The organism is Cryobacterium sp. TMT1-19, assembly GCF_004403055.1.
Classification (GTDB): domain Bacteria; phylum Actinomycetota; class Actinomycetes; order Actinomycetales; family Microbacteriaceae; genus Cryobacterium; species Cryobacterium sandaracinum.
On record NZ_SOHB01000027.1, the window covers coordinates 1 to 49261 of the forward strand.

At 67.3% G+C, this 49261-nt stretch carries 55 protein-coding genes, 2 tRNA genes and 2 pseudogenes; 23 read left to right on the forward strand and 36 right to left on the reverse strand.

Annotated elements, in window-relative coordinates; genetic code table 11:
- The 3 genes from E3T40_RS06730 to E3T40_RS06740 all read right to left on the reverse strand — a co-directional run.
- The coding region (locus E3T40_RS06730) for a hypothetical protein (RefSeq protein WP_198411950.1) at positions 1-433 on the reverse strand (433 nt) is incomplete at its 3' end.
- A 276-nt stretch (positions 434-709) separates the two neighbouring features.
- Positions 710-1543, reverse strand: a complete 834-nt coding sequence (locus tag E3T40_RS06735; protein WP_134542965.1) for an inositol monophosphatase family protein — start codon at positions 1541-1543, stop codon at positions 710-712.
- Positions 1544-1574: 31 nt separating this feature from the next.
- Positions 1575-1656 (reverse strand) — tRNA-Tyr (locus E3T40_RS06740).
- 152 nt (positions 1657-1808) lie between these two features.
- Between E3T40_RS06740 and E3T40_RS06745 the strand changes: the two genes are divergently transcribed.
- Positions 1809-2825: a LacI family DNA-binding transcriptional regulator gene (locus E3T40_RS06745; protein WP_104170454.1), complete on the forward strand. Its 1017-nt coding sequence runs from the start codon at positions 1809-1811 to the stop codon at positions 2823-2825.
- 25 nt (positions 2826-2850) lie between these two features.
- Complete coding sequence (locus E3T40_RS06750) at positions 2851-3339, forward strand: YajQ family cyclic di-GMP-binding protein (RefSeq protein ID WP_104170455.1); 489 nt, start codon at positions 2851-2853, stop codon at positions 3337-3339.
- A 126-nt stretch (positions 3340-3465) separates the two neighbouring features.
- Here the strand turns inward: E3T40_RS06750 and E3T40_RS06755 are convergent, their stop codons facing one another.
- The 12 genes from E3T40_RS06755 to ubiE all read right to left on the reverse strand — a co-directional run bounded on the left by E3T40_RS06755 (position 3466) and on the right by ubiE (position 14528).
- Complete coding sequence (locus E3T40_RS06755; RefSeq protein WP_104170456.1) at positions 3466-4335, reverse strand: type II secretion system F family protein; 870 nt, start codon at positions 4333-4335, stop codon at positions 3466-3468.
- A 9-nt stretch (positions 4336-4344) separates the two neighbouring features.
- On the reverse strand, positions 4345-5301 hold the full coding sequence (locus E3T40_RS06760; protein WP_104100712.1) for a type II secretion system F family protein: 957 nt from the start codon (positions 5299-5301) through the stop codon (positions 4345-4347).
- Positions 5298-6782 carry a CpaF family protein gene (locus E3T40_RS06765; protein WP_104170457.1) on the reverse strand — a complete coding sequence of 495 codons (1485 nt, stop codon included), beginning with the start codon at positions 6780-6782 and terminating at the stop codon, positions 5298-5300. Before E3T40_RS06765 ends, E3T40_RS06760 begins: the two co-directional genes overlap by 4 nt.
- Positions 6779-7786 (reverse strand): AAA family ATPase, encoded by a 1008-nt coding sequence (locus E3T40_RS06770; protein WP_104170458.1) that lies wholly within the window; start codon positions 7784-7786, stop codon positions 6779-6781. The genes E3T40_RS06765 and E3T40_RS06770 overlap by 4 nt, the downstream gene beginning before the upstream one ends.
- Complete coding sequence (gene cpaB, locus E3T40_RS06775; RefSeq protein WP_158252035.1) at positions 7783-8520, reverse strand: Flp pilus assembly protein CpaB; 738 nt, start codon at positions 8518-8520, stop codon at positions 7783-7785. The genes E3T40_RS06770 and cpaB overlap by 4 nt, the downstream gene beginning before the upstream one ends.
- An 8-nt stretch (positions 8521-8528) precedes the next feature.
- The gene (locus E3T40_RS06780) at positions 8529-9578 is read right to left on the reverse strand and encodes a TadE/TadG family type IV pilus assembly protein (RefSeq protein ID WP_104170460.1); all 1050 of its coding nucleotides are present in this window, start codon (positions 9576-9578) and stop codon (positions 8529-8531) included.
- Positions 9566-9955, reverse strand: a complete 390-nt coding sequence (locus E3T40_RS06785; RefSeq protein ID WP_233194071.1) for a TadE/TadG family type IV pilus assembly protein — start codon at positions 9953-9955, stop codon at positions 9566-9568. The genes E3T40_RS06780 and E3T40_RS06785 overlap by 13 nt, the downstream gene beginning before the upstream one ends.
- A 135-nt stretch (positions 9956-10090) precedes the next feature.
- On the reverse strand, positions 10091-10270 hold the full coding sequence (locus E3T40_RS06790; protein ID WP_104170461.1) for a Flp family type IVb pilin: 180 nt from the start codon (positions 10268-10270) through the stop codon (positions 10091-10093).
- Positions 10271-10651: 381 nt separating this feature from the next.
- Positions 10652-11284 carry an A24 family peptidase gene (locus E3T40_RS06795; RefSeq protein ID WP_134542966.1) on the reverse strand — a complete coding sequence of 211 codons (633 nt, stop codon included), beginning with the start codon at positions 11282-11284 and terminating at the stop codon, positions 10652-10654.
- 6 nt (positions 11285-11290) lie between these two features.
- Positions 11291-12676 (reverse strand): FAD-dependent oxidoreductase, encoded by a 1386-nt coding sequence (locus E3T40_RS06800; protein WP_104170463.1) that lies wholly within the window; start codon positions 12674-12676, stop codon positions 11291-11293.
- A gap of 23 nt (positions 12677-12699) precedes the next feature.
- Complete coding sequence (locus E3T40_RS06805) at positions 12700-13770, reverse strand: polyprenyl synthetase family protein (protein ID WP_369828363.1); 1071 nt, start codon at positions 13768-13770, stop codon at positions 12700-12702.
- 32 nt (positions 13771-13802) lie between these two features.
- On the reverse strand, positions 13803-14528 hold the full coding sequence (gene ubiE, locus E3T40_RS06810; RefSeq protein ID WP_134342565.1) for a bifunctional demethylmenaquinone methyltransferase/2-methoxy-6-polyprenyl-1,4-benzoquinol methylase UbiE: 726 nt from the start codon (positions 14526-14528) through the stop codon (positions 13803-13805).
- 59 nt (positions 14529-14587) lie between these two features.
- Here ubiE and E3T40_RS06815 point away from each other — a divergent pair, with 59 nt between their 5' ends.
- Positions 14588-15826: an isochorismate synthase MenF gene (locus E3T40_RS06815; RefSeq protein ID WP_134542967.1), complete on the forward strand. Its 1239-nt coding sequence runs from the start codon at positions 14588-14590 to the stop codon at positions 15824-15826.
- A gap of 89 nt (positions 15827-15915) precedes the next feature.
- On the opposite strand, the gene E3T40_RS06820 is transcribed toward E3T40_RS06815, so the two are convergent.
- Genes E3T40_RS06820 through E3T40_RS06830 form a run of 3 tightly spaced genes read right to left on the reverse strand, consistent with a single transcriptional unit; the run spans position 15916 to position 19037 of the window.
- The gene (locus E3T40_RS06820; RefSeq protein ID WP_134542968.1) at positions 15916-16782 is read right to left on the reverse strand and encodes a PPK2 family polyphosphate kinase; all 867 of its coding nucleotides are present in this window, start codon (positions 16780-16782) and stop codon (positions 15916-15918) included.
- A 49-nt stretch (positions 16783-16831) separates the two neighbouring features.
- Positions 16832-18568, reverse strand: a complete 1737-nt coding sequence (menD, locus tag E3T40_RS06825) for a 2-succinyl-5-enolpyruvyl-6-hydroxy-3-cyclohexene-1-carboxylic-acid synthase (RefSeq protein ID WP_134542969.1) — start codon at positions 18566-18568, stop codon at positions 16832-16834.
- Positions 18561-19037 (reverse strand): PLD nuclease N-terminal domain-containing protein, encoded by a 477-nt coding sequence (locus E3T40_RS06830; protein WP_104194597.1) that lies wholly within the window; start codon positions 19035-19037, stop codon positions 18561-18563. The genes menD and E3T40_RS06830 overlap by 8 nt, the downstream gene beginning before the upstream one ends.
- 71 nt (positions 19038-19108) lie before the next feature.
- Between E3T40_RS06830 and E3T40_RS06835 the strand changes: the two genes are divergently transcribed.
- Positions 19109-19420, forward strand: a complete 312-nt coding sequence (locus E3T40_RS06835) for a DUF4229 domain-containing protein (protein ID WP_104194598.1) — start codon at positions 19109-19111, stop codon at positions 19418-19420.
- Here the strand turns inward: E3T40_RS06835 and E3T40_RS06840 are convergent.
- The 3 genes from E3T40_RS06840 to E3T40_RS06850 all read right to left on the reverse strand — a co-directional run bounded on the left by E3T40_RS06840 (position 19394) and on the right by E3T40_RS06850 (position 22561).
- A complete protein-coding gene (locus E3T40_RS06840; RefSeq protein ID WP_134415034.1) occupies positions 19394-20374 on the reverse strand; it encodes a 1,4-dihydroxy-2-naphthoate polyprenyltransferase in 981 nt (326 codons plus the stop codon). The two genes, E3T40_RS06835 and E3T40_RS06840, sit on opposite strands and share 27 nt — an antisense overlap.
- Before the next feature lie 90 nt (positions 20375-20464).
- A complete protein-coding gene (locus E3T40_RS06845; protein WP_166786596.1) occupies positions 20465-21643 on the reverse strand; it encodes an AMP-binding protein in 1179 nt (392 codons plus the stop codon).
- Between the two features lie 6 nt (positions 21644-21649).
- Positions 21650-22561 (reverse strand): 1,4-dihydroxy-2-naphthoyl-CoA synthase, encoded by a 912-nt coding sequence (locus E3T40_RS06850; RefSeq protein WP_104194600.1) that lies wholly within the window; start codon positions 22559-22561, stop codon positions 21650-21652.
- A gap of 605 nt (positions 22562-23166) precedes the next feature.
- Between E3T40_RS06850 and E3T40_RS17550 the strand changes: the two are divergent.
- From E3T40_RS17550 to E3T40_RS06870, 5 genes and pseudogenes are all read left to right on the forward strand, one after another.
- Positions 23167-23244: pseudogene (locus tag E3T40_RS17550) on the forward strand (sigma-70 factor domain-containing protein); the annotation flags it as partial.
- A complete protein-coding gene (locus E3T40_RS17555) occupies positions 23218-23787 on the forward strand; it encodes a sigma-70 family RNA polymerase sigma factor (RefSeq protein ID WP_134542970.1) in 570 nt (189 codons plus the stop codon). The pseudogene E3T40_RS17550 and the gene E3T40_RS17555, both read left to right, overlap by 27 nt.
- A gap of 85 nt (positions 23788-23872) precedes the next feature.
- Positions 23873-24169 carry an ATP-dependent DNA ligase gene (locus E3T40_RS06860; protein WP_104100695.1) on the forward strand — a complete coding sequence of 99 codons (297 nt, stop codon included), beginning with the start codon at positions 23873-23875 and terminating at the stop codon, positions 24167-24169.
- Between the two features lie 29 nt (positions 24170-24198).
- Positions 24199-24462 (forward strand): hypothetical protein, encoded by a 264-nt coding sequence (locus E3T40_RS06865; RefSeq protein ID WP_104170472.1) that lies wholly within the window; start codon positions 24199-24201, stop codon positions 24460-24462.
- Positions 24463-24527: 65 nt separating this feature from the next.
- Complete coding sequence (locus tag E3T40_RS06870) at positions 24528-25508, forward strand: o-succinylbenzoate synthase (RefSeq protein WP_134542971.1); 981 nt, start codon at positions 24528-24530, stop codon at positions 25506-25508.
- A 103-nt stretch (positions 25509-25611) separates the two neighbouring features.
- On the opposite strand, the gene ccsB is transcribed toward E3T40_RS06870, so the two are convergent.
- From ccsB to E3T40_RS06895, 5 genes are read right to left on the reverse strand one after another with little or no spacing between them, the layout of a single operon-like run.
- Positions 25612-26574, reverse strand: a complete 963-nt coding sequence (gene ccsB, locus E3T40_RS06875) for a c-type cytochrome biogenesis protein CcsB (protein WP_134542981.1) — start codon at positions 26572-26574, stop codon at positions 25612-25614.
- Between the two features lie 51 nt (positions 26575-26625).
- Entirely contained in the window at positions 26626-28290 is a 1665-nt protein-coding gene (locus E3T40_RS06880) for a cytochrome c biogenesis protein ResB (RefSeq protein WP_134542972.1), read from the reverse strand.
- Positions 28274-29035, reverse strand: a complete 762-nt coding sequence (locus tag E3T40_RS06885; protein WP_104194605.1) for a cytochrome c biogenesis CcdA family protein — start codon at positions 29033-29035, stop codon at positions 28274-28276. Before E3T40_RS06885 ends, E3T40_RS06880 begins: the two co-directional genes overlap by 17 nt.
- Positions 29036-29037: 2 nt before the next feature.
- The gene (locus tag E3T40_RS06890) at positions 29038-29634 is read right to left on the reverse strand and encodes a TlpA disulfide reductase family protein (protein WP_104170476.1); all 597 of its coding nucleotides are present in this window, start codon (positions 29632-29634) and stop codon (positions 29038-29040) included.
- Complete coding sequence (locus E3T40_RS06895) at positions 29631-30275, reverse strand: histidine phosphatase family protein (protein ID WP_104194606.1); 645 nt, start codon at positions 30273-30275, stop codon at positions 29631-29633. Before E3T40_RS06895 ends, E3T40_RS06890 begins: the two co-directional genes overlap by 4 nt.
- Positions 30276-30338: 63 nt before the next feature.
- Here E3T40_RS06895 and aspS point away from each other — a divergent pair, with 63 nt between their 5' ends.
- Positions 30339-31667, forward strand: a complete 1329-nt coding sequence (gene aspS, locus E3T40_RS06900; protein WP_166786597.1) for an aspartate--tRNA(Asn) ligase — start codon at positions 30339-30341, stop codon at positions 31665-31667.
- A 23-nt stretch (positions 31668-31690) separates the two neighbouring features.
- Here aspS and E3T40_RS06905 read toward each other — a convergent pair whose 3' ends face one another.
- Together E3T40_RS06905 and E3T40_RS06910 are read right to left on the reverse strand one after the other, a co-directional pair.
- A complete protein-coding gene (locus E3T40_RS06905; RefSeq protein ID WP_104170478.1) occupies positions 31691-31987 on the reverse strand; it encodes a Dabb family protein in 297 nt (98 codons plus the stop codon).
- Entirely contained in the window at positions 31984-32253 is a 270-nt protein-coding gene (locus E3T40_RS06910; RefSeq protein ID WP_104170479.1) for a glutaredoxin family protein, read from the reverse strand. Before E3T40_RS06910 ends, E3T40_RS06905 begins: the two co-directional genes overlap by 4 nt.
- Before the next feature lie 56 nt (positions 32254-32309).
- On the opposite strand from E3T40_RS06910, the gene E3T40_RS06915 reads away from it, so the two are divergent.
- On the forward strand, positions 32310-33032 hold the full coding sequence (locus E3T40_RS06915; protein ID WP_104194608.1) for an HAD family phosphatase: 723 nt from the start codon (positions 32310-32312) through the stop codon (positions 33030-33032).
- Between the two features lie 54 nt (positions 33033-33086).
- On the opposite strand, the gene E3T40_RS06920 is transcribed toward E3T40_RS06915, so the two are convergent.
- Entirely contained in the window at positions 33087-33185 is a 99-nt protein-coding gene (locus E3T40_RS06920; RefSeq protein WP_003792170.1) for a 30S ribosomal protein bS22, read from the reverse strand.
- A gap of 123 nt (positions 33186-33308) precedes the next feature.
- Entirely contained in the window at positions 33309-33755 is a 447-nt protein-coding gene (locus E3T40_RS06925; RefSeq protein WP_104170481.1) for a helix-turn-helix transcriptional regulator, read from the reverse strand.
- A gap of 146 nt (positions 33756-33901) precedes the next feature.
- Between E3T40_RS06925 and E3T40_RS06930 the strand changes: the two genes are divergently transcribed.
- Both E3T40_RS06930 and E3T40_RS06935 read left to right on the forward strand, forming a co-directional pair.
- Entirely contained in the window at positions 33902-35272 is a 1371-nt protein-coding gene (locus tag E3T40_RS06930; RefSeq protein ID WP_241981699.1) for a TrkH family potassium uptake protein, read from the forward strand.
- The gene (locus E3T40_RS06935; protein ID WP_104194609.1) at positions 35265-35936 is read left to right on the forward strand and encodes a TrkA family potassium uptake protein; all 672 of its coding nucleotides are present in this window, start codon (positions 35265-35267) and stop codon (positions 35934-35936) included. The genes E3T40_RS06930 and E3T40_RS06935 overlap by 8 nt, the downstream gene beginning before the upstream one ends.
- Before the next feature lie 28 nt (positions 35937-35964).
- Here E3T40_RS06935 and proC read toward each other — a convergent pair whose 3' ends face one another.
- Entirely contained in the window at positions 35965-36813 is an 849-nt protein-coding gene (proC, locus tag E3T40_RS06940; protein ID WP_104100681.1) for a pyrroline-5-carboxylate reductase, read from the reverse strand.
- Positions 36814-36875: 62 nt separating this feature from the next.
- Between proC and E3T40_RS06945 the strand changes: the two genes are divergently transcribed.
- Complete coding sequence (locus tag E3T40_RS06945) at positions 36876-37838, forward strand: cation diffusion facilitator family transporter (protein WP_134542973.1); 963 nt, start codon at positions 36876-36878, stop codon at positions 37836-37838.
- Positions 37835-38548, forward strand: a complete 714-nt coding sequence (locus E3T40_RS06950) for a glutamine amidotransferase (RefSeq protein WP_134542974.1) — start codon at positions 37835-37837, stop codon at positions 38546-38548. The genes E3T40_RS06945 and E3T40_RS06950 overlap by 4 nt, the downstream gene beginning before the upstream one ends.
- Here the strand turns inward: E3T40_RS06950 and tadA are convergent.
- The gene (tadA, locus tag E3T40_RS06955; RefSeq protein ID WP_134542975.1) at positions 38505-38984 is read right to left on the reverse strand and encodes a tRNA adenosine(34) deaminase TadA; all 480 of its coding nucleotides are present in this window, start codon (positions 38982-38984) and stop codon (positions 38505-38507) included. The genes E3T40_RS06950 and tadA overlap by 44 nt on opposite strands.
- A gap of 34 nt (positions 38985-39018) precedes the next feature.
- Between tadA and upp the strand changes: the two genes are divergently transcribed.
- The 4 genes from upp to E3T40_RS06975 all read left to right on the forward strand — a co-directional run bounded on the left by upp (position 39019) and on the right by E3T40_RS06975 (position 42133).
- Positions 39019-39651 (forward strand): uracil phosphoribosyltransferase, encoded by a 633-nt coding sequence (gene upp, locus E3T40_RS06960; protein WP_104100677.1) that lies wholly within the window; start codon positions 39019-39021, stop codon positions 39649-39651.
- Between the two features lie 520 nt (positions 39652-40171).
- Positions 40172-40876: a winged helix-turn-helix domain-containing protein gene (locus tag E3T40_RS06965; protein WP_134542976.1), complete on the forward strand. Its 705-nt coding sequence runs from the start codon at positions 40172-40174 to the stop codon at positions 40874-40876.
- A 505-nt stretch (positions 40877-41381) separates the two neighbouring features.
- Positions 41382-41831 (forward strand): MarR family winged helix-turn-helix transcriptional regulator, encoded by a 450-nt coding sequence (locus tag E3T40_RS06970; protein ID WP_104170487.1) that lies wholly within the window; start codon positions 41382-41384, stop codon positions 41829-41831.
- A 110-nt stretch (positions 41832-41941) separates the two neighbouring features.
- Complete coding sequence (locus E3T40_RS06975; protein WP_104170504.1) at positions 41942-42133, forward strand: DUF1918 domain-containing protein; 192 nt, start codon at positions 41942-41944, stop codon at positions 42131-42133.
- Between the two features lie 321 nt (positions 42134-42454).
- On the opposite strand, the gene E3T40_RS06980 is transcribed toward E3T40_RS06975, so the two are convergent.
- The 4 genes from E3T40_RS06980 to E3T40_RS06995 all read right to left on the reverse strand — a co-directional run bounded on the left by E3T40_RS06980 (position 42455) and on the right by E3T40_RS06995 (position 46354).
- The gene (locus tag E3T40_RS06980) at positions 42455-43915 is read right to left on the reverse strand and encodes an NAD(P)/FAD-dependent oxidoreductase (protein WP_134542977.1); all 1461 of its coding nucleotides are present in this window, start codon (positions 43913-43915) and stop codon (positions 42455-42457) included.
- The gene (locus E3T40_RS06985) at positions 43912-44754 is read right to left on the reverse strand and encodes a UbiA family prenyltransferase (protein ID WP_134542978.1); all 843 of its coding nucleotides are present in this window, start codon (positions 44752-44754) and stop codon (positions 43912-43914) included. The genes E3T40_RS06980 and E3T40_RS06985 overlap by 4 nt, the downstream gene beginning before the upstream one ends.
- A gap of 108 nt (positions 44755-44862) precedes the next feature.
- Positions 44863-44935, reverse strand: a tRNA-Arg gene (locus tag E3T40_RS06990).
- A 48-nt stretch (positions 44936-44983) separates the two neighbouring features.
- Entirely contained in the window at positions 44984-46354 is a 1371-nt protein-coding gene (locus E3T40_RS06995; RefSeq protein WP_198411951.1) for an MFS transporter, read from the reverse strand.
- 105 nt (positions 46355-46459) lie between these two features.
- Between E3T40_RS06995 and E3T40_RS07000 the strand changes: the two genes are divergently transcribed.
- The 4 genes and pseudogenes from E3T40_RS07000 to E3T40_RS07010 all read left to right on the forward strand — a co-directional run.
- Positions 46460-47194: a flavodoxin family protein gene (locus E3T40_RS07000; RefSeq protein WP_104170490.1), complete on the forward strand. Its 735-nt coding sequence runs from the start codon at positions 46460-46462 to the stop codon at positions 47192-47194.
- A 124-nt stretch (positions 47195-47318) separates the two neighbouring features.
- Positions 47319-48086 (forward strand): annotated as a pseudogene (locus E3T40_RS16980) (carboxylesterase family protein); the annotation flags it as partial.
- A 121-nt stretch (positions 48087-48207) separates the two neighbouring features.
- Positions 48208-48681, forward strand: a complete 474-nt coding sequence (locus E3T40_RS16985; protein WP_241981700.1) for a hypothetical protein — start codon at positions 48208-48210, stop codon at positions 48679-48681.
- 284 nt (positions 48682-48965) lie between these two features.
- Positions 48966-49261 (forward strand): hypothetical protein (locus tag E3T40_RS07010; RefSeq protein ID WP_134542979.1); only part of this gene is annotated, 296 nt, incomplete at its 3' end.

Genomic DNA, 49261 nt, shown 5'->3' on the forward strand with positions numbered 1-49261 from the left:
GTGCCGGCGTGGTGGCGGCGGCCGGGTGAACGGCGGGCGCCAGTCGCTCCCGGGCCGATGCGCGGCGGGGGCGGGAGGCGGGCTGTTCCGCGCGGCGCTGCGCCCGGGTGGGGAAGGGGATCTCCGTGGACGTCGTGACGGCGGAGCTGGCCGTCTGCAGCCGGTCCACGTCGGAGACCGGAGCGTCGGCGGCGGCCGGCGCGGCGATCAGGCGGTCCGAGTCAGCGATCGTCACGGACTCGAATTCGGGTTCAGCGAGGCTCGCGGCGCCCAGAAGGTCGAGGTCCGGCGTCAACGGCCCGGCACCAGCGGGATCGGCGGCGGTCGGCGCGTCGGTGACCGCGGAGCCTGGAATGTCCAGCACTGGGACGGACATCCGCTCGCGCTCGCGCAGTTCGCGACGCGTGAGGGGCTTCGTTGCAGGGTCACTCACACCCGGCACCGAGGCAGCCGAGCTAGAGGAGTGAGGGAGCAAAGGATCGGTTCTTTCGGCGCATTGGACGGTTGAAGATAGTCGTCTTGGCCTCAACCAAAGTAACGAATCAGTACAGGCTACCGCCCGGAGGCTGGTTATCCCTACTCTTCGAAGCAGAATGACACCCGAAAAAGGGGCACTGCCTCCGTTTCCGGCGATCTCTCCGGGCCGCCACGAGCACGTCGGTCACCGGTGTTTCCGCGGCATCCGTCTCGTTCGAAGCGGTTCAGTCGCCTACGCTTCCGCGTCGGCCATGAAGTCATCGAAAAGTTTGGCCAGAAGGGGTTGGCAGACCCGATAAAGGTCGGGAGCCCCGGCAATGAGCAGGCCCATACCCTCGCGGTCGGCTCCGAAGCCACCGACTCGAGCGCCGGCCTCGCGCGCCACCAGCGCGCCGGCCGCGTGGTCCCAGGGGCTCAGCCCGCGCTCGTAATAGAGGTTCAACCGCCCGGCGGCAACCGAACACAGGTCGAGTGCGGCCGACCCGATGCGACGGATGTCCCGTACCTCGCCGATCAGGCCCCGCACGACGTCCGCCTGCCGCTCTCTTTCGGCCGCGCGATAGGAGAAACCGGTGCCCAGCAACGCCAGCGACAGCGGCACGTCCGTCGGCACCTGCAGCCGGTGGGCGCCCAGCCACGCCCCGTCACCTGCTGCCGCGGTGAACAGCTCGTCACCGGTCGGGTTGTAGACGGCGCCGGCCAGAGTGGTCCAGGTGGCCGGATCGGGGTCACCCTCGACGACGGCGATACTGACCGCCCAGGCCGGAAAACCGTAGAGGTAGTTGACGGTGCCGTCGATCGGGTCCACGACCCAGGTCAGGCCGGATGTGCCGCGGGTGGCCGCCGACTCCTCGCCGAAGAAACCGTCATCGGGCCGGGCGTCGGCCAGGAGAGCCCGAATCAGCGACTCGGTTTCCCGGTCGGCCAGGGTCACGACGTCTTCCGGGGCGGACTTCGACGCGGCGACCTGCACCCCAACAGTTCTCCGCCGGGCAGCCAGTTGCCCCGCGGCGAGCGCGGTGTCCTGGGCGAGGCGAAGCAATCCGGCTGAGGCACGTGTGGTCATGGTGCAACGCTAAATGATGCGGAAGAGAGAGTGGCAAGTGAGGGATTCGAACCCCCGAAGTCTAAGACGGCTGATTTACAGTCAGATCCCTTTGGCCACTTGGGTAACTTGCCAGTACGCACCCGACCATATGCAAAACACGTGACCGGAGACGCTCAGTCAGAATACAAGGTTTTGGTCCCCAGTGAGAAATCGGCACGTCCGGTACCTATCGGACGGTGGATATGATCGGAGATGACTCAACTTCATTCCCGATAGGAACCTCATGGTAGGCATCGATGACGTCGCCCGCCACGCGGGCGTCTCTACCGCCACTGTTTCGCGCGCACTCAGCGGCAACGGCCATGTGTCCCCTGCCACCCGTTTAAAGGTCGAAGCATCCGCCGGGGAACTCGGCTACGTCGTCTCCTCCACGGCATCGAGTCTCGCCTCCGGCCGGATGAAGAACATCGGTGTCGTCGTTCCGTTCCTTGACCGCTGGTTCTTCTCCAGCGTTGTCGAGGGTGCTCAGAAATCCCTTCTGAAGAACGGCTATGACCTCACCCTGTTCAGCCTGACCGGCGGCGGAGGCGAGCGCCGCATCGTGTTCAACCATTTCCTGCTGCGTCAGAGAGTGGATGCTGTCATCGCGATTTCCCTCGAACTGACCACGACCGAAGTCGCCACCCTGCACGCACTCGACAAGCCTCTGGTCGGCGTCGGCGGCCCGATCGAGGGTGTTCGCACGCTCACGATCGACGATGTTGCCGTGGCCAGGCTCGCCACGGAACATCTGCTCTCCCTGGGCCACACACGGATCGCACACATCGGGGGAAATGAGGACGTCGACCGGGATTTCCATCTTCCAACCAACCGCCGGGTCGGCTATGAGTTAGCCCTGACGGCAGCCGGAATCACTCCAACTGCCGAATTGTTCAAGCCTGCGGACTTCACGATGAAAAGCGGCTACCAAGCGGCCACACAACTTCTTGGCAACCCGCACGGTCGGCCGAGCGCCGTTTTCGCCGGCTCAGACGAGATGGCGATCGGAGTCATCCTTGCCGCACGGGACCTCGGCCTCGTCGTGCCGCGGGACGTGTCCGTGATCGGAATCGATGACCACGAACTCGCGGACTTCTTCGGCCTCACCACGATCGCCCAGTTTCCGCAGGGGCAGGGCGAGAAGGCCGTCGAGATCCTGCTGGACCGGCTGCGTCCGGGCCAGAACCAGCTCTCGTCCCTGAACACCCCCATGCCATTCGAGCTCCTCGTGCGCTCCAGCACCGCCCGGCCGGGCGAATAGGCACCCACTGGGTACTATTGCAGGCATGGCAGACTCAACGTTCGACATCGTCAGCAAGGTAGACCCGATGGAGGTCGACAACGCCCTCAACCAGGCGCACAAAGAGGTCGCACAGCGCTACGATTTCAAGAATGTCGGCGCCTCGATCGAGATGAGCGGCGAGAAGGTGCTCATGAAGGCCAACTCCGAGGAGCGCGTCAAGGCCATCCTCGAGGTTTTCGAATCCAAGCTGATCAAGCGCGGCATCTCCCTGCGCAGCCTGGACGCTGGCGATCCCTTCGCCTCGGGCAAGGAATTCCGGATCGAGGCCTCGATGAAGGCAGGGATCGACCAGGAAAATGCGAAGAAGATCAACAAGATCATCCGCGACGAGGGCCCCAAGGGCGTCAAGAGCCAGATCCAGGGCGACGAGCTGCGGGTCAGCTCGAAGAGCCGCGACGACCTGCAGGCCACCATGGCCCTGCTCAAGGGCAAAGACCTCGACGTGGCCCTGCAGTTCGTCAACTTCCGCTAGTCCCACGCCTGCATTCACCAATTCGACGGAGATTTTGCCGATTTCGCCGCGGAAATGCCTTTAAGCGTGTTTTTACAGCAGAATCTCCGTCGAATTCGTTAGGAGCGCGTTCGGCTCCGGCGATGTTCAGGAGAACGCTTCGATCATGCTCAGCACGGCTGGGGTGAGCAGCACGATGAACAGCACCGGCAGAATGCAGAAGATGAGCGGGAAGAGCACCTTGACCGGGATCTTCATCGCCTTCTCTTCGGCGCGCTGACGGCGGCGCAGGCGCATTTCCCCGGCCTGCACCCGGAGCACGTCCGCGATCGCGATGCCGTAGGTGTCGGCCTGGATGACCGACCGGGTGAACCGGCGCAGGTCCGATGACGAGGTGCGGTCGCCGAGCGCCTGATAGGCGTGCGTTCGGGTGCGGCCGATGCTCATGTCCTGCAGGGTGCGGATGAATTCCTCCGCGAGCGGCCCCTTGCCGTTCGTTGCCGCCTTGGCCATCGCCGCTTCGAAGCCCAGACCGGCCTCCACGGCGATCGTCATCTGGTCAAGGGTGTCGGCCAGGGCGTTCTGGATCTTCTCTTGTCGCTCCTGCCCGCGGCTGATCAGGAGAAGGTCGGGCACGAAGAAGCACAGAACCACAAGGAGCGCACCGAGCACGAATCGCGTCGGGACCGGGTCCCCGCTGATCCACAGGAGCGCCAGGAGCGCACCGGCGGTGCCCGCGAGCGGCTTGGCGATGAGGATCTTGTCGATGGTCCAGGCCGGGGGCCGACCGGCGAGCGCCAGCCTGCGTTCGAGCATCCCGAGGTACCCTCGGGGGGCCAGTTCGCGCATCGTTCGACCCCGTCTGACGCGCGCTGCGGTCGTCCCGACGAGGTTTAGACCTGCATCCCCGATGTCGGTGATCGGCTTGGCGGCGCGACCGCCGACGAGGATGCCGACCAGGACCGCGAACCCGCCGGCAACGGCCAGCGAGGCAAGGATTGCGATGAGTGAAGGCACTGGATTCTCCTAGAACTTGACCTTGACGACGGCCATCATCCACAATGAGCCGGCGACGAGCAGGATGGCGGCGACGACCAGGGCGGCGATGCCCCAGATGCTGCCGAAGAAGCCGGCGAAGTAGTTCGGCTGCGTCAGCAGCAGAAACGTGAACACCCCGATCGGCAAGAGGATCAGCACCCAGGCTGACATCTTTCCCTCGGCGGCGAGCGACTTCACTTGGCGACGGATCTCGTTGCGTTCCCGGATGGTGTGGCCCACCCGGTCGAGCACCTCGGACAGGTTGCCGCCGACCTCACGGTTGATGGCGATCGCCTGCGCCACCCACTGGAAGTCCTCGCTCCGCATCCGGGTGGCGGTGTTGTCGAGAGCATCACCGAGGTCCCGGCCGATGCGAGTCTCGTTCACGACCCGAGCCAACTCGTCCGCCGACGGCGACGGCGTCTCCTGGGAGGCCGCGTCCACCGCCCGCAGCAGGCTGTGACCGGCCCGCAGGCCGCCGGCCAGAAGCGCAAGGGTTTCGTCGAGCTGTTCCGCGAACTTTGCGCGACGCTGCCCCGCCCGCACGTGAAGAAACACCTTCGCTCCGATCGGGCCGAGCGCCGCGAAGGTCGCCAGGAGCGGTATCGCCCAGAAGGTGCCGTTCCCCAAGAGCAGGCCGGTCAGGGCCAGCACGGTCGACGTCGAGAGCACCATGAGCACGAAGCCGGACGGCTGCATCCGGATGCTGGCCTGTTCCAGTTCCTCCGCGGTGAACGGCGCGCGGCCGCGACGAAGGATCGCCCCCTCGATGGCCTCGACCGTGCGGTCGGTCACCCGGGTGAGGGTCGACGTGTCCACCGCACCCGGCGCTCGACGGCGTTCCAGCGGCACCCGGGGCCGTGGTGGTGCGATCACCAGGAAGACGATCACGAACAGGGCGATCAGCGCGGCGGCGATTCCTCCGTAGAGGGCCAGCTCATTCATCTCTGGCTCCGGGTGACGAGGTTGGCCTGGAACACGCTCGGGGACAACGGAATTCCGAGGTCCCGGAATTTGTCGGCGAACCGGGGCCGCACCCCGGTCGCCACCGCGTGGCCGAGCAGGCGTCCGGCCTCGTCGACGCCGGCACTGTAGTCGAAGACGAAGGCGTCCTGCAGGGTGACGATGTCACCCTCCATGCCTTGGACCTCCGTCACGTGCGTGACCCGACGGGTGCCGTCCTTGAGTCTGGTGATCTGGATGATCACATCGATCGCCGACGAGATCTGCTCTCGGATGGCGCGCAGCGGCAGGTCCATTCCGGCCATCAGCACGAGGGTTTCGAGCCGGGCGATCGCGTCGCGCGGCGAGTTCGAGTGAACGGTCGAGATCGATCCCTCGTGCCCGGTGTTCATCGCCTGCAGCATGTCCAGGCTCTCGCCACCGCGGCACTCGCCGATCACGATTCGGTCCGGCCGCATCCGGAGGGAGTTGCGCACGAGGTCACGGATGGTGACCTCGCCTTTACCCTCGATGTTGGCCGGCCGGGACTCCAGCCGGATCACATGGTCCTGCTGTAGCTGCAGCTCCACCGCGTCCTCGATGGTGATGATGCGCTCATTGGAGGGGATGTAGGCGGAGAGCACGTTGAGCAGCGTCGTCTTCCCGGTTCCGGTGCCACCGGAGACGATGATGTTGAGTTTGGCCTTCACGCAGGCATCCAGCACCTGGGCCATCTCGGCGCTCAGCGTGCCGAAGCCGACCAGGTCGTTCACGGTGAAAGGTTCGCGCGCGAACTTGCGGATCGTGAGCGAGGAGCCGTCGACCGCGAGCGGCGGGATGATCGCGTTCACCCGCGAGCCGTCGGCGAGGCGCGCGTCCACCAGCGGCGACGACTCGTCGATGCGGCGCCCGACCTTCGACACTATGCGCTCGATCACCCGGCGCAGCTGGGCCTCGCTGGTGAAGCGGGCAGCGCTGCGACTGAGCTGGCCGTCACGCTCGACGAAGATCTGCTCGTGGCCGTTGACCATGATCTCGGTCACGCCGACGTCGGCGAGCAGTGCCTCCAGCGGGCCGAGCCCGAGCACGTCGGCACCGATCTCGGCGATCAGCCGGGTGCGCTCCTCCGGACTGAGCGGAACCTGTTCGGCGGCGACGATGCTGCCGAGTTCGGCCCTGGCATACGAGTGCAGCTGTTCCTCACTCAGGCTCGGGTCGTTCAGGCGCGTGCCGATACGGCCGAAAAGTTCCTGTGCCGCCCGTTCCTTGAGTTCTGCCAGTGGGTCAAGCGGCGGCGCCGGGATGGGCGCGGGTTCCGGAGCGGGAGCCTGAGCCTCCGGTGCAGCTGTGGCCTCGGTGGAGGGTTGAAGGGCAACGTCCGTCACCGCCCTCGATGCAGAGAGGTTGCCGTTGCCGGTCTTCTTGTCGAGCTTGTGCAGTGGACCATCGCGGCGTGCCGCCTCCACTCGGTCGGTCAGTTTCATGCGACAACCACCCTTCGATGCAAGCGACCGCGTTTGAACGACCCGCTGGGGTCGAATCGGCGCACCAGCTCCGTGAGGGCAGCCGATGCTGGATTTTTCTTTCCGTTCTGGAGCAGCGGAATGCCACGATTCGTGGACAGCGTCACCAGGCTCGATCGGGGAACGGCGACGTCCACCGGCACACCGATCGTTGCCTCGACGTCCTTCACGCTCAGCCCGCTCACCCGGTCGGCGAAGTTCAACACGACATGACGGGCCGGCGGCAGGATGCCGATGGTGGCGAGAACGGCGAGCTCCTTGCGCAGGCCGCGTGCACCCGGCACGGACATGTCGCAGAGGAATACGGCGTCTGTGGCAGCCTCGAGGGCGGCCAACGCGTGTTCACCCAGGCCGGGCGCCGTGTCGATGATCACGAACCGAAAGATCCCGGCGAGTTGGCGAATCAGGTGACCGAGCTGCTCGCCAGTGACCCGGTCCCCGTCGGCCGGCGACTCCGCGCCGCACACGACGTAGTAGCCGTCCGGATGCGGGGTGAGGTAGGCCTTGAGCACCATGGCGTCGTTGGCCGCGACGGCGGTGACGGCATCCGGCAGGAAGCGTCCGGGTGTCAGCGACAGGGCCATGGCCACGTCTCCGAACTGCACATCGGCGTCGACGAGCACCACCGACAGCGGGGCCTGCTTGGCGAGGCCGACGGCCAGGTTGGTCGCGATCGTCGTCTTGCCGACACCGCCCTTGGCGGCCACCACCGCGATGGTCTGGCGCGGGATGACCTCCGGCTCCGGAGTCTCCTCGGTCGTGGGCGGGTCGAGGGTAGGGGGTTCGAGGGTGGACGGTTCCTGCTCATCGGCTGCCGACCGGTCGTCGAGTGCGGTGACATCCGCTAGCCCGATCTCGCCCGGGCTGCCATCCCGGGCTTCTTCGCCGGGTCCGACGGCCGAGGCCGTCTGCGCTACCGACCCCAGCACCCCGTCACGCCAGGGGCTCAGTCGTGGGCGGCTCATTGGAACACGACGCTTCCGTCGACGACCGCTGAACCGGTCTCATCAGCCGTCTTCGGCTCGATGGTGAGCCACACGCTGCCGAATTCCTTGCCCCAAACCAACTTCTGGATATCTGCGGTCGGCCGAGCGAGAGTGACCATGACGGTCTCGGCTGCCTCGGCTGCCGCGTCCGCTCCGTCGGCAGGGGGCGTACTGGTTCCCTCGCGTACCGCGGTGACGAGCACCTTGTGGAAGACCTGCCGGCTGATTGGCGTGTCTTCGGCGCCGTCAGCGCCTTTGATGGTGGCGGAAATCACGACGCCGACGGTGTCGCCCGGCTTGATCGTGCCGCCGACCACCCGCTCGACGGGAAGGGCGATGCTGACCGCCTGCATTCCCTCCGGCAGTGCGACGTCTCCGCTGGCCGCCCGCGTGGCGGGCGTCACCCAGCGAGACTCGAGCAGCTGCTCGCCGGGCATCAGTGCGGTGTCCGCCACCAGGCCCTTCAGGTCGCTCAGCTTCGTCACCCGGCCCGGCACCGCGGCGAGGGCCGGGATCTGCTTCGCGGTGATGAGGTCGGTGATCGCGCTCGCCTCGGTGCCGGCTGGGATCTCATCGGCGACCAGGTAGACCGATACGAACTCGGCGCCGTCGGCTGCTCGCGCGTCGGCGCTGTTCACGTAACCGGTGAGCACGACGGTGCCAACGATGGCCAGAACGATCGCGAGGATCGCGCCGATGAGTCGGGTTTTCATTGCAGCTCCTACTTGATTAGGTTGACGCTGGTTGCGTTGAGTTGAGGCCCGCCCAGTCCGAACGCCCCGTCGATGGAGACCCATTTATTGAAGTAGCCCTGGATGCCGTTCCAGTTATTGCTCTTGTCGCTTTCATCGCAGGGTTTAGGGGCCTTGGGGTCCTTGGGAGCCTTGGGAGCTGTTGGGGCTGCGGCGGGGCAGAGCGGGGCCAGTGGATCGAGGACCTTGGTGGACGGGAAGTTCCAGCCGGTGATGGTGAACCCGGCAAAGGCGAAGATGCGATACTCGGCGTTGGTTCCCGTGCCACGAACGCGGTCATAGATCGGCACCAGCACCGTCGTGCCCTTGAGGCTTTCCAGCTTCGACTTGCAGTCGGTGTTCACACTCCCGCCGGCGTCGCTGCCCACCCAGAGCTGCCCGGCCGCGTCAAGGTTGAGACTCAAGTTGACGATCGCCACGCAGGCGTTGGCGTTGTCAAGCCAACCAAATCCCCCGGGGATGACTTCCTCTGAGGGAGCGTGCTTGCAGATCTTGTTGGTGTCGGTGCGGATGGTCACATGTTTGCCCGACGCCGCCAACGACTCCTGAAACTCGCACCAGGACAGCGCGAGCGCGAGCACGGGGCCGGACCCCGGGCCGCCCCACTGCGCCGTGGCGGTCGCGCCCACGGTCGTAGGGTCGACGCCGATGAACCGCGCGAAGGGGTGACTGATGGCCCCTGCATTGGTGCCGGCGACGCGGGTGCTGTCGGAGACCGTCACGGTCTTGTTAGCCATGCTGATGCTCGGTGCCAGCACGTTGGCGGCGCCGTCATTCGCGTTGTCGTTGGTGAAGCGCGCGGCGGCGCCGGCCGGATCGGTGCAGACACCGTCCTGGCAGTCGCGGGCGATGGCGAGGGCAGCGGCATCCGCGCCGTTCTGAAGCTGTGCGCGCTCCGCGTAGAGGGCCCCGACATCGACTGCAATCGCCACGAACCCCAGCAGAGGCACGAGCAGGATACCGACCATCACAGCGCTCGCACCGCGCTCGGAACGAAGCCCACGATTCAACCACCGCATAGCATGACTCCTTTGCCGGTCAGGGGAAGCGTGGTGCCGAAATAACCGGTCAGAAGTGACACGCTGTAGGTGATGGTGACCGTGACGGCCTGGTTGGCGGCACACGCCGCGGGCGTGATCGAGATCTGGCCGCCCGACACGCTCGGGCTGATTGACGGGGCGGCGGCGATGGCCGCGGCCTTGGCCGTCGACTGACTGTTGTGAATCGCCATGTTCCTGGCGCCTTCGCGGGCCGCATTGGACAGCGAAATCTGAATGTTGTAGAGCCGGCTGAACTCGATGAGGCCGAGCACCAGCAGCAGGAGAATGGGCAGCACGAGCGCGAACTCCACGGCGGCAGCGCCGCGTTCGCCTCGTCGATGGAGGAAACGCATCATTTGGTGGCCCCTTCGGGTAGGCCTGGCGTTGCGGGTGAAAGTCGGGGGTGAGTGCGGGCGGCGGCGGCTCGCCTTGGCAAGCCGCCGCCGGCGCACGGGGTTCCGGCGGATCATGTTCCGCCGGGCACGCGTCGGTTAGAGTTCTAGCGCAACCCCGTTAAACAACGCCGTGAGGGCTGTGCCGACCGCGGTGACCGCGACGATGATGGCGACGGCGATGAGCGAGACCATGAGGCCGTACTCCACTGCGGTGGCGCCCTCTTCGTCGGTGCGCAGGCTGTTCATGAGGGCCTGAATTTTGGTGTAGAACTTCATCTCGGGTTTTCCGTTCTGTGTGGGCCGGCCAGGGCGGCCGAGCGAATGACCACAAGTTACGTTCGCCGAGAAAACCTCACTACTCCCCAGAAGAGGGGGTCCCCGTCTGGGGGCAGCTGAATGAAAGCTGAAGAAATACTGAAAGCAGCATGACAATGACTCGCGAGGTGGGATTGTCGCGAGCGAGGCCGTCATTCGGGTTCGAGCCGATCAGTTCGAGTGGCTCAGGGAATCGCGCGGGAGGTGTCTCCAGGCGCGCTGCGGGCAGGAAAAATCGGGTACACAGGTGCTCCTCGGGTGAAGCGATCTCGCCGTAGGGTCGACGACAGAGTCACCGTAACCCCGTCTCCACGATCGCCCTACCCCCGTGCCGGGGGTTCTTCAGCCCAGGATCACGCCGAGAAAGGCCCCGGCGAGCATGGACGGCCCGAACGGGATGGAACTCCGCAGGGTCACCCGGCGCAGCGCCAGGGCGACCAGCGAGACCAGACTGCCGATCAGGAAGGCACCGAAAGCACCGACGAGAAACGGGGTCCAGCCCAGGTAGCCGAGCGCAAGGCCGATCACGGTGGCCAGCTTCACGTCGCCCATGCCAATGCCGCCGGGCGAGATCAGGGCGAGTACGAGATAGAACGCGAACAGCGCGGCACCGCCAAGGAAGGCCCCGAGCAGGGCCTGCCAGGCCCCGGATGCCGCCGCCGCGAGCGTCAACAGTATCGGCAGCACGATCAGCGAGGGGTAGACCAACGCGTTCGGCAGACGCTTCTCGGTGATGTCGACGACGCTGAGCACCACCGTGATCAGCGCCAGGTACAGATACGCCGGCAGCTCCCACCCGACCCCGAACTCCCACACGACCAGGGCGACCAGCAGGCCGGTCGACACGGTCACCGCGGCACGCACCGGCCAGATGAAGCGGCGGCGGATGCGCAGCATCCGTTCGGCAATCCCGGTCAGGAAAACCCCGAGTGCGGCGCCGATCAGACCGGCGACAATCGACAGCCAGGGCGCCACGCGCGTCTACCTCACGCCGCGGGAAATCGTGACCATCTCGTCGCGGGGAACGACCTTGACTCGCGTGCGACCCTCGTCGGAGCCGAGCGCGAGCTCGTGCTGGTCGAGCCGGTGCCAGCCGTCGAGGTTCGTGTACTGCACCCCTCGCTCGTCGAGCAGGTCCACGATGCTCTGCTCCGAGGGCGAATCCGGTCGCCACCAGTTGCCGAGGTCGTTGATCAGGTGCCGCACGGTCTCCATGGCGTCGGACTTCGTGTGCCCGATCAGCCCGACCGGTCCGCGTTTGATCCACCCGGTCGCGTAGACGCCGTACAGCTGCGTGTTGGCGCTCTTCGATCCGAACGATGGGTCGCCCTTCCAGAGAACCTGCCCCTCCCGGTTGGGGATCACGCCGTGCTTCCTGTCGAAGGGAACGCCCGGCAGCGGCGACCCGAAGTAACCCACGGCGCGGTAGACGGCCTGGATCGGGAGCTGGCGGATCTCGCCGGTGCCGACGACGCCGCCCTGCCCGTCGGGGGTGGTGCGTTCGTAACGGATGGCGCCGACCCGGCCCTCGCCGTCGTTGACGATCTCTACGGGCTTGGCGAAGAAGTGCAGGTGCAGGCGGCGGCTGGCCGTGCCGGCCGGGCGCTCCCGCCACTTGTTCAAAACCTTGTCGATCACGAAGACCTGCTTGTTGCTGGCCACGGCGTCCCGCGCGGCATCGTCGTAGTCGAAGTCCTCGTCGTAGAGGACGATGTCCACATCGGGCAGGTCGCCGAGTTCCCGCAGCTCCAGCGGGGTGAACTTCACGGAGGTCGGTCCACGGCGGCCGAACACGTGCACATCCGTCACCGGCGATGCCTTGAGTCCCTCGTAGACGTTCGTCGGAATCTCGGTGCTCAGCAGGTCGTCGGCGTGCTTGGCGAGCATACGTGCGACGTCGAGCGCCACGTTGCCGTTGCCGATGACGGCAACCTCCTGGCCCTCCAGCGGCCAGGAGCGCGGCACGTCGGGGTGACCGTCGAACCAGCTCACGAACCGGGCGGCCCCGTAGGACCCGTCCAGGTCGATGCCCGGGATGTCCAGGTCGGCGTCGCGCACGGCCCCGGTCGCGAAGATGACGGCGTTGTAGTGCTTCTTCAGATCGTCGAGGGTGATGTCGATACCGAACCGCACGTTGCCGAAGACGCGGATGTCGCCGCGGTCGAGCACATCGCGCAGGGCCGTGATGATGCCCTTGATCCGGGGGTGGTCCGGGGCGACGCCGTAGCGCACAAGTCCATAGGGTGCCGGCAGGTGGTCGAACAGGTCGATCGAAACCTCGAAGTTCCGTTCCGCCTTGAGCAAGATGTCGGCGGCGTAGATACCCGCAGGTCCCGCGCCGACAATGGCCAATCGCAACTTGGTCATGGAAGCCTTTCTAGCTTGATCGTCTAACTGGATCGTTCAACGATCGTGTCGGCGAAACGGGTGAGGGCCTTCTTGACCGAGCCGTCCGGCAACGGGGCGAGGGCTTCGACCGCGTCATGCGCCCAGCCGTGGGCCTCGGCGAGGGTCTGCCCGGTCACGTCGTGCTCGCGCAGCGCGGTGATCGCGGAGTCCGCCGCAGCGGTCGCGACGCCGTTGCTGGCCATCACGTCGCGTTCGAGGCGTTCGAGCAGGGCGGCGGCGTCGGCGTCGTGCGGGGCACGCTCGCGCAGGCGCAGCAGCGGGAGGGTGGCCACCCCGGCGCGCAGGTCGGTGCCGGGCACCTTGCCGGTCTCCTCCGGCTGCGGGGAGAGGTCGAGCACATCGTCGATGAGTTGGAAGGCGACGCCGATCTTCTCGCCGAACGCGATCACCGGCTTTTCGAACTCGGAGGGGGCGTCGGAGAAGATGATGCCCGCCTGGGCGGCCGCCGCGATCAGCGACCCGGTCTTGTCGGCGAGCACCTGGATGTAGTGCTCCACGGGGTCCTGGCCGGGCTGCGCACCGACGGTCTCGTGCAGTTGGCCGAGCACGAGGCGCTCGAAGGTGTCGGCCTGCAAACGGATGGCCCGTTCGCCCAGCCGTGCCATCAGCTGGTTGGCGCGGGCGAAGAGCAGATCCCCGGTCAGGATCGCCACCGAGTTGCCCCACACGGTCTGCGCGCTCGGCACCCCGCGGCGTTTGTCCGAGTCGTCCATCACATCGTCGTGGTAGAGCGAGGCCAGGTGGGTGATCTCGATCGCGGTGGCCGCGGTGATGACGTCCGCGTGGTTGCCGCTGCCGAGGTGGGCGGTGAGTAGCGCCAGCATGGGGCGCACGCGCTTGCCGCCCGCGTTGAGCAGGTAGCGGCTGGTGACGTTCGCGATCTCGTCGGCAAAGGTCACCTCGGCGAGCAGACTGGCCTCGACCTGGTCGATTCCCCCTTCGATGCCCGCGGCGAGGCCACGGTCCTGGGCGGTCGAGAAAATGCGATCGCTGAGGCCGAGCTGGCTCGTCACGGATGAGCCGCGACGGAACAGGGGCATGCTCGGTTTCACTCTGTCAGCCTAACGATCGGATCTGGGAGGATTCAAGACGGTGCGTTTGACGCATCCGTCGGCTTGACGCCGCGATGCAGTGCCACGATACCCAAGGTCAGGTTGCGGTAGGCGACGGCGTCGAAGCCCGCCTCCCGCAGCCAGGCACTGAGGGTCTGCTGATTCGGCCAGGCCGCGATCGACTCGCCCAGATAGTCGTACGCCTCCGCGTTGGAGGACGCGAGCTTTACGATCATCGGCATCACGCGAGTGAGGTAGGCGAAGTAGCCCAGCCGGATCGGTGCGAACGGCGGCGTGGAGAACTCGCAGATCACGACGCGCCCCCCAGGCTTGGTCACCCGGTAGAACTCGGCCAGGGCCTTCTTGGGCTCGACCACGTTGCGCAGGCCGAACGAGATGGTCACGGCGTCGAACTCGTTGTCGGCGAACGGCAGCGCGGTGGCGTCGGCCTGAACGAACTCGACCTGCGGGTTGTCCGCGTGGCGTGAACGGCCGACCGCGATCATGCCCTCAGAGAAGTCGGCGGCCACAACGTGCGCGCCCGTCTTCGTCAGCGCGACGCTGGAGGTGCCCGTTCCGGCGGCGATGTCGAGGATGCGTTCGCCGCGCCGGGGGTTCACGGCGCGGGTCGCGGCCATCCGCCACAGGGCCGCGTTTCCTACCGAGAGAACGGCATTCGTGCGGTCATAGTGGGTGGAGACCTGATCGAACATGGCAGCGACCTGCTCGGGCTGCTTATTGAGGTCTGCTCTACTCACTCCCACAGTCTAGATTGCCCGCGGACACGCCGGGCTCTCCACAGCCTCTGGCATAGGCTATGCAGGTGAATGCTCAGGCTCTAACGGTTGAAACCACCCCCATCGCCGACATCCGCCAACTGATTCTTCTGCTCGACACCCGAGCACCGCTGCTCTGGATGCGGCGCAACCAGGGTCTGGCCGGCATCGGCACGGTCCTGCGGCTCGAGTTCTCCGGAGCGACCCGGCTGACGGATGCCGCCACCGCCTGGCGCGACGTCGCGGCCGCCGCCACCGTGTCCGACCCGATCGGAAGCACCGGCACGGGGCTGCTCGCTTTCGGAGCCTTCGCCTTCGACGCCTCCTCGGCCCAGACCAGCGTGCTGATCGTGCCGCAGGTCGTCATCGGGCGCGACAACGGCCGATGCTGGGTGACGCGCATCTGGCCGACCGGCACCACGCCGCCGGAGATTCCCCTGGCTCGCCGTCCTCTCGGCACCGAATACCGCATCTCCCTGCTGCCGGGCGCGCTGCCGCCCGCCGGGTACCGCGACGCGGTCGGCGAAGCCGTGTCCCGCATCGCCTCCGGAGACCTCAACAAGGTCGTGCTGGCCCGCGACCTGGTCGGGCGGCTGCCGGGGGAATCCGACCTGCGCCGCGCCGTCAGCGAGCTGGCGCTGGGCTACCCCGACTGCTGGACCTACGCGGTCGACGGCCTCGTCGGCTCCAGCCCGGAGACCCTCATCCGCGCCGACCACGGGGAGGTCAACGCCCGCGTGCTCGCCGGCACGATGTCGCGGGGCGCGGATGCCGCCTCCGACCTGGAGGCAGCCCTCCAGCTGGCCACCTCCGCCAAGGACGGCGACGAACACGCCTTCGCGGTGCAGAGCGTGCTGGCCTCGCTCCGCCCGCACACCTCTCACCTCACCACCAGCGAGATCCCGTTCACCGTGAAGCTGCCGAACCTCTGGCACCTGGCAACGGATGTCGAGGGCACCCTGAGCGACGGATCGAACTCCCTCGACCTGATCGCCGCCATGCACCCGACGGCCGCGGTCGCCGGCACGCCCACCGAGACGGCGCTCGCCCTGATCCGCGAACTCGAGCCGTTTGACCGGGGCCGTTATGCGGGCCCGGTCGGCTGGGTCGGCGCCGACGGCGACGGCGAGTGGGCAATCGCCCTGCGCTGCGCCCAGGTCAGCCCCGCCGGCAGCGTCACGGCCTACGCCGGCTGCGGCATCGTGCTGGACTCCGAGCCCGAGCGCGAGCTCGCCGAAACCCGCATGAAGTTCCGCCCCGTCGTGGAGGCCTTCGGCTGAGAAGCCTCCGCAGACTCCGCTCAGCGAGGATCCCCGCTCCGGGCGAGAGTGCCCGCTCCGCGGGTCACTCTCGACCGGAACGGACACACTCAGGTCGCGGCAAGGCGGGCCTTCTCAACCTCGACGTCGAAGGTCGCGGACGGCCAGGTCAGGTCGAGGCGCTGCAGGGCGTCGATCAACAGGTGCTGCACGGCCAGGCGGGCGTACCACTTCTTCTCGGCCGGCACCACGAACCAGGGCGCGGCAACGGTCGACGTGCGTTCGAGGGCGAGCTGGTACGCCTCCTGGTAGGCGGCCCACTGCATGCGTTCCTCGATGTCGCCCGGGTTGTACTTCCAGTGCTTGTCCGGGCGTTCCAGCCGCTCGGCCAGGCGCTCCTTCTGGTCGTCGGAGCCGATGTGCAGCATGACCTTGACGATCGTCGTGCCGGCGTCGACGAGTTCCTGCTCGAACCGGGTGATCAGGCCGTAGCGCTCCTCGATCTCCGCCGCCGGGGCCAGCGCGCGTACGCGGCCGACCAGCACATCCTCATAGTGTGAACGGTCGAAGACCCCGATCAAGCCGGCGTCGGGCAGCCGTTTGCGCACCCGCCAGAGGAAGTCGTGGGACCGTTCCACCTCCGTGGGCGCCTTGAACGCGTACAGACGGATGCCCTGGGGGTCGACAGCGCCGACGACGTGGCGCACGATGCCGCCTTTGCCGGCCGTGTCCATGGCCTGCAGCACGAGGAGCACGCGGCGCGGGTCGCCGGACCGGCTGTTCGCGAAGAGCATCTCCTGCAGGTCCGACAGCACGCCGGCCCCGGAGGCCAGCGCTTCATCCGCGCTGTCCTTCTCCACCCCGTCGAAGCCGGGCGTCGAGGCGGGGTCCACGCCCGCGAGCCGGAACCCCGGCGTCACCCGCAGCAACGCCCTCGGTTCCCCGGCCCAGAATTCCTGCTCACTGCGTTCAGCCACGGTGCACCCTTCGTTGCAGAATCAGTGTCCCGCAGACGCCCCGGCAAACCTAGCGAACCAGCGGAACCTCGAGGATGCTCGGCCCCGCGTGCGGCGCGGTCAGCGCGCGCTCGAGGTCACTCCGGGTGGCCGCCAGACCGTATGACCAGCCGTAGGCGGCGGCGAGGTTGGCGACGTCGGCCTGCTGCGGGGTGAAGAGAACTCGGTTGATGGCGTCGGCGCGGGCGGATGCCGCCACCTCCAGACCGTCGAAAATGGTGCCGCCGCCGTCGTTGCCGACGATGATCTGGAGCCGCGGGAGCGCCTCCCCCGGGGTGAGCAGGAGCGACCCGACATCGTGCAGCAGGGTGAGGTCGCCGACCACCAGGCGGGTGACCCCGGTGGACTGCGGCGTCGGACCGGTCTGGCTGGCCAGGGCGATGCCGACGGCCGTGGCGACCGTGCCGTCGATGCCGGCCAGTCCGCGGTTGGAGTGCACGGAGATCTTCTTGCCGGGAACGCGGCGGTCCGCCACCCGCACCAACCGGGAGGCACCGAAAACGAGACGGTCGTGCGGCCAGGAGGCGCGCCAAACGGCGTCCACGAGCATGGGCCGGGTGACCGGCGCGCGCATGGCGGCAAGCTCTTCGCGGGTGATTCCGCGATCACCGATCGGGATCGATTCGCGGGCGGCTCCCGCGGCCAGCAGGTGCCGGCTGGACATCACCCAGCGGCCCAGCCATTCCCGCCCCTCGGGGCTGCCGGCCGCTGCGATGGCCACGGCGTCCGGGGCGGCGGCGCGGGCGAATACGCGCACCCGGTGTCCGGGGTTGAACCATTCGGTGCCGGTGGGAGCCACCACAATGGTCTCCACACCCTCGCGGACGATCATGGCCGGCACCTCGCGGCTGAGCGTCGGGTGACCGAACACGACAGCGCGCTCGACCCGCCCGCCGAGGTCGGAGGCCAGCAGCAGCTCGCGGTAGGCGGAGACGAGGTTCGGGCCGAACCGGGCGCCGCTGCACACCTCGGCCAGCAGCGGCCAGCCGCCGGTACGCGCGAATTCCTCGGCCTCGGGGCCGGCGCCCGTGCCGGCGATGACCACGGTGCGCGGCCCGCCCGTGACCGGGAAGACCGGTTCGGTCGGGGAAGCGTCCACGACGGGCGCGGCGAGCACCGCGGCCGACTCGGCGAGTCCGACCGGGCCGGAGATCGCTTCGGGAGTCAGCGCCACCGGCGCCGACAGCGGCTCCCGGAACGCCAGGTTGAGCTGCACCGGGCCCGGATCGAGCGAGGTGGCGCCGGTGGCGGCATCCGTCGCCCGTCGGGCCAGGGCAATGGCGTCGGCGTGCTCGCCGGCCGCACCCTCCGGTGCGGGCGCATCCACGCACAGGCGCGTCGCCACACCGAACAGGCCGGGCTGCAGGGTGGTCTGGTTCGAACGGATGCCGCGCAGCTCGCTCGGCCGGTCGGCCGTCAGCAGGATCATGGGCACCCCCGAGTGGTGCGCCTCGAGCACCGCGGGGTGGAGGTTCGCCACGGCCGTGCCCGAGGTGCAGACGACCAGCGCCGGCCGGCCGGCCTCGACGGCTAGGCCGAGAGCGAGGAAGCCCGCGCCGCGCTCGTCGAGGCGCACGTGCAGCCGGATCAGTCCGATCCGCTCCAGTTCGGCGGCGGCCAGGGCGAGGGCCTGCGACCGGGCGCCCGGGCTGAGGACCAGGTCGCGCACGCCCAGACGCACGAATTCACCGAGGAGAGAGACGCTGAAGTCTGTGGCCGGGCTACCGCTCGAGGTGATGTCAGGCATCCCGCCGGCCAGGCAGGTCGCCTTCGCCCGGCTCGGATTTTTTCGGCTCGAACCCGGCTTGGCCGTTCTGGCCGGCCTGACTGCCCTGACCGGTTGTGCCGGAGGTTCCTGTCGTGTCGGTGGTTCCTGCCGCACCGAGGTCCCGGGGATCCGGAGCGTCGAGGTCGGCAAGCTCCTGCTCGAGGGCACGGAGTCGTTCCTGGTCGGACGTGGCCCGGTCCAGACCCTTGAGGAAGTCGATGTCGTCGTCGGGGGCGAACGATCGGACGATCTTGCCCGTGCTGGCACGGCCGCGACCGATCAGCAGCCACAGCACCGGCCCGATCACGGGAATGAGCACGATCACGAACATCCACACCCAGCGTGGTAGCCCGCGCACCCGGGATCGTTGCAGGAGCGCGCAATCCACCAGCGCATAGACGGTGAGGACGACGACGACGACTCCAAGAGCGAACCACAGGCGAACCATTCCCACAGTGTATGGCTCCCACCCGTGAGATCGGTGAGTGAGCGCACAGCCCGGCGATCTAAACTGTGGCCATGAATGTTGTTCCCGCCTGGGTGTCCTATTCGGTCTTCCGCGTGCTCCTGTTCGCCGTTCCGCTCGCCGTGATGCTCTTCCTCCGGATCGAGTGGTGGATTGCCGCGATCGCCGCCGCTGTGATCGGAGCCTCGCTCTCCTTCATCTTCCTGCGGAAGCCTCGCGAGAAGGTCGCGCTGGGCCTCTACCAGGCGCGGCACCCCGATACGGAGCCGGCGCACCCCGACGCCGTGTCCGAGGATGCTGCTCTCGACCGGGCCGATGCGCGGGCGGCCGATGCCGACCTACAGCGCGAACGCGAGAGCCAGTAGCAGCCCGTAGGCCAACGCCGAGACGCTGGTCAGCTTGAGGGCCAGCACCAGTTCGGTCGAGGTCGTCGCCGTCACCGTGATCAACCCGGCCGGCACCGCCAGCAGCAGCACGAAAAACGTCAGCCAGGCCAGCGGGTAGAAGACCGCGAAGAAGGCGACGATCGCGAACGCCAGCAGCAGGAACAGGCAGAACACGACGCGCGACGCCATGCTCCCGATCAGCACCGCGAGGGTGCGTTTGCCGGATGCCCGGTCCGGCTCCAGGTCGCGCAGGTTGTTGACCATCAGCACGGCCATGGCGATCAGGCCGATCCCGACGCCGCTCAGCCAGCTTTCGGTGTTCACGGTGCCGACCTGCACATACGTGGTACCGACGGTGGCCACAAGGCCGAAGAACACGAAGACGAAGACCTCGCCGAGACCGAAGTAGCCATACGGTTTGCGTCCGCCGGTGTAGAACCAGGCCGCAATGATGGCGAGGACACCCACCAGCAGCAGCCACCACTGACCGGTCAGCACCACCAGGGTGAGGCCGGCGAGCGCGGCGAGCGCGAAGAATGCGAGGGCCACCGTGAGTACGGCACGGGGCTGGGCGGCTCCGCCGCCGGTCAGCCGGGCCGGGCCGATCCGGTTGGCGTCAGTGCCGCGGATACCGTCGGAATAGTCGTTGGCGTAGTTCACGCCGATCTGCAGGCACAGGGCCACGATCAGGGCGAGCACCGCTCGTACCGGATGGAAGACGCCGGGGCCGCTCACTACGATCGCCGCACCGGTGCCGAGGGCCACCGGTGCGATAGCCAGCGGGAGGGTGCGCAGGCGTGCTCCGGAGACCCAGTCTCCTGCCGTGGCCGGTCCGGTTCGCGCCGGGCCGCGGCCGGCGGGGGCGTTCCGCCGGGCCGGGTTGCCCGACCTCCCGTTCCGGGCCGCCGAAGAGGTCGCTGCCGAGGGATTCAATCGCTGTTGTGAGGGCCTGACCGGCCGCGCTCCGTGTGCCACGCCTTCATAGTACGTGCCGGTGGCTCGGTGGCTCGGTAGCTCGGCAGCTCAGAGATCGGCGAGCATCCGGCCCAGCGCAAGACGGTCGGGTTTGCCGGTGGAAAGCTGCGGGATCGACGCGACCCGCACGAGGCGCGCGGGCCTGGCCGCCTTGCCCAGCACGGATGCCACGGCTTCCCCGATTCTCTCGAGGGAGTCCTCGGGGAGGCCGGCCGCACCGGGTTCCGCACCGGGTTCCGCCGGCACGACCAGCACCGGGACCTGGCCCCACGTGACGTCGGGCCGCCCCACCGCCACGGCCTCGCCGAAGCCCGGCAGCGACCGGACGACCCGCTCGACCGCGTCGAGCGACACCTTCTCGCCGCCGGAGATGATCACGTTGTCGGCTCGCCCGAGCACGCGTACGAGGCCCGTCGCGGCATCCACCTCGCCCAGGTCACCCGTGCGGTACCAGCGTCCCCCATGCACCTCGAGGAAGCGGTCGCTGGTGCGCACGGGGTCACCGAGGTACCCCTCGGCGAGCACGGAGCCCGCGATCTCCAGCTGCCCGTCGACCACGCGCACCTCGGAGTTGCCGATCGGGGTGCCGTTGTAGACACAACCGCCGGAAGTTTCCGACGAGCCATAGGTGGCGAACACGTGCAGGTCGAGGTCGACGGCCCGCTCGGCGAGCAGTGACGGCAGCGCCTGGCCGCCGACCAGGATGCCGTCGAAGCGGCGTAGCACGGCCAGCAGGTGAGGGTCGTCTGCGGCCGCGGCGACCAGCCGGGCCAGCTGCACCGGGACCAGGGCGGTGAACCGCAGCGGCTCGGTGAGGCGCCCGGCTGAGGCGGCGAACACGGCCGGGTCGAAGTGGCCGCTCGGCAGCACGACGGGGACGGTGTCGGCCACGATCGAGCGCACGAGCACCTGCACCCCGGCGATGTAGTGCACGGGCAGGGCCAGCAGCCACTGACCGGGGCCGCCGAGGCGCACGCTGGAGGCGGCGGCGCTGCTCAGCAGGGCGTCGGTGCTGAGCATCACGCCCTTGGGCACATCCGTCGATCCGGACGTCTCGATCACCACGGCCACCTGACGGGGCACGCGCACCAGGCTCGGCCGCCCGGCGGCCTCCTGCCGGCCGGGTACCGGCAGCACGGCGTCGCCGGTGTCGGCCAGCGCGAGGCGCAACGGGGTCATCAGGTCGAGCGGGTCACCGACCGGCACCACCTTCAGCCGCCGGGTCATGGTCGCCTAGAACTGCCAGTCGTAGGGACCCCAGTCGGGGTCGCGCTTCTCCAGGAACGCGTCACGCCCCTCGACCGCCTCGTCGGTGCCGTAGGCCAGGCGGGTGGCCTCCCCGGCGAACACCTGCTGGCCGACCAGGCCGTCGTCCACGGCGTTGAAAGCGAATTTCAGCATCCGGATGGCGGTGGGCGACTTGGTCAGGATCGTGCGGGCCCAATCCAGCGCCTCCACCTCGAGTTCGCCGTGCGGCACCACGGCGTTCACGGCCCCCATCTCGAAGGCGCGCTGCGCGGAGTACTCGCGGGCCAGGAAGAACACTTCCCTCGCGGTCTTCTGCCCCACCTGGCGGGCGAAGTAGGCGCTGCCGTAGCCGGCGTCGAAGGAGCCGACGTCGGCATCCGTCTGCTTGAACTTGCCGTGCTCGGCGCTGGCGATGCTGAGGTCGCAGACCACGTGCAGGGAGTGCCCGCCGCCGGCCGCCCAGCCGGGGATGACCGCGATGACAACCTTGGGCATGAACCGGATCAGCCGCTGCACCTCGAGGATGTGCAGCCGGCCGCCGCGCGCCGTGTCGATCCCGGACGCGGTCTCTCCCTCGGCGTACTTGTAGCCATCCCGGCCTCGGATGCGTTGGTCCCCGCCCGAGCAGAACGCCCAACCGCCGTCCTTCGGGCTGGGTCCGTTGCCGGTCAGGAGCACCACCCCGATGCGCGAGTTGACGCGCGCGTCCTCGAGGGCGGCGTGCAGTTCGTCGACGGTGTGCGGGCGGAACGCGTTCCGCACCTCGGGCCGGTTGAACGCCACCCGGGCGATCCTCCCAGTCACGTCGTGGTGGTACGTGACGTCGGTGAGGCGGTCGAAGCCCGCGACTTCCTGCCACTGGGTCGGGTCGAAGATTTCGGAAACCTGTTCGATCATGCACCCAGCCTACGCGGGCCTGCGGCGCCGCAATGCGGCAGGCCATGGGCCTCTCGGCAGCTGGTTGGCACCCCCGTTTGAGCGGCAAAGTCAAGCCCCTTGAGGCCGTCGTTTCCACCCCGTGTACTGAGCTATCGAGAAATACTCGGAGGCAGTGATGGCCGACAATGACAAACAAAAAACGATCCCCACCCCACCCGCGAGAAATATCGGGATCAACGAACTCTCCCCCACGGAATGGCGCATCAGCGATCGGATGATCGCGGACGGCGATCCGGCCGCCTTGGTCGGCTTCATCCAGCGCGTGGACGACGCCTTCGAAGTGACGGACTTCGGCCGCCCCGGGGGCGAGCGTACTTCTCATCCTTTGACCGCGCCACGGCCAGTCTCGCCCTCCGTCCGGCACCCAGCGGAACGGCGCTGCGATGAGCACGGCCATGCAAGAGACCCAGCCCCCGGAGCACTCAAGCTCCCGACCGACACCGGCCGCGAATCAGCCCCCGACCTCGGCGTCAGCGTCAGCGTCAGCGTCAGCGTGAGCGAATTTCACCTCCGCTCCGTCGACCGCTCCCGCCCGCTACAGCACATCGACGGATGCCTTCGGCGACTACCTGCGCCGCATCGGCAGGGGGGCCCTGCTCACCGCCGTCGACGAGGTGACCCTCGCGCAGCGCATCGAGGTCGGGCTGTTCGCCGGCGAAGAATTGTCCCACGGAGTCGACGACCCGTCCCTGGCCCGCGAGTTGGCCTGGCTTGCCCATGACGGCCGCCGCGCGAAGAACCACTTCATCGAAGCGAATCTGCGCCTGGTGGTCAGCATCGCCAAACACTACTCCGGACGCGGAATGCCCATCATGGACCTCGTGCAGGACGGCAACATCGGCCTCGTCCGCGCCGTCGAAAAATACGACTTCATGACCGGCTACAAATTCTCCACCTACGCCACCTGGTGGATCCGCCAAGCCATCCACCGCGGCATGGCCCAGCCCGAGGAGCACGCCGTGCTCACCATGCGGGCTTCGGACATCGTTTTCTCCATGAGTGCCCTGCCGCCGCGGGAGCGGTCGATCCTGATGTCCCGGTTCGGTCTCGACGGGGGCGCGCCCCAAACGCTGGACCAGATCGCCGTCGTTCAGGGCGTGACCCGGGAACGGGTGCGCCAGATCGAGAAGCGCGCACTGGCCCTGCTGAAGGTCCCCCGACTCGAGCAGTACCTTCGGGACTGAACCTCGGCCGTGCCCCCTGAACGGAGCGTAGCGGTGCTGGCGACTTCACGCTATTCTCGGCACAAACTTTGTTATCGGGGGATATATGGGCAAGCTCACGTACAACTCGTCTCTGACAGCAGATTTCGACGACCGGGTCCTCGCCCATATCCAGGTCGTCATCGGGGCGAAGTTGCGACGCGGCGAGTGTTTCTATTTCACGTGGCGAGACGACCCCCAGGGCGGCGACGGCCGCAGCACGATCTGGCTGCATCCCGCGATACCCCTGGCCTACAAGTATTTCGGCGGGCGCTCCCCCAGCCTCAACCGCGAATGGATCGAAGCCCTCATGCTTTCGGCCAATTCCTCCGGCGGCCTCCAGCTCGTGCCGGAACCACATTGACCCGCGACAGTACTGGTGAAGGACGAATCGTGATCCGAGTCGATATTGTCTACGGCGGCGCGGAGTACTCGTTAGGCGGCCGGTCATTGGAGTCCATCCAGACCGAGGTTGAGACCGCGTTCCTGGCCGGGAAGCCCTACTGGCTGCGGGTGAACAGTGGCGGCGGGCGCTTCGAAGACGCCTACCTGCTGATCGCGCCGGGCATCCCCTTCGCAATTCTCAACGTCAAGCCGCACAACGGCCCGGACATTGATCTCGAGGTGGACGGGGCGTTCAACCAGGACGTGCTCTGACCTGACTGGCGTTCCCCGCCTGACCGGCGTTCCCCGGGAGAGCCCCCGGCTGGCACACTGGGAACATGCTGCCACCACTTGCTGAGTTGCTCAGAACTGCCCGCGTCGTCGCCCTGCCCCTGGCGACGCGGTTTCGCGGACTCGACACCCGCGAGGCCCTGCTCGTGGAGGGACCGGAAGGCTGGGCGGAGTTCTCCCCGTTCGCAGAATACGACGACGCGGAGGCTGCCACCTGGCTGCGGGCCGCCATCGATTTCGGTTGGCAGGCCACGCCGCCCCTGCTTCGGGAGCGCATCCCCGTGAACGCGACGGTGCCGGCGGTCACCGCCGACGAGGTCGCCGGCGTGCTCGCCCGGTTCCCCGGCTGCCGCACCGCCAAGGTGAAGGTCGCCGACCCCGGTCAGACCCTCGCCGACGACGTGGCACGCGTGCGCATGGTTCGCCGTGTGCTCGGGCCGGAGGGGCGCATCCGTGTCGACGCGAACGGCCTGTGGAACGTCGATGAGGCGGAGCACGCCATCCACGCCCTCAACGAGTTCGACCTCGAATACGTGGAGCAGCCCTGCGCCACCATCAAGGAACTCGCCGAGATCCGCCGCCGCACCGGCTACCTCGACGTCGGCGTCGCCGCCGACGAAAGCGTACGCCGCGCGAAGGACCCGCTGCTGGTGGCCCGCACGGGCTCGGCCGACATCCTCGTGATCAAGGCCGCGCCGCTCGGCGGAATCCGCGCCGCCCTGGCGCTGATCAACCAGACCGGGCTGCCCGCCGTGGTCTCAAGCGCCCTCGACACCTCGGTCGGCATCTCGATGGGCGCCCACCTGGCCGCCGCGATTCCGGAACTCAACTTCGACTGCGGACTCGGCACGGCCTCGCTCCTTGCCGCCGATGTCACCACCGACCCGCTGCTGCCGGTCGACGGCGGCATCCCGGTACGTCGGGTGACCCCCGACCCGCAGCTGCTGGAGCGTTACGCGGCCGCGGACGACCGGCGTGACTGGTGGCTGGCCCGCCTGACCCGCTGCTACGCGCTACTCACCGACTGAACCAATTCGACGGAGATTCTGCGCAAAAAGAGGGTTTTCGGCCTGTTTGGCGGCGATCCGGCCGAAATCTCCGTCGAATTCGTTAGGGGCGAGGACCCCTGGTCTAGAGGCCGGAGTAGGAGTGCAGGCCCTTGAAGAAGACGTTGACGATGCCGAAGTTGAACATGACGGCGGCGAAACCGATGATCGACAGCCAGGCGGACCGTGATCCGCGCCAGCCACGGGTCGCGCGGGCGTGGATGTAGCCCGCGTAGAGGGTCCAGATGATGAACGTCCAGACCTCCTTGGTATCCCAGCCCCAGTAGCGACCCCAGGCCTGTTCGGCCCAGATCGAGCCGGCCATGAGGGTGAAGGTCCACAGGATGAAGCCGATGATGGTGACCCGATAGGCCAGGTTCTCCAGCGTGGCCGCCGACGGCAGGGTGGCCAGGAACCGCAGCCGACCGCTCTTCGCGGACGCGAGGAGCGACTCACGCCGGAACTGGAGGAGTTGCACGGTCGAGAGGGCGAACCCGAGTGCGAAGAAGCCCGTGCCCAGCGAGGCGACGAAGACATGAATGACCAACCAAGCCGACTGCAGGGCCGGCGGCAGGGGCGCGACCTCTACGTAGAAGCGCAGCGCCGCGATGCCGAGAAGCACCAGCACCATGCCGGTGACGAAGGTGCCGAGGAAGCGCAGGTCGGCGCGGGTCAGCACGATCAGGAACACCGAGACGATCAGCAGGGTGCCCGTCATCGCGAACTCGTACATGTTCGCCCACGGGACGCGCTCGGCGGCCACGCCGCGGAGCACCGCCGACACCAGGTGGATCAGCCACGCCAGAACGGTGAGCGAGACGCCCACCCGCAGGCTGGCCGAGCGGCCGTAGGGGGTGACCGCGTCGTTCGCGATGCGAGCGCTGATGCGGGTGAGGGTGGTGGTTCCGCCCGCCGCGCCGGCCGCTTCCGCGCGCGCAGCTTCGGCCCGGCGCACCTGTGCGTCTGCCGCCGTGGCGGAGGTGACCGCCGCGGAGCGCTTGGCCAGGTCGAAGGAAAAGGCGATGAACGCGAGAGCGTAGACCGCCATGGCCGAGTAGAGGCTCAGAATGGAGAGCTCGTTGAGATTCACGATGACAGCCTATTTCTGTTCGGATGCCGGGGTGGCCGATTGGGAGGATAACAGCAGGTCCGTGTGCCGATCGGCGAGGTCGCTGACGGCGGATTCCAGGGTCGGGTCCTCGCCCCGGGCTAGACCCGCGTATTCGAGGCGCAGCGAGCCGTCCTGCTCCGGCACGGCCTTCACCCAGACCCGCCGACGTGGCACGAACAGTGACGTCAGCAGGCCGAGCAGGGCCAGAACGGCGAAGGACAGCACCCAGAGCTGGGTGGGGTCGTGGTGGATGTCGAACGAGGCAAACCGCAGCACAGAACCAGAGAAGTCCCCGTTCTGCGCCCCCGGGTTGGCGTCGTCGAAGGTGACGGACCCGAGGCCGTTCGGCAGTTCCCGGGTTTCCCCCGGCTCCAACTCGATCGACTCCACGCCGGTCTTGCCCCCGGTGAGCTGGGTCATCTTGTCGATGTCGAGCGAGTAGACCGACGTCGGCACGCCCGCGTCGAGCCCCAGGTCTCCCGAGTAGACGTTGAGGGTCAGCAGCGGGTATTCGAGGTCAGGGAAGGAGGAGAAGAAGGCCCCCGAATCCGCGGTGGCCTGGGTCGGGTAGAAGAAGCCGATCATGCCGAGTTGCTCGGCGAGCCCGTCGGGAACCTTGATCACGCCGAGGGAGGTGAGGTTGGCATCCTGCGGCAGGAACGGCACAGAGTCGGTGAAGACGACCACCCCGTTCGGGTCCTTTACGGTGAGGGTAGGGGCGTAGCCGTTGCCGAGCAGGTAGACGTCGGTGCCGCCGGTGCGGGCCGGCCCGTTCACCTTCACCTGGCTGGCCTCTGCGGCCTCACCCCGCGGGGTGATGGTGACCTCTGCTGTGAAGTCGATCGGCTGGCCGTAGGCCTTGAGGTTCTCCTCCTCGTAGGTGACGTCGAAGTTGTCGAGGGTGAGTTTGTAGGGCGTGAGGCTGGTGTCGTTGAAGAACCGGCCGGGGTTGAACGAGTCGTAGGCCAGCAGGGTATTCACGAAGGTCTGCCCTTCGACCAGCACACGTTGGCCGCTGAACCCAAAGCCGCCACCGAAACCGACGGTGATCAGGATGCCGACCAGGGCGAAGTGGAAGACCAGGTTGCCGGTTTCACGCAGGTAGCCGCGTTCGGCCGAGACCGAGGTCTCCCCGCGATTCTCAAAGACGGCCGCCCGGTAGCCGCTGGACTTCAGAAGCCTGCGGGCGGACTCGACGGCGGCCTGGGCATCCGTGCCGGCCGGAGCGATGCGCGCCGTGAAGCCGGCCAGCCGGGACAGGCGGGCGGGGGTGCGCGGCGGCTTGGCCCGCAGCGCGAGGTAGTGGTGCTTGGTGCGCGGGATGACGCACCCGATCAGCGAGATGAACAGCAGCAGGTAGATGGCCGAGAACCACGCCGACGAGTAGACGTCGAACGCCTGAACCGTGTCGAGCAGCGGTGCGAGGTCGGGGTTGTCGGCGAAGTACTGGGTAACCCCGTTCGGGTCGGAGCTGCGCTGGGGTACCAGGGATCCCGGCACGGCGGCGATCGCGAGAAGCAGCAGAAGGAACAGCGCGGTGCGCATGTTCGTCAGCTGGCGCCAGAACCAGCGCAGCCAGCCTGCGAAGCCGAGGTGCGGTTGCACGATTCCCGCGGAGGCCGGGGCGTCGTAATGGTCAGATGGCCGGGACATAACTTCCGATCGTTCCTTGCAGGTCGAGGAGCCAGGCGTTCCACACACCACTGACCATGAGCACGCCGATGAGAACGAGGAGGAGACCGCCAAACAGGTTGATAGCCCTGACGTGCCGTTTCAGGAAGGAAACGGCTCCGGTCGCCCAGCTGAGGCCGAGCGCGATGAGAAGGAACGGGATGCCCAGCCCGAGCGCGTAGAACAGGGCCAGCAGGCCCCCCTGCCAGGGAGAGCCCGTGGTCAGGCTGAGAGAGTTGATCGCGGTGAGCGTGGGGCCGGTGCAGGGGGTCCAGCCCACGGCGAAGACCGCGCCGAGCAGAGGGGCGCCGGCCAGGCCCATCCCCGGTTTCCAGGTTGCCTTCACGCTGCGCTGCGCGAAACCGAACTGGCCGACGAACACCAGGCCGAGCAGGATTATCACGACGCCGGCGATGCGGGTGATCGCATCGCGATACTGGTTCAGCCAGAATCCGGCAACCCCGAAAATGACACCGGTGAGCACGAAGACGAGGGTGAAGCCGAGGATGAACAACAGGACCCCGAGCAGCAGACGGTTGCGGCCCCGGCGGTCGCCGCGCGCGGCGGTCGAGCTGCCGTCGGTGAAGCCGCCGATGTAGGCCAGGTAGCCGGGCACGAGCGGGAGGATGCAGGGAGAGGCGAACGAGACGAGCCCGGCCAGCACGGCGATGGGAATGGCCAGGTAGAGCTGGCCGCTGAAGACGATCTCGCCGAAGGGGTTGTCCACGCCTACGAATCCTCGGCGATCGCGTCGCGCACGAGAGTCTCGAGGATGGAGGGCTCCGAGATCGCACCGAGGATGCGGGCCGCGACCCGGCCTGACCGGTCGAGCACCAGCGTGGTGGGAACGGCGTTGGGCGGGATGCTGCCGCTGAACGCGAGCTGCATGCTCCCGTTGTCGACGTCCATCACCGACGGGTAGGTGATGCCGAAGCTCTCGTTGAACGCGGTCGCGTTCGCGGCCTGGTCCCGCACGTTGACGCCGACCCAGTGGGCGTCCGTGCCGGCGAATTCCTCGTTGAGTTTTTGCAGGGCCGGGGCTTCCGCCCGGCAGGGCGCGCAGCTGGCGTACCAGAAGTTGACCACGACGACCTTGCCGGCGTAGTCCTCGCTGGAGAGCGGGTCGCCGTTTTCGTCGGCGCCGCTCCAGGAGATGGGATCGCCGCGCTCGGCGGCCGGGATCTCGGTCCAGCTGCCGTCACCGGCGATGAAGCCCTTACTGCTGCCCTCGCGGTACTGTTCGGCGAGCGGGTCGGCGGAGCAGCCGGTCAGCAGTAGCGCCACGGCAACCAGGGCGGTGACGGCGGCGCGGGGACGGAGGTTCATACGGCTCCTACGTCCGAGGCGCCGACCTGCAGCGACAGGGCAGGGTTGGAGTAGCCGGTCTCGTCGGGGAAGCCGCCGGGCCAGGACAGGGTTGTGATGCTCGACAGGTCGCAGCGGCGTTTGCGCGGGTCGTGCGGCAAACGCTGCCGGGCCAGGGCGCGGTGCACCATCCAGATCGGAAGCTGGTGGCTGACGAGCACGACGTCGCCCTCGTCGACCGAGTTGCGGGCATCCTCGATCGCGGCGAGCATGCGCTTCGCGATCGAGTCGAACGGTTCGCCCCAGCTGGGACGCAGCGGGTTGATCAGCGGGTGCCAGCTGCGGGGATCGCGCAAGGCCCCGCCCGTGCCCCGCATCCGTTTGCCCTCGAAGAAATTGGTCGGCTCGATGATGCGCGGGTCGATGTCGACCGGAAGGGTGAAGGCAGCCGCGATCGGAGCGGCCGACTCCTGCGCACGCTGCAGCGGTGAGGAGATGATGCGGGCGACGGGGCGCCCGCGCTCCACCAGATCGGCGGCGGCCGCCTCGGCCATCTGAGCCCCCAGATCGGAGAGGCGGAATCCGGGCAGGCGTCCGTACAGAACGCGCTCGGGATTGAAAACCTCACCGTGCCGCACGAGATGTACCTGTCTGGCTACCACTCTCCCAGTCTACGGAGGGGGCACCCGCGAATACGCCGAGAGCCGTACGGCTAAACTTGACCGGTGACTGAGCGCATAGTGATCAAGAACCTGGACGCCCTCGACAACGGACCCGTGACGGTGTCCGGGTGGGTCGACACCGTCCGAGACCAGAAGAAGGTGCAGTTCGTCGTGCTGCGCGACGAATCCGGCGCGGTGCAGCTCGTGAACCCGCGCACCACGGATGCCGACGGCATTGTCGTCGCCGACGAACCGGCCACCACCATCTCCACCCTGTCGCAGGGCAGCTTCGTCACCGTCACCGGTGAGCTCAAGCACGACGAGCGCGTCAAGCTCGGCGGCATCGAAATCAAGCTCGCGACCCTCGAGGTCGTCACGGTCGCCATCCCCGAGACCCCGATCGCGGCCGACTCCAATCTGGACAAGCGCCTCGACTGGCGCTTCCTCGATCTGCGCCAGCCCAAGCAGAACCTGATCTTCCGCCTCCAGACCACGTTCGAGCACGCACTGCGCACGTACTGGATCGACAATGACTTCATTGAGTTGCACACCCCGAAGCTGATGGCCAGCGCGAGCGAGTCCCGCGCCGAGCTGTTCGAGGTGGAGTACTTCGACACCAAGGCCTACCTCGCGCAGAGCCCGCAGTTCTTCAAGCAGATGGCCCAGGCCGCCGGCTTCGGCAAAATCTTCGAGGTCGGACCGGCGTTCCGCGCCGACCCGTCGTTCACCAGCCGTCACTCCACCGAGTTCACCAGCGTCGACTCCGAGATCAGCTGGATCGACAGCCACGAAGACGTCATGCAGCTGCACGAAGAGCTGCTTGTCGCCGGATTCACGGCCGTCAAGGAGAAGCACGGCGACGAGGTCCTGGCCCTCTTCGGGGTCGAGGTCACCGTGCCCAGTACACCGTTCCCGCGCATCCCGCTGGCCGAGGCCAAGGAGATCGTCAAGACCCGCGGCTACGAGGTCCCGCGCGATGACGACGACATGGACCCCGAAGGCGAACGCCGGATCGCCGCCTACGTGCTCGAGACCTTCGGCCACGAGTTCGTCTTCCTCACCGACTACGCCTCAAGCATCCGGCCGTTCTACCACATGCGCCACGAGGGCGACGCGAGCATCACCAAGAGCTATGACCTGATCTTCAACGGCACCGAGATCTCCACTGGAGCGCAGCGCGAGCACCGCATCGACATTTTGGTCGAGCAGGCCAAGGAGAAGGGCGTCGACCCCGAGGAGATCGAGGGCTACCTCGACTTCTTCCGCTACGGCGTTCCGTCGCACGGCGGGTTCGGCATGGGCCTCGCCCGGGTGCTCATGCTGATGCTGCACCAGGCCAGCATCCGCGAGGTCACCTACCTGTTCCGCGGCCCGACGCGCCTCGAGCCGTAGCCGAACGAGCCGTAGCCGAACGGTCAGACGACGACATCGACGGCCATCCTCGACGATACGACGGAACGGATGAAGGTTCCCGCCGCCTGGTGGGCGGGGTGCACCTGGTAGCGGTTGACGGCGTCCAGGTCGTCAAAGTCGGCGATCAGCACGACGTCCCAGTTGGAGCCGCCGGCGACGTCGAAACCCACCTGCAGTGAGCGGATCTCGTCGACGACGCCCACGAGCCCTTCCAGGCGGACCGCGATCCCGGCCGCGGCGGCGGCCTTCTGGACCGGGTCGGCCGGGGCTAGTTGCCAGGAGACGATGTGCCGGATCATCGCACGGCCAGAAGCGCCGTGCGCAGCCGCAGTGGATCGATGCGCCAGTAGTTGTGCACCTTGCCGTTGAGCAGGAGCACCGGGATGTCCTCGACGTACAGGGCGTGCAGCTCGGCGTCGTCGAGAATCGAGCGCTCTTCGAGCACGATGTCGGGGGCGGACGGGTCGTCGGCGAGTTTGGTCACGACGCTGCCGACCAGATCCCGGGCGTCATCGCAGAGGTGACAGCCGGGCTTGCCGATCAGGGTGAGGAGTGCAGTAGCCATTGCTCCAGCCTATGCTGGCTCGCCGACGCAACGCGCAACTAGACTTGACCGCACACATGTCCGAAGACACCATCGCCCCCGCAATCGCGTTCTTCGACGTGGACAACACCCTCCTGCGCGGCGCCAGCCTGTACCACCTCGGTGTGGGTGCCTGGCGGCGACGACTGGTCACCGGCCGGGACCTGCTCTCCTTCGCCTGGAAACAGGCCCGATTCCTCTACGTCGGCGAAAACAGGATGCACCTCGCGAGCATCCGGGAGCGCGCGCTGGAAGTGGTCGTGGGCTACAGCCGGGACGAACTCGTCGCGCTCAGCACGGAGATCTTCGACGCCCGCCTCTTGCAGCGGCTCTGGCCGGAAACGGTCGCCGTCGCCCGTGCGCACCTCAAGGCCGGGCGCGAGGTCTGGCTCGTCTCCGCGACCGCCCAGGAGGTGGCCGACGTCATCGCCGAACGGCTGGGCCTCACGGGCGCGCTCGGTACCCGGCTCGAGGCCGTCGACGGAATTTTCACCGGCCGCCTCACCGAGGGTGTCTGCCACGGTGTCAGCAAGGCCGTCGCCGCCAACGCCCAGGCAGAGCGCAGCGGCGTCGACCTGGCCGTCTGCTGGGCCTACTCCGACTCCCACAACGACATTCCGTTGCTGGACTTGGTCGGCAATCCGGTGGTCGTGAATCCGGATGCCACGCTCCGCCGCTATGCCGCGGCCCGCCACTGGCCGGTGATGATCCTCAAACGCGGCAGCATCAGGGCCGCCACCCGGACAAGCAAAAAGCGCTAGACCCCAGGGGCCTAGCGCTTACGCCGGTAGCTATTACAAACGGTTCAGAACCGTCTACTTCTTATTGCGACGCTGGTGGCGAGTCTTACGAAGCAGCTTGCGGTGCTTCTTCTTCGCCATACGCTTGCGTCGCTTCTTGATTACAGAACCCACACGGACCTCACAAAAGAATTGGTTTCGCCGCGGGATTCGCGACAGACACGGTAGATATCAGTCTACCGGAAAAACAACACTCTCCTACGCGGTGTGCGCATTCGGGCGTTCAAGCGCCGCCGACTAGTCGATTCTCCGCCATTTTCGGGGCTTCGCATCTTTGACCGCATGCGCCATTTGGTATGATGTTTCCGCAAAGGCCTTTCCGATGGCCGCGGCGAATGCCCGCTGTTCCACCTTCAAGCCCTCGGTCTCCTCGGTCAGCTCCTCGACGGTGGCGTCGAAGTCGACAGTGAGGAAGGGGATCAGCCAGTCTTCGATTTCCTCCAGCGGCGCGTAGTCAAGATGGTAATACCGGTGCTGACCGGCTTCTCTCACGCCCACCAAGCCCGCTTCGCGCAGCACCTTCAGGTGCTTCGAGATGGTTGGCTGGCTCAGGCCGAGCTTGTCGACAATGTCAGACACGCTCAGCTCTCCGCCGGCCGTGTTCGATTGGTTGTATCGCTCGAGGAGAATGCGTAGAATTTCGCGTCGGGTCGAATCCGCCACCACGCCAAAGATGTCTGCCATGCCTCAAGGCTACTCATTCCCGGTGGGGGATACCATGGCGACAGCCGTTCGTCGCGGGCAAGTCGGAGGTTTCAGTGCAGACTCGGATAGCGGAGTCCGCCTTCGCACCGCGTCCCACCAGTTGGTACGCCTGGTTGCGAGACTCAGTGGACGGTCTGGTCCGCAGCTCGCCGTCCCGATTCGCCATCCTCGTTTACACCGCACTGGTCCTAGTGTTCACCCTCCTGTTCTCCCTGCTCATCGCCACGGCAGACCGCATCGTCACCCCGCTGCACGACGCCCTCTTCACCGCGGTGTCGGTGATCTGCGTGACCGGCCTCGCGACGGTGGACATGGCCACGCACTGGTCGGCCTTCGGCAATGTCCTGGTGGTGGTCGGCGTCAATATCGGCGGGGTCGGCGTGCTGACCCTCGCCTCTCTGATGGGAATGGTCATTTCCCGGCGCCTGGGCCTGCGCGCCCGGCTGATGGCCGCCAGTGACACGAACCCGTCCCGCATCCATGCCGGACCGGTCAATGAAAGACAGGCCGTTCGCCTGGGCGAGGTCGGCAACCTGCTCGTGACGGTCGCGATCAGCGCCTTCGTAATCGAGCTGGTCGTGGTTATTCTGCTCTTTCCGCGTATCCTCGCGGTCGGGACACCTGTCGGCGAGGCGCTCTGGCAGAGCGTGTACTACGCGGCCATGGCGTTCACCAACAGCGGCTTCTCCCCCAACGTCGGAGGTTTGGCCCCGTTCGCCAGCGACTACTGGTTCCTCAGCGCCTTGATGGTGGGCGCCTTCCTCGGCAGCCTGGGTTTCCCGGTGATCTACGCCCTCGTCCGGGGCTGGCATAGCCCCAGACGCTGGTCGCTGCACGTGAAACTGACCCTCTTCACGACCGTGGTGCTGCTCGTGGCCGGCGTCGCCGTGTACATCGCGCTCGAGTTCGACAACCCGAAGACGTTCGGGTCGCTGAACGTGGGCGACACGATCTTCCAGTCGCTCTTCCTGTCGATGATGACCCGGTCCGGCGGCTTCTCGACCATCGACATCAGCGACCTGCAGGGGGCGAGCCTGCTCGCCACGGACATGCTGATGTTCATCGGCGGCGGCTCCGCGTCGACCGCCGGCGGCATCAAGGTGACGACCCTGGCCATCCTCTTCCTCGCCGCCTTCGCCGAGGCCAGCGGACGAAGCCAGATGGAAGCGTTCGGCCGCCGGATCCCCAGCGACATCCTGAGGCTCGCGGTCAGCGTGGTGCTGTGGGGCGCCACGACGGTGGCCGTGTCCAGCATCCTGATCCTGCAGATCTCCAAGGCGCCGTTCGACCAGGTGCTCTTCGATGTGATCTCCGCGTTCGCCACCTGCGGCCTGTCGACGGGCCTGACCGGCGAACTGCCTCCGGCCGGAGTGTATGTGCTGGCGGCAACCATGTTCATGGGCAGGATTGGTACAGTGACTCTCGCCGCTGCCCTCGCCGCGAGCCAGAGCAGGCAGCTGTTCTCTCGTCCGGAAGAGAGACCCGTCGTTGGCTGACCGCTTCAAACACGACGCACCGGTGCTCGTGATCGGCCTCGGCCGGTTCGGCGCGGCCACCGCGGGGCAACTCGACCGGCTCGGACGGGATGTGCTCGCCGTCGACGACAGCGCGGTCCTCGTGCAGAAGTGGTCCGAACGCGTCACGCACGCGGTGCAGGCCGACGCCACCTCCATGGAAGCGCTCCGCCAGATCGGCGCGCAGAAATTCTCGATCGCCGTCTGCGCCGTCGGCTCGTCCGTCGAGGCCAGTGTGCTGATCGCGGCGAATCTGGTCGACCTCGGAATCCCGCAGATCTGGGCGAAAGCGATCTCCAAGTCGCACGGCACGATCCTCGAGCGCATCGGGGTGAACCACGTCGTCTTCCCGGAGGCACAGGCAGGCGAACGCCTGGCGCACCTCGTCTCCGGACGCCTGCTCGACTTCATCGAATTCGACGACGACTTCGCCCTGGTCAAGATGATCCCGCCCAAGCCGATCCGGGGCCTGAACCTGACCGAATCCGGGCTGCGCCGCAAGTACAACGTCACCGTGGTCGGTGTGAAGAGCCCCGACCGCCCCTTCACCTACGCCACCGAGAAGACGGTCATCACCGACCAGGACCTGATCATCGTCTCCGGCACCGAGTCCGACATCGAGCGGTTCGCGTCGCTGGAGTTCTAGGGGCCTGGAGTTCTCGTGGCCTGGAGTTCTAGTGGCCGGCGAGTTCGCGGGCCCGGGCGAGTGCGGCATCCGTCGCCCGGTCGAACAGGTCCTTGATCCCGCCCTTTTCCAGCTCCCACACGGCACGCTCGGTGGTGCCGCTCGGGCTTGTGACCTGGCGGCGCAGTTCCGTCGGGGACAGGTCGGATGCCACCAGCAGGCTCGTCGCACCGAGGAAGGTGCCGTTCACCATGACCGCGGCCTCCTCCGGGGTGAAACCCTTGGCGATCGCCGTCGCGGTGAGCTGCTCGATCAGGTAGAAAACGTAGGCCGGACCTGACCCGGAGATGGTGCTGAGGGCATCGAGCTTCTCCTCCGGCACGACCAGGACGTCGCCGACGGTGCCGAAGAGGGACCTCGCGAGCTCGAGATCGGTGTCGCTGGACCGCGTGCCGGCGCTCAGCCCGGTGACGGCCTTGCCGACAAGGGCCGGCGTGTTCGGCATCGAGCGGATGACCGACACGGATTCGGGCAGCGACGCCTCGAACGTGGCAATGGTGACGCCGGCGGCGACGCTGATGACGAGCGTGCCCGGTTCGAGACTGTCGGCGATCTCGGCCAGCAGGTCGAGGACCATGACGGGCTTCACGGCGACGATCACGATGCGCGCGCCGGCGACGGCCTTGCGGTTGGCCGTGGGCTCGTCGGCGGTGGCCCAGGCGGTGACGCCGGGGATTCCTGCGAGTTCGTCGGCCTTCGCCGTGGAGCGGTTGGTTGCCCGGATGCCGCCCAGAACGGTCACATTCGGGTTCAGCAGCCCGGTCAGAACGGCCCTCGCCATCGATCCGGCGCCGAGGAACGCGATGGCGGGCAGTGTGGTGGTTGCAGTCGAAGTCATCCGACGAGTCTACTTTCGCCCCCTGTGCCGGGTCCGTCTGGTGTGCATTCTAGGATTGCCCCATGAGCACTTCGGGCGGGAACAAAGCAATCGTGGCGGCACTCCTCGCCAATCTGGGGATCGCGATCACGAAATTCGTGGCCTGGGCATTCTCCGGTTCCTCCTCGATGCTCGCCGAGGGCGTGCACTCCCTGGCCGACTCCGGAAATCAGGTGCTTCTACTCGTCGGCGGTCGCAAGGCCAAGCAGGAAGCCGACAAGGAGCATCCGTTCGGCTACGGCCGGGAACGCTACGTCTACGCGTTCGTGGTGTCGATCATCCTGTTCTCCGTCGGCGGCGTCTTCTCCCTTTACGAGGGTGTGCGGAAGCTGCAGGACCCGCACCCGCTCGACGTGCCGTGGCTGCCCATCGTGGTGCTGCTGGTCGCCATGGGACTCAAGTCCTTCTCACTTCGCACCGCCATCCAGGAATCGAACCTCGTGCGCGGCAACCAAAGCTGGGTGCAGTTCGTGCGGCACGCGAAGGCGCCCGAGTTGCCCGTCGTGCTGCTCGAAGACATCGCCGCTCTCGCCGGCCTGGTCTTCGCCTTCCTCGCCGTCGGCCTCACCATCATCACCGACGAGCCCGTCTGGGATGCCATCGGCACCCTGTTCATCGGCGTACTGCTCGTCCTGGTCGCCGTGGTCCTCGGCGTAGAGACCAAGAGCCTCCTCGTCGGCGAAGGCGCCGGTAAGACGGATGCCGCGGCCATCGAGCGTGCCATCCTGGCCGGTCCGGAGACGCGCAAGATCATCCACCTCAAGACCCTTTACCTCGGCCCGGACGAACTGCTCGTCGCCGCCAAGATCGCCTTCGAGGCCGACAGCCAGTTCTCCGATGTGGCGGCGGGCATCAACACCGTCGAAACCCGCATCCGCGAGGCCGTGCCGGCGGCCCGCGTCATCTACCTCGAGCCGGACCTGTTCTTCGACCCCAACCGCCGCACGCCGCCCACCGACACCATCGTCATCAAAGGCAGCGAGTGAACCGCACCGCGGTCGTCCTGCGCCACGATGACACGATCCACCTCGGCAACCTCGAACCGGTGCTGCGGGAGCACGGTTACTCCATTCGCTACGTCGACACGCTCAAGGAGGACGTGCGCGCCCTCGACCCGCGGGAAGCCGACCTGCTGGTCGTTCTCGGCGGCGAGATGGGGGTCTACGAGGCCGACGAGTTCCCCTCGCTGCACGCCGAGATCGACCTGCTCACGCAGCGGCTCGGCGCCTCTCTGCCCGTCTTCGGCGTGTGCCTGGGTGCGCAGCTGATGGCGAACGCCCTGGGCTCCCGCGTCTACCGCGGGCCGACGAACGAGATCGGCTACCGCTCCGTGGAGCCCACGAAGGCCGGGGCGACATCCCCGCTGCGGCACGTCAGCGGCGTCCCCGTCTTCCAGTGGCACAGCGACACGTTCGACCTGCCCGACGGGGTGACACGGCTCGCCGGGTCCCCCCAGTACGGCAATGAGGCCTTCGGGATCGGAGACTGGGCGCTGGCCGTGCAGTTCCACCCGGAGGTCACCGAGGAGATGCACGAGGTGTGGCTGGCGGCCTCGGAGGCGGAGGTGGCCGCCGAGGGCTTCGACGTGGGCGACCTGCGCCGCGAACGCGAACGTTACTCCAGCGGTATGCAGAACGCTTCCCGGTCCATGTTCAGCGAATGGCTCGACGGGTTGGGTCCGCGAAGAACGCCCTGAGCAGCTCCCCGCATTCGTCAGCGTCGACCTCGGCGTAGACCTCAGCGCGGTGATTGAGCCGGCGGTCACGCAGCACGTCGTAGACCGATCCGGAGGCGCCGGCCTTCTCGTCCCACGCGCCGAAAACCACGACCGGCACCCGCGCGGCCAGGATCGCGCCCGCGCACATCACGCAGGGCTCCAACGTCACTACCAGGGTACAGCCGGTCAGGTGCCAGTCCCCCAGGGACGCGGCAGCGTGACGGATGGCGACGATCTCGGCGTGGCCGGTGGGATCCTGCAGCGCTTCGCGCTCGTTGCGTCCGCGGCCGATCACACGGCCGGACGGGTCCAGCACCACCGCACCGACGGGCACATCCCCCGTTTCGAGGGCAGTGCGGGCCTCGCAGAGCGCGAGCCGCATCCATTCGCTGTGCCGGCGATCGACCTCGCCCATCTACGTTCCCTTCCCCGACTAGTAGATTGAGCCTATGCGAGTCCACGTAGCCGACCACCCCCTGATCACCCACAAACTCACGGTACTCCGAGACAAGAACACGCCGTCGCCGATCTTCCGGTCACTTGTCGAAGAGCTGATGACCCTCCTCGCCTATGAGGGGACCCGCGGCGTGCGAGTCGAGGACGTGACCGTGCAGACCCCGGTCTCCGAGGCCCGCGGCGTGCAGATCAGCGACCCCAAGCCGCTCGTCGTGCCGATCCTCCGCGCCGGCCTGGGCATGCTCGAGGGCATGGTCAAACTGCTACCGACGGCAGAGGTCGGCTTCCTCGGCATGGCCCGCAACGAGGAGACCCTTCAGCCCGCCACCTACGCGGAGCGCCTGCCCGACGACCTCTCCGACCGCCAGTGCTTCGTGCTCGACCCGATGCTGGCCACGGGCGGTTCGCTGATCGCAGCCATCCAGTTCCTCTTCGACCGCGGCGCCGTCGATGTCACGGCCATCTGCATCCTCGCCGCACCTGAGGGGCTCGCCGCGGTCGAGAAGGCCCTCGAGGGCCGCGAAGTGACCATCGTTCTCGGTGCCGTCGACGACAAGCTTGACGAGCACGGATACATCGTTCCCGGCCTCGGTGACGCCGGCGACCGCCTCTACGGTTTGGTCTAGCCCTAGCGAGCACCAATTCCGTCGGGCGGCGGACACTGAAGGTCCTGCGACATGCCGGGCGTTGATACCGGGCATATTCAAGAATCTTTGATGAAATCGAATTTCATCATGGAAACTTTCATGCTTTCGCGATCCGCGGTGGATTCTCCGATCCGCCGCGGAGCCACCGAACGTGATGCGTGTCACACGGCGTCATCCTTGGTTTCAGAATTGACACACGCCGTAACAGTGGGCTTTACTCGCAACTATGACAACGAGCGCACGCCCCCAGACCTCCTTCGAGGCCCCCGGGACTGCCGGCATGATGATGCCCGGCAGCTGCTGCGCGTGTTGCCGAATGTCCCGCTAAGCAGCGAACACCTCGCCGAGTTCCCGCCCCGCTGACTTCACGCGGCCGGTTGGTTGAACTCCGGAGCCCCTCTCGCTCCCTCCAGGCCTCTCACCGGCCGCACTTTTTCGAACCTGGAACAGCTCCTCAGCGTCGGGTTCACCTGCAGTACCCCAGCCAAGGATTACTCTCATGTCGCTTGCCCACATTGACACCGCCCGCTCGGCCCAGGCCGCACGCCTCGAACGCCAGGCCGCTCCGACGCCCGCCGCACCCCGCATCCGCGCCGTGCCCGAGGGCACGCAGGCCCGCGGCTTCGTTTTCTACGTCGGCATCGACGAGGCCACGGCCGCCGCGGCCGGGACCAGCCTCAGCCGCATCGTCGAGGCGCTCAAAGCCCTCACCGGAACCATCGCGCCGACGGCGGAGACTCATGCCGCCGTCGCACTGGCGCCCGCCGGAGCCGGTGGACGCGACGTCGACGTCGTGCGCCTCGCCCTGCAGGACCCGACTGCGCTGGCCCGGCACCGCACTGTGACGGACGACCCCGACCGCGCACTCGGCGGCGTCGTGGTGGACATCTCCCGCAAGCGGGTCATCCTCGACGGCGAGACCGCGGCGCTCACCTACAAGGAATTCGAGCTGCTGCAGTACCTGGTGCTCCGCGAAGGCCGCACCATCGAGCGTGCCGAACTGATCGCCAAGCTGTGGAACGCCGCCGACGAGGAAGACGCGCCGAATGAGCGCACCATCGACGTGCACGTGCGTCGCCTGCGCGCCAAGCTCGGTCGCTACGAAGACATCGTGCGCACCGTGCGCGGGGTCGGCTACCGCTTCGACCGGCACGCCGACGTGTCGATCCGCCAATCGAGCACGCCGAGCCCGGACGTCTTCTAGCTTCCAGCTTCCCGCTGTGTGAGTCCCGCCGCCGTGGGCGATGAGGGTTCGCCGATTGGGGTTTCCGGGGCCTTGCAGCGCCTCTCCTCGAACGAATTCGACGGAGATTCTGCCCAAATCGTCCCCGCAATACTCCGAAAAGCAGTTTCAGACCAGAATCTCCGTCGAATTGGTCCAACACCGGGCACGGCGCTCCGCCTGAGATGAACAGCATCCACAAATTGCGGTCGGTTCTGGCCTTCCGGGAGCGACGCTGCAAAACAATTCGACGGCGATGGCGTGACAGAGGGCCGGTCGTAGTAGCTACGACCGACCCTCTTCCCTTGCACCAAGAGTGTCCTGCAATCACATTTCGCGTCTTCCGCCACAGCAAACGGTTGACGCACTTCGAATATATAACGAACGCATAACGAAGCGCCACTTGTTTGTCATTCTTTTTTTTGTTCAAATCCCCACGAGTGGGGGAGGCGGCCCGATGCCGAGTCCCTATTCTTGGAGATCAAGGATGTGGGGAGGCAGCGTGACCGATCGAGCCGTGGCCGTGGCCGCCTGGGAATCACTGTTTCGTGCCCAGGTTGCCATTATGCGCAGCCTGGCCGCCGATTTTCCGGCTCATGACATCTCGTTCAACGAGTACGACGTGATGTTCAACCTGTCCCGGGCCGCCGGCCGGCGCCTGCGGCTCCGCGATTTGAATCGGCAGGTGCTGCTGACCCAGCCGAGCGTGAGCCGTCTGGTCGACCGGCTGGCCGCGCGGGGCTATGTGCGGAAGCACACCGACCCTACTGACGGCCGCGGCGCCCTGATCGAACTGACGGATGCCGGCTTCGACCTGTTCCGCCGGGTCGCTGTCCAGCACATGGGCACCATCACCGACCGCATCGGCGACACGCTCGGCACCGACGAGCTCCTGCAACTCACCGCCCTCTGCGATCGCCTGCATGGCGCGGACTGACCTGCGCCGCCCAGGTTGCGCCGCCTTGACGGAACCCGGCGCGCCGCCTCTCTCTGCCCTGTGCAGGGCGCGCGAGCGGGCGTACGGTGATCCGCGAGGAGGTGATTCTCATGCATGCAGCGCAGGGAGACCGGGTCGTCATCCGAGGAAAGACGGTGGAAGCACCGGACCGGCACGGTGAGATCGTGGAGGTTCGCGGGCCCGACGGCGAACCTCCCTACCTCGTGCGGTTCAGCGAAGGGCATGAGAGCATCCTGTTCCCCGGCACGGACTTCATGATCGAGCACATCGAACCTCGCTAGCACAGGATGCCGGAGGGTGCGGCACACGCATCCGGCCAGGTCAAGGGGGTACTGCGCCGACATCACCTGAGTCAACTTCGAAACACGCGTTGCAGATCGTGGCGGGTACAAGATCAGGAGCTTCAGCCATGAGAATCACGTGTCCTTTTTGCCACTCGACAGCTCGCCTGACGCCGAACCCGGCGCACGCCGCGCACCGCGCCCTCCCCGTCTACGTGCTGACCTGCTCCGGCTGTGATCGCACCAATGTGCGCCGCGAGTCGGCGCATCTGCCTCGGCCGGTCCTGGCCGTTCGCTGATCCGGCGGCCGTCACTCCTCGGTCAGCGGGCGTCGAGGCGGCCGATCAGCTTGTGGGTCGCTGTCATGGCGCCGCCGAGCACGGCCGGTATACCGCCGCCGGGGTGCACCGATGCCCCCACCCGCCACAGCCACGGGCGTAACCGGCTGGTGTACCCGGGGCGGTGAAACGGCCCGCTCTGCCAGAGCGGGTTGGTGGCGCCGTAGAGCGCACCACCGGTGGAGCCCCAGCCAGCGAAGTACCGCGGATCAAGCACGACGTGATCACGGAACAGCTCGCTGATCGGCCGGTCCAGGCCCACGGCGGCGCTGACCCGCGCGACCTCACGCGCCACCCACGGGCTGTCGAGGTCATAGCGGCGGCCGTCAGCGGGCGCGGTGAGGAGCACCGCCACGGTGGCCCGGTCGTTGGCATAGACCTCGTGCGGCCGGTAATAGTTCAGGAAGGCCATCGTCTGCTCGGGCACAGCCCCGGCATCGAGACTGCGGTGCAGGGCGGCCGGGTCGTCGGGCAACACGACGGAATGCGTGGCGGTGCCCTCCGGCAACGAGGTCTCAAGCACGGCATAGATGGCCACGCCGGAGCAGGACAGCTTCCGTGGCCGGACCGGCGGCACGCCGAGCAGCCCGTCGAGCACCCCACGGTCGAGCCCGCTCACGATCACGTCGGCCGGATGCGTCGCCGTCGCCGTGGTCACGAGCCCTTTCGACACGGCGGTGACGGGCTCGCTAATGCGCACGACCGCGCCGGCGTTCAACGCGAGCCGGTGCAATGCGAGCGGCAGCTCGTTCACACCGCCCTCGGGAACCCACACGCCGTCCCTGGCCATGATCGCCGGCATGCTCGCGTACAGTGCGAGGGTGTGCCGGGGAGAGACACCGGCATTGAGGGTGTGGATGGCGATAACCTCACGCAGGCCTTCGGGCATCCAGCTCAGGCCGTCGAGAAAGCTGCGCGTGGTCAGGCGGGTGCCGTAGAGCCGAAACACGTTGCGTACGGCCGGCAGCGATGCCGGATCGGCCGGGTCGGCGGTCAGCATGCTCGTGAGTTGAGGCCCGAGGCCACCGTGTTCTTTTTCGAACCGGGTCCAGGCCGCGTGCCACGGGTGACCGGCGGGCACCGGCAGGACGGCGTCCGCTCCCCGGTAGAAGTACCGGCCCACCTCAGGCAGTCTCCGCAACGTCACCGCGGCCACCGCGGCGGCTTCGGCGGGAACAGAGCGGCGGGCGCCGAGCGCGTCGTAGCGGGCCAGCAGCTCCTCCCAGACCAGAGGAAAGGTGACCAGCGCCGGTCCGGTGTCCACGTGCTGCCCGTCGATTTCGAGTCGTCGGCTCTTGCCGCCGATCCAGTCGGAGCCCTCCAGCACCGTCACCGAATGGCCGGCGCGGGCCAGCAGCGCGGCGGCCGTGAGCCCGCCGACTCCCGCGCCGAGCACGACGATGCGCTGCGGGGTCAGGTTCGTCTTCCTGCGGGATCGTGTCATAGGAGCTCCTTGAGCAAAAAAACTGCCACGAGCTGGGCCCCGGCGACGGAACCTGCGACGTAGGGGAACGCGATCGAGTAGCGGTACATTCGGCGGGCCGTCATCGGCGTGGGGCTGCGCCCCAGCGACCCCACCAGCCAGCCGGCGATGAGCGCATTCACCACGGCGACCGGCCAGTTGATCAGCGCGAAACCCACGGTGGACAGGGCCCACCACGCGCCGCTCCACACCACGGCGCCGCGCGCGCCGAGATGAACGGCAGTGGTTTGAATTCCGGCTGCACGGTCCTCGTCGATGTCCTGCACCGCGTCGTAGGTGTGCTTGGCCACACTCCACGCCATCAGTCCGATCGCCGTCGCCCAGACCGGTGACTCGCCGAGGGCGAGAGGCACGAAGACCAGCGGGAAAGCGTAGGCGGCGTTACTGAGCGAGTCGAGGTAGCGCCGGGCTTTGAAACGCAGCGGGGGTGCCGAGTAGAAGATGAAGATCACCATGTACGCGGCGATCCAGGCGAGCGCCGCCGCCGGCAACGTAGCGAGGAAATACGCCACGAAAGGCGCGTTGGTCAGTACGACTCCGAGCACGATGGCGCGGGTTTCCGAGCCGAGGATGCGGGCCCCCTCGAGGCCACCCTTGCGGGCGTTCCGAGCATCCGTTTCCTGGTCGAAAATGTCGTTCACACCGTAGATCAGCAGGTTGAACGGCAGCGTCACCCAGAGGAGCAGCGGAACAATCTCCCACCGCCACAAATCCCCGACCAGCCACATGGCGATGACGGTGGTTCCGATGGTGTTGACCCAGAGCACCGGTCGGGAGATCTGAACCAGGCGGGTGAGCACTTTCTCACTCTATCGCTGCGAGAGACCGCGTTTTTTCGGGTGCCGACGCCCATGCATTTCGGACAAACAGGAAACCCCCGCAATCTGCTGATTGCGGGGGTCCAGATGTGCGCCCGAAGGGATTCGAACCCCCAACCTTCTGATCCGTAGTCAGATGCTCTATCCGTTGAGCTACGAGCGCAGGCTGCCCAGAGCTAAGTACTCTCTGACAACTTGAAAACTATAGCAGTTATTCGGGATGCTCCGGCGCGGCAACCGGACCCGAGGTGCGGATTCCGAGCCAGGAGGCGAGCCCGCCGGCGAACATCAAGCCCGCGACGACGACCATCACGCGCTGGAATCCCGGAACGTCGAGCGTAGTTCCGATGATCGTGCCGGCCAGAGCTACCGCGACTAGACCGGCCACCCGGGCGACGGCGTTGTTGATGGCCGAGCCGATGCCGGCCTGCTCGGGCCGGATGGAGCCGAGGACCGCGGAAGTGAGCGGCGCCACGGTGATGGCCAGGCCGAGGCCGATCACGACGACGGCCGGCACGACCTGCGACCAGAGCGCGATCGGCGGCACCGCCCCGAGTAGCAGCAGGAATCCGGCTCCTGCCACCATCGGGCCCACGGTCATAAACGCGCGCGGTCCGTAGCGGCCGGCCAGGGTGCCGAACAGGGTCGCGAAGAGCAGGAGCATGGCGGTCGCCGGGATGCCGGCGAAACCGGTTACGGTCGCCGAGAAGCCGCCGACCTGCTGCAGATAGAGCGTGAACACGAAGAAACCGAGGCCGAGGGCGGCGTAGAAACCGACCGTGGCGATGTTACCGACGCCGAAATTGCGGATCTTGAACAGGCTCAGGGGCATCATCGGATGCGGCGCGCGCGCCTCCCACCAGAGGAACCCCGCGAAGGCCAGCAGCCCGACGACAAGCGGCACGAACACGACCGGGCTGGCCCAGCCCAGCCGCCCCTGCTCGATCAGGGCGAAGACCGGACCGCCCAGCCCGAGCGCGGCCAGGCCGGCGCCCCACGCGTCGATGGGGGCCGCCGGACGGGTGCGCACCGGCTCGTCCAGGCCGGCCAGCAGCACCAGGGTAACCATGATGGGGATCACGTTGAGCCCGAAGATCAGGCGCCAGCTGAGCGTGTCCACCAGGATGCCGCCGAGCACCGGACCCATGATGCCCGCGATGCCCGTCCAGCCGGTCCAGGCCCCGATCGCTCGAGCCTGCGCCGCCCCCGAGAACGTCGAGGTGATGAGCGCCAGGGAGCTCGGCACGAGCAGAGCCGCCGCCACGCCCTGCAGCACCCGGGCCAGCACGAGCGCACTCCCCCAGGGTGCGACCGCGCACGCCAGCGAGGTGATCCCGAACCATACCAGCCCGATCCGGAGCACCCGCACCCGGCCGAACGTGTCCGAGAGTGACCCGGCCACGAGGATCAGGGCGCCCAATGAGAGCAGGTAGCCGTCGACCGCCCACTGTTGCAGCACCAGACCGCCGCCGAGTTCCCGAGAAATCGCCGGCAGCGCGACCGTGATGATGGAGCCGTCCAGGAACGCCACGAACGACGCCAGAATGGCCACGATCAACACCCGATGCTCTCTGGAAATCACTCTCCCAGTTAACCCGATTCGCGGCCCGATCGAAGGCCCGATCCGGAGGGCGCGGGCCCCGGTGTGGCCCTAGACGAGGTCTGGGGCAGGTGCAAAACTGACGCCATGACCGCGACCCGCAACACCCAGGCATCCTTCGAATACGCCGGCCTTCGGGCCCTGTTCATCAATTGCACCCTCAAACGAAGCCCCGAAATCAGCCACACACAGGGCCTGATGAACCTCAGCATCAACCTGATGCACGAGCAGGGCGTCCACGTCGAGAACATCCGGGCCATCGACCACGACATCGCCTCGGGCGTCTACCCCGACATGACCGAACACGGCTGGGCGACGGATGCCTGGCCCGCCCTGTTCGACAAGGTGCGCGCCTCCGACATCGTCGTGATCGGCGGGCCGATCTGGCTCGGCGACAACGGCTCGGTCACCAAGCGCGTGATCGAACGGCTCTATGCCATGTCGGGGGAGCTGAACGACAAGGGTCAGTACGTCTACTACGGCAAGGTGGGCGGGGCCGTCATCACCGGCAACGAGGACGGCGTGAAGCACTGCGCGTCGAACGTGCTCTATAGCTTGCAGCACATCGGCTTCACGATTCCACCGACGGCCGACGTCGGCTGGATCGGCGCGATCGGTCCGGGCCCGAGCTACCTGGACCCGGGTTCCGGGGGGCCGGACAGCGACTTCACGAACCGCAACGTGACCTTTATGACCTGGAACCTGATGCACCTGGCCGCAATGCTGAAGGCAAACGGCGGCATCCCCGCGTACGGGAACCTCCGCGCGGATTGGGACGAGGGCGAGCGATTCGGATTCCAGCCGAACCCGGAGTACCGATAGCGGCGTCGACGCGCCCGAAGTGAGGACGCCATGACCGCGACCCTGCGCGAGGTGGCGCCGGCCTCCCCGCGGAGCCGCTTGGACGTGCGGGTCACCGGCGAGATCGTGCGCGGCGTGGACGACAATGGCATTCGGCCTGGCGAGACATCCCCTACGCCGCGCCACCCGTGGGCGAGCTGCGGTTCCGGGCCCCGCAGCCGGTGAGGAGTGCCTGAGTGTCAACGTGCTTCGGCCGGCGTCGGCGTCGCGTAGACGGCTGGGCCGCCCGGTGATGGTCTTCATCCACGGCGATGGCTACAGCGTGGGATCCTCGCAGGATTTCACCGGCCGAGGGGAAAGTTTCGTGCGCACCGGGCGGGTGGTCTGCGTCAGTTTCAACTACCGGCTGGGTGCCCTCGGCTACCTCGACTTCTCCCGGTATTCGACATCGGAACGGCCCCTGGAGAGCAATCCCGGGCTGCGCGACCAGGTGGCCGCCCTCTGGTGGGTGCACGACAACATCCGTGCCTTCGGGGGGAACCCCCACAACGTGACCGTGTTCGGGGAATCGGCCGGCGCCAACGCGGTGCTCCATCTGATGGCGACGCCCTCCGCCGCGGGGCTGTTCGCCCGCGCCATCGCGCAGAGTCCCCCGACCAGAGCGTCGTTCTCGCACTCACTGACCGAGGGCTGGGCCGCCGAGTTCGTGGTGGAGTTGCGCTCCCAGCGGCCGCACGCCTCCGCCCTGTCGCCGAACGAGCTGCTGACCACCGCCGCGGTAGCCGACCTGACCCAGGCGGCCGTGGCGCTGCAGGCGCGCACGCCGGATGCCAACCCGGGCACCTTCTGCCTGATCCCGGTGATCGACGGGGATTTCCTGCCCGAGCGGCCGCTCGACGCCTTCCGTCACGGGACCGCGCACCGGGTGCCGCTGATCATCGGCACCAACGAGCGGGAGGGGTCGCTGTTCCGGGGCCGGGTGGACATCCTGCCGAAGTCGCCGACGCGTATCGCGGCCGTTCGACCACGCCCCGGTGAGCTCGCACGACGCGATGCGCTCCGTCGACGCGAGCCTGCCGGCGAAACGGTCGTCGTCAGACTTCGGCGGGGATTTCGTGTTCTGGTATCCGAGCCTGCAGATCGGCGACTTCCACTCCCGGGTCGCGCCGGTCTGCACAGACCGGTTCGACCTGGCCCCGCGGCTTATGCACATGCTGGGCATCGGCGCCACACACGGAATCGAGCTGTTCGCCCTGTTCGACCACGTCGACGGCCCCACGGCCCGGGCCATGACCCTGCTCGGCGGGCGGGAACTCTTCATCATTGCGGGCGAACGGATGCGCCTGCACTGGCTTCGCTTCGCCTGCACAAGGCGGCCCGACGACACCTGGCCGACCTACTCGGAAACAGACCGGCTGACTCTGATCATCGACGAGGTCGATCGCATCGAATCGGATCCGCGAGGAGAGCGGCGGGCGGTCTGGCAGGAGTTCCTGCCGAACTTCTAGCGGGTAGCGGCGGTTGAGCCCGTCGGCGTGAGCTCCCCGTTACTCCTGCGCCGGCCACTGGCCGAAAGAATTCGACGGAGATTTTGCTCAGAACCGGCCCACAGCATCCGTTTGGGCGCGAAATCGGTAAAATCTTCGTCGAATTCGTTAGGGGCCCGGGTGCCTGAGGCGCGACCGACGGATGCACGTGGTCGGCAACACCACGGCACCGCGCCGACCGAAATACTTTCTATACTCGTGCAGAACCTCTTGACTGCACATTCGTATACGTCTACTATTGAGGTATGGCTGGAGCCCCCACTCCGCACCACCCCACCGCCTCACCGCAGGCGGTGCCTTCCCTCGCGCAGGCACCCCTCGCGCAGGCACCCCGTGCACACCTCGTGCAGCAGCTGCAGCAGGCGCGTGACCTGGCCGCGGCCGTGCTGGACTCGGTGTCCTTCTCCCTCCTGGGCGAGGCGGACGCGATGATGGTGCTCGGCACGGTCGAAGACCTCGGCCGCCGGGTCGATGCGGCCAGGGTCGCCTCCGCCGCTGACATTTCGGTACGGTGCCGCCGTATCCTGGGCAATGAGTCCCT

Excerpts from the sequence above, each read along its gene's own strand:
- E3T40_RS06905 (WP_104170478.1), bottom strand. The coding sequence starts at position 31,987 with ATGATCCGGCACATCGTCTCCTGGCAACTAGCCCCGGCCGACCCGGTC.
- menD (WP_134542969.1), bottom strand. The coding sequence starts at position 18,568 with ATGCCTGACATCACCTCGAGCGGTAGCCCGGCCACAGACTTCAGCGTC.
- E3T40_RS06790 (WP_104170461.1), bottom strand. The coding sequence starts at position 10,270 with ATGAAGTTCTACACCAAAATTCAGGCCCTCATGAACAGCCTGCGCACC.
- E3T40_RS06780 (WP_104170460.1), bottom strand. The coding sequence starts at position 9,578 with ATGCGGTGGTTGAATCGTGGGCTTCGTTCCGAGCGCGGTGCGAGCGCT.
- E3T40_RS06760 (WP_104100712.1), bottom strand. The coding sequence starts at position 5,301 with ATGAATGAGCTGGCCCTCTACGGAGGAATCGCCGCCGCGCTGATCGCC.
- E3T40_RS06750 (WP_104170455.1), top strand. The coding sequence starts at position 2,851 with ATGGCAGACTCAACGTTCGACATCGTCAGCAAGGTAGACCCGATGGAG.
- E3T40_RS06735 (WP_134542965.1), bottom strand. The coding sequence starts at position 1,543 with ATGACCACACGTGCCTCAGCCGGATTGCTTCGCCTCGCCCAGGACACC.
- E3T40_RS06830 (WP_104194597.1), bottom strand. The coding sequence starts at position 19,037 with ATGGTTCGCCTGTGGTTCGCTCTTGGAGTCGTCGTCGTCGTCCTCACC.
- E3T40_RS06925 (WP_104170481.1), bottom strand. The coding sequence starts at position 33,755 with ATGGCAGACATCTTTGGCGTGGTGGCGGATTCGACCCGACGCGAAATT.
- E3T40_RS06770 (WP_104170458.1), bottom strand. The coding sequence starts at position 7,786 with ATGAGCCGCCCACGACTGAGCCCCTGGCGTGACGGGGTGCTGGGGTCG.
- E3T40_RS06800 (WP_104170463.1), bottom strand. The coding sequence starts at position 12,676 with ATGACCAAGTTGCGATTGGCCATTGTCGGCGCGGGACCTGCGGGTATC.
- E3T40_RS06910 (WP_104170479.1), bottom strand. The coding sequence starts at position 32,253 with ATGGCTACTGCACTCCTCACCCTGATCGGCAAGCCCGGCTGTCACCTC.
- E3T40_RS06945 (WP_134542973.1), top strand. The coding sequence starts at position 36,876 with ATGAGCACTTCGGGCGGGAACAAAGCAATCGTGGCGGCACTCCTCGCC.
- E3T40_RS06835 (WP_104194598.1), top strand. The coding sequence starts at position 19,109 with ATGAATGTTGTTCCCGCCTGGGTGTCCTATTCGGTCTTCCGCGTGCTC.
- cpaB (WP_158252035.1), bottom strand. The coding sequence starts at position 8,520 with ATGAAAACCCGACTCATCGGCGCGATCCTCGCGATCGTTCTGGCCATC.
- E3T40_RS06975 (WP_104170504.1), top strand. The coding sequence starts at position 41,942 with ATGCATGCAGCGCAGGGAGACCGGGTCGTCATCCGAGGAAAGACGGTG.
- proC (WP_104100681.1), bottom strand. The coding sequence starts at position 36,813 with ATGACTTCGACTGCAACCACCACACTGCCCGCCATCGCGTTCCTCGGC.
- E3T40_RS06845 (WP_166786596.1), bottom strand. The coding sequence starts at position 21,643 with ATGACCCGGCGGCTGAAGGTGGTGCCGGTCGGTGACCCGCTCGACCTG.
- E3T40_RS06980 (WP_134542977.1), bottom strand. The coding sequence starts at position 43,915 with ATGACACGATCCCGCAGGAAGACGAACCTGACCCCGCAGCGCATCGTC.
- ccsB (WP_134542981.1), bottom strand. The coding sequence starts at position 26,574 with ATGGCGGTCTACGCTCTCGCGTTCATCGCCTTTTCCTTCGACCTGGCC.
- E3T40_RS06745 (WP_104170454.1), top strand. The coding sequence starts at position 1,809 with ATGGTAGGCATCGATGACGTCGCCCGCCACGCGGGCGTCTCTACCGCC.
- tadA (WP_134542975.1), bottom strand. The coding sequence starts at position 38,984 with ATGGGCGAGGTCGATCGCCGGCACAGCGAATGGATGCGGCTCGCGCTC.
- E3T40_RS06850 (WP_104194600.1), bottom strand. The coding sequence starts at position 22,561 with ATGATCGAACAGGTTTCCGAAATCTTCGACCCGACCCAGTGGCAGGAA.
- E3T40_RS06870 (WP_134542971.1), top strand. The coding sequence starts at position 24,528 with ATGCTGCCACCACTTGCTGAGTTGCTCAGAACTGCCCGCGTCGTCGCC.
- E3T40_RS06815 (WP_134542967.1), top strand. The coding sequence starts at position 14,588 with ATGCAGGTGAATGCTCAGGCTCTAACGGTTGAAACCACCCCCATCGCC.
- E3T40_RS06860 (WP_104100695.1), top strand. The coding sequence starts at position 23,873 with ATGGGCAAGCTCACGTACAACTCGTCTCTGACAGCAGATTTCGACGAC.
- E3T40_RS06765 (WP_104170457.1), bottom strand. The coding sequence starts at position 6,782 with ATGAAACTGACCGACCGAGTGGAGGCGGCACGCCGCGATGGTCCACTG.
- E3T40_RS07000 (WP_104170490.1), top strand. The coding sequence starts at position 46,460 with ATGACCGCGACCCGCAACACCCAGGCATCCTTCGAATACGCCGGCCTT.
- E3T40_RS06880 (WP_134542972.1), bottom strand. The coding sequence starts at position 28,290 with ATGTCCCGGCCATCTGACCATTACGACGCCCCGGCCTCCGCGGGAATC.
- E3T40_RS06970 (WP_104170487.1), top strand. The coding sequence starts at position 41,382 with ATGTGGGGAGGCAGCGTGACCGATCGAGCCGTGGCCGTGGCCGCCTGG.
- E3T40_RS06785 (WP_233194071.1), bottom strand. The coding sequence starts at position 9,955 with ATGATGCGTTTCCTCCATCGACGAGGCGAACGCGGCGCTGCCGCCGTG.
- E3T40_RS06915 (WP_104194608.1), top strand. The coding sequence starts at position 32,310 with ATGTCCGAAGACACCATCGCCCCCGCAATCGCGTTCTTCGACGTGGAC.
- E3T40_RS06890 (WP_104170476.1), bottom strand. The coding sequence starts at position 29,634 with ATGAACCTCCGTCCCCGCGCCGCCGTCACCGCCCTGGTTGCCGTGGCG.
- E3T40_RS06965 (WP_134542976.1), top strand. The coding sequence starts at position 40,172 with ATGTCGCTTGCCCACATTGACACCGCCCGCTCGGCCCAGGCCGCACGC.
- upp (WP_104100677.1), top strand. The coding sequence starts at position 39,019 with ATGCGAGTCCACGTAGCCGACCACCCCCTGATCACCCACAAACTCACG.